Here is a 57,671-nt window from a genome sequence, read left to right as displayed (position 1 = left end):
AGCAATAAGACAACATATGAACCACATCAAAGTCCGATTTGTGCCAAGGGCGAAACTCCTCATAAGCACCAAACGCTCGAATGTTGCGAATGTTCTGAGCACCGGTTTCCTCGCTGAGTTCGCGAACTAGCCCCTCTACTTCGTTTTCGTGCTCATCAATCCCCCCGCCAGGAAGCGAATAGTCATGATATCGCTCGGTGAACAAAAGAAGGATCTCGTCCTCTTTCACTACGATTGCTCGGGCGGCGCGTCGATGAAAGACAGATTTCTCCTCAAGAGGAAGTACTTCGGGGTGGTAACTGGTTTTTAGAATATTCATAGATAGCAAGTGGACTCGCGGCGATTAGAACTTTTCGAAGAGACGCACTCTAACGGGAACAGATAATCAGAGCAAATAAATGGCTATCATCCAATTCATCAAGAGATGCGAGCCACATAAAGCTTTTTTGCTGCTGATAATCGAGTCATTTATTGCTTTTGACGACTGACTTCTTAAAATACGGCCAATCTTAAACATTGATTCTGGTTAGACCACTGAAACCTGCGTCGCAATGGGTAAAAGAAGCACGTTTCTAAACGTTAACTCTTTAATATTCAGTACGTTATGCCACCAGATAACGCTGACATTCAAGGTTGAAAGAAAGTCCGACATGCATACATGTAAATTATTACGACAATTGAGTCTCATTATTAAGCCTTAAACTCGTATTTTGTATATAGTTATATTCATCAATAACGCCTTTTTCCTGTCACTTTTTCAACACGGTGTCGGTTAAACCAGAGAGAAACGACCACGAATGATTTTTAACGGAGCAAACATCAATGCTGCAGAAAGTCACCATTGATAACGTTGAGATCGGCATGTACGTCGAGCAAATAGAATCTCAACTCGCCCGCACAAAGATGAAAAAGCCGGGTTTCATCCGACGACAGGAAACCATTGATAACCTGCGTGAAAAGGGGGTGCTTTTTGTTTATATCGACGCTGACCAAATCACTTCCGACGAAGACATTCAGTACCGCGAAACTAAAGTGGGTAAGCACTCGTCCGTTAAAGGCAATGACGAGTTCGGTGCCGCAAAAGAACTCGTAGATAAATCAAAGAAGCAACTGAGCAAGCTACTCAACGATGTCTATGAGAACAAACCCGTCGACATTGAACCCGTCAAGCAAGTCAGTTCCGATATCGTAGAAAACATTTTCGAGCGCCGAGACGCGGTGCTTTGGATCAGCGGCATACGTGAAAAAAGCGCCTACCTGCTGGAGCATTCAATGAATGTGGCATTCCATTTGGTGAACTTTGGCCGTTATCTGGAACTTGATCGTCAAACGCTGGAAGAGCTCGCTATTGGTGGGCTTGTACACGATATCGGCAAAATTCTGGTCCGTGATGAAGTCTTAAATAAGCCTGGCAAGCTTAGCGACGAAGAATTTCTTCACATGAAAGAGCACCAAACACTGTCACAGCCAGTTTTGGATAGCATGATTGATTTGCCGAAGCTCAGTAGAGACGTCAGCTTGATGCACCACGAAAAGATTGACGGTAACGGCTACCCGAATGGGCTCAAGGGCGATGAACTTACTTTGATTGGGCGCATGTCCTGTATTGTCGATATTTATGATGCCCTAACCGCAGAGCGCTGTTACAAGCCCGCGCTATCACCGTCAGAGGCATTCAAGATTATGATAGGTCTGACACCCTTCCATCTCGACCCAGATCTTCTCAAAAAATTCATCCGTTGCATTGGCTTCTACCCTATCGGATCAGTCGTCGAACTCAGTAACGGTCGCGTGGGATTGGTGTGTAAAGAAAATCCAGATGACTTGATGACCCCAACGGTGAAAATGTTCTATTCCGCGAAAACGGAATCCTTCCGTGAAGTCGAGTACATTGACCTCAAGAAGCGTCCCGATCTCAAAATTATACGCGGCCTGACCGAAGCAAAACTAAAAACGGATTTTGCCGAATTCCGTTGATCGTTCCATTCTTCGCCAATCGCACCACTTCTCTTTTTTATTTCATGACCTAGCCGACAGTTTTTCTTATACTTGTCGGCTCTTTTACTTGTGGAACTGAAACAATGCGTATTTGTGCTGTCGATTTAAAAAGCAACGAAGCAAACATTTGCCTGCTGGAATCTAATCAAGGTCTGTTTGATGTGCCTGATTGTCGCGCGCGAAAGTTCACGATCACTGATGCGGCAAGTGCCGAGCAGATCCGCAACTTCCAAAAGCAATTCGCCAAGCTGGTGGAAGACTACAAAATCGAAAAAATTGTTATCCGTGAACGTCCTACCAAAGGTAAGTTCGCGGGCAGCGCAGTAGGTTTCAAAATGGAAGCTGCACTGCAACTTCTGGAAGGCGTAGAAGCGGAGGTGTTCAGTTCTTCTGAAATGAAAGCATCACTGAAACGCAACCCTATTCAGGTTTCGCTGAAAGAAGTCGGTCTTAAGCAATTCCAGGAGCAAGCGTTCCTAACAGCTTGTTCTTACCTGAACAAATAATCCCTAAGGTCAACAGACCCTAAGAACTTCAAGGGCTGCAATCGCAGCCCTTTTTGTTTTTTGTTCAAACCTGATCGTCTATTCAGTTCCGTTTCTGGCTAATACCCTTCATTCATGATGATATGTTTATTGAAACTCACATCACGATTCAGATAGAGACATGACGGACAACACGACTTATCAACAAGCCAGACTTTCCCGCGACGCACGCTTTGATGGCTTGTTCTTTACCGCCGTAGTCTCAACCGGTATCTACTGCCGTCCTATCTGCCCTGCACCTTCGCCAAAAGAAGAAAACGTACGCTACTACGCTTCGGCAGTTGAAGCCGCAGCACAGGGCTTTCGACCTTGTCTTCGCTGTCGTCCAGACAGCGCACCCGGTTCACCAGCCTGGTTGGGCAAAGAAACGACATTTCGACGCGCATTGAGCCTGATACAAGAAGGCTACCTGCATGAACACAGTGTGCCTGAGCTTGCGGAAAGACTGGGCGTTAGCGATCGATACCTTCGCAAACTCTTTACTGCTTCGTTGGGCTGTTCGCCAAAGCAATATGCCCAATACCAACAGATCCTGTTTGCGAAAAAGCTCTTGCATGAAAGCCAGTGGTCAGTCGCTGATATTGCTTTTGCATCGGGGTTTAACAGCATTCGACGCTTCAACGACTGCTTTCAACAACAATTGTCGCTTTCACCCACTCAAGTGCGCCGTAAAGAGTTTAAAAGTCATGAAGCAATGACCCTCAGTATGAGTTTTCGTCCTCCCTACAACTGGGAGGCTTTTAAACGTTATATGGCACCGCGGATCGTTCCCGGCCTTGAATGGCTCGGCGAAAATAGTTACGGCCGACGTTTTACTGTTCAGGAACAACAAGGCCGTTTCACCGCCACACTAAAGAAAGATAAGAATATTTTTGAGGTGGAAATTGAACTTGAAGATCCCAAGCTGCTCTATCACGTGGTCAACCGCATTCGCCACCTGTTGGATTTGGACGCAAATCCAGAAGTGATTGATGAAGTGATGCGACATGTCGCACCATCGTGCGATGCAAAAGGGCTTCGTATTCCCGGATGCTGGAATATGGAAGAAGCAGGGCTGAGAGCCTATTTGGGTGAACATATAGACCCCATCAAAGACGCATCATTACTTGTCAAAGAGCCTTTCAATAAAGAAGACCACGAACAAGCACCTTTCATGGCGCATTGGTCGGCTATTTGTGAACGCTATAAACACGAACCGTGGCCAGAAGCATCACCAACCCCTTACTTAAACGACGAACAATATACCTATGTACGCCTGCGGGGGTTGAGTCTCCCTGATTTGGCGGGTTTTGAAATAATTAGCCAGAAGTCTGCACTTTCTGCGAAACCGTGGAGAAGCTATCTGGCATTGGCTTTCACAGACCATTTGGCTACAGGAAACGAGAAAGCCATCGCGGGCAACGAATAAGGATATTTCATGAAACAGTACCGATATGAATACGACTCGCCACTTGGCACCATTACCCTTACCGCTTCAGATAAAGGGCTGACCTCCCTTTCACTGCCAGAATATAAATACGATATTCCAGTCTCTGATGAAGAAGTCTTCGCACGTGAACCTTTCGAAGCTGCTCTTTCACAGCTGGAAAAATACTTTGCCGGGGAAGCCGTCAAATTTAATGTACCCTTGGATCTATTGGGTACTGCCTTTCAATGCGAAGTATGGGAGGCATTACAATCCATTCCTGCGGGAGAAACCCGAAGCTATGGCGAACTGGCTCAAGACGTTGGCAGACCCAAAGCCTCCCGCGCTGTCGGTGCTGCAAATGGTCAGAACCCTGTAGCGATTATTGTTCCCTGTCATCGCGTCATTGGAAAGAATGGAAAGCTAACAGGATACGCAGGAGGACTGAATGCCAAGGCCTGGCTGCTAAAGCATGAACAGGCCATGGCGAAGTAGCTTAACTCGCTGCCACCAGCACACGTTGAGCCAGCAATTTGATAAACCGAAGGGGCGTAATGCGGTAACCCAAGTGAAGATAAAACCCATGCGCCTCCTCACGGCTGATATGACTGGTTACTTCAATGCGATGGCAATTTTGTTTCTTAAGATATGTCTCAGCATGTTCGAGTAACTGCTTGCCAATGCTCATATCTCGAAAGTTTTCATCAATCACCATGGATGAAATTCTTCCCCAAGGCATATCATCGTGAACCACATCAACGGTATGCACGGCGATAAAACCCACTACCATGTCGCATAGCTCAGCCACAAACAATGCATCCCGCGGCTGGGTCATGATCTTTTCTAAGCGATGCTCGGTGCCTTCGAGTTCAGAAGGGTAGCCAAGGGTATGGCAGAGCGCATTAATGCGCTCTGCATCTTCCAATGTTGCCGGACGAATAATCATCTCCAGCTCCTTTTACTGGTTGTTTGCAGTAGGCATTGCATCTGACACAGAACGCAGGCTCACGCGGCGGTCAAAGAAGTAGCCTTCGCGGTCACCTTCTTTTTCCAATGCCAGTTGATGACCAAATGCGGTTTGAGCCAACTGCGAAGGTGCAACACCCTGCTCAACCAAGTAGTCATAGACAGCCTGAACACGCTGCTGAGAGAGTTTCAGGTTGTACTCTTCATCACCACGTACGTCGGCATGCCCTTCCAAATCCCACTGCACATCAGGTTGTTGGCGCATCAAAGCCGCCACTTCATCGAGCTGTAACCGGAAATGTGGCTCAATTTCTGATGAATTAGTGCGGAATTGAATATCCATTGCCAATTCCATCGCGATTTCTTTCTCGTTCATTTCGGCTTTGAGTTTCGCCAGTTCGATTTCGTTTTCCGCATATAGGGAGCGATAAGTTTCCAATTGCGCGTTTTGTTCGCTGATATCAGCAATCACATTCGCCTGCTGTTCGTTTTGCTCATCGATACTAACCACTTGCCCTATTAAACCGCCCACAACAGCACCAGCGATTGCTCCAACAGGACCACCAATCACCGCCCCCAGCGCAGCACCGCCACCAAAGCCAATCATTTCGGTTGTTTGGTCACGCTCTGTGTGTAGCGTTTGGTCTGCCGCATACGCCGTAGAGACTGTCATAGGGATAACCAGAGAGATTGCAGCCAGAGTTTTATTCATCTTGTTCATTGTTATTTCCTCATCCATTTCAGGTTTTGAAGGGAGAACCCGTTCGTCGTTTCGATGAGGTCATTAAAACAAGGCAAAATGGCACTGGCTGGGAACAAAAAAGGCAATGCTCGGGGCAATTGTGGCAAAAAAATGGCTTTTGCCCTGAATCGGCTTGATCCCCTTTTTCAACGCACGAATTACGGTATAGTCAAACCATCTACTGTTTGATTACCTGAATAAAAATGAAACGTATCGCTATTGTTGAAGACGAACCAGCCATTCGAGAGAACTACGCAGATGTACTGCGTAAACAAGGTTATTCGGTCTCTACCTATGCCAACCGCCCTGACGCTGAAGAAGGCTTTAAGCAACGCCTGCCCGACTTAGCCATTATCGATATCGGTTTAGCAGAGGAAATTGATGGAGGTTTTCAGCTTTGTCAGTCGCTACGAGCCATGTCCGCCACCCTTCCGATCATTTTCCTTACCGCAAGGGACAGCGATATAGACACGGTTGTCGGCTTGCGAATGGGTGCTGATGACTATCTAACAAAAGACATTAGTCTTCCTCACCTGATGGCACGCATTGCCGCTCTTTTCCGTCGCAGCGAACTGTTGAGTCTCGCTTCGACCCAAACAGAGTCCTTGCTAGAACGCGATAACCTCACGCTGGATCTCAACCGCATGCAGGTTAAGTGGAAAGATCAAACGGTGGATCTGACCGTGACGGAGTTCTGGATGGTTCATGCGCTAGCGAAGCGACCAGGCCACGTGAGAAGTCGTCAGGATTTAATGCAGGAAGCGCATGTGGTCGTCGATGACAGCACCATTACCTCTCACATTAAGCGCATCCGCAAGAAATTCATCGCGCTGGATAACACGTTTGACCATATCGACACTGTGTATGGTATGGGTTATCGCTGGGACAGCACAAAATGAAGTTCATCACCGAAAAGGTGTGGCGCTGGGTGTCAGGCATCCGCACAAAAGTGGTGCTGTTAAGCGGCCTGTTACTCCTGCTGCCCTTTATTGGTTACAACTACGTGTGGGAGCTGGAAAATGTGCTCAGGCAAGGTCAGGAACAAACCCTGATGGGATCTGCCCGCGCCTTTTCAATGGCACTGAATCAACAGCCTAAACTGTTCGAACGCCAACAAAACACCAAGCCACGGCTAGAAGAAGGCAAAGACCTCTATGCCCTTGCATTAAAATCTCCCATCGATATCGATGGAGCAACCTTAGATTGGGATCGCTACCAGACGCATCGCGTGAACTATGCAGACGCGCATGTCATTTTCAGCCGAACACCTTATCAAAGGAACGAACTGAACTTTGATTTGATCATGGCCAGCGATGGAGACGACCTCTACGCCCTGATAGATATCGTCGATAAAACCCCGATACTCAGACGCGAGAACACTGCCAGAATTGACCGCAACGACCATCTGGTGGTCACCTTAACTACGCAGCAAGGAGAGCTGAAACGTTACGCGGTCACTGCCAAACAAAGCGGCAAAGCAGATATCTACCTAATTGAAAACACGATTGATGATACGGAGCATACTTTTCCATCGGAAGCCATCAATGGCTGGTGGCAGGAAACCGCACAAGGGCATGTTATCGAGCTGGCCATCCCTGATTGGTTAGTCGGCGAAAAATTGAGTTTCGCCTACTACGACGTGACCAATCGTTACAATCGCGATATTGAAACCATACTCGCTACGTCAAACCCAAGAAGCGCCGAAACCCTCGGCACTCTGCTAGTCCCCTCCCCAGATATCGAGCGCGTATTAATGCGAATGAACGATGGAAGCTCGAGAGTTTGGGTGGTTGATCAACACGGCCGGGTACTCGCGAAATCAGGCGATCTGCAATCTGCCAATGGTGTATGGGAAACCACCATCAAGTATCAGGAAGCACCAAGTGGATTGATGGGCTGGATTCAAAACAACATTCTCAATCCTTTCTACTACCGATTGCTTGAGCGACCACCCGAAAAGATCATTGATGCAATGCACAATGCCGCTGTCTTCCGTGGCGTTGAAGTACAGCAGGCATTGATTGGTCGCCCTTACGCAAATTGGCGCCTGACACCCGATGAAAGCACCACCATTCTTTCCGCGGCTTACCCTGTAAAAGTTGGTGATACCGTCGTCGGAGCTGTCGTCGTGGAAGAAACCACCAAAGGCATTAAAACCCTGCGTAACAAAGCACTGGAGCAACTTTTTAATGTCTTGCTGGCGGTTATTTGTACTGGCGTGGTTGTACTTCTGCTTTTTGGTTCTCACATTTCTCGACGTGTCAGGAAACTGCGTGATGACGCAGAGAGCGCCATCGACTCGCAAGGACGTGTTCTGCATCAGTTGGAACCCGCGACCAGCAAAGATGAAATCGGCGACTTATCCCGTACTCTATCCACCATGGTCACGCGTCTTTCTGACTACAATGCTTATCTCGAGAAGATGTCGTCCAGTTTGTCACACGAGCTAAGAACCCCCGTCGCGGTTGTGCGGTCTTCCCTGGAAAACCTCGCGTTTGTGACTAAAGAAGAGGACCAGCTTCGCTATATCGAACGCGCTCAGGAAGGTGTATCCCGCTTGGCGACGATTCTCTCAAGCATGACGGAAGCGACCCGGTTGGAGCAGAGCTTTGAACATGCCGAGCGCACAGAATTTCCGCTCGACAAAGTGGTATCCGGTTGCGTCCAGGGCTACGAGTATGCCTACCCTGGCCAAGGCTTTACTCTGCACATCAAAAATGGCAACTACCAGATGTCCGGCGTACCAGAATACATCGCACAGCTTTTGGATAAGCTGGTTGCCAACGCGGTTGAGTTCCACCAACAAGACACCAATGTCGAAATATACATGCTGATTCACGACAATATGGCTCGCATCACAGTCTCTAACATTGGACCTCAATTGCCTGAAAATATGGGAAATCAGTTACTCGGTTCCATGGTCTCTGTTCGGGAGGAAAAGCATAAATCAGACAAACCACACCTTGGTTTGGGCTTGTATGTAGCCAGATTGGTGGCGGAGTTCCATCAAGGACGGCTCTCTATAACCAATCGACCAGATGGCAAAGGCGTGAACGTTACGGTTTGGCTGCCACTCGCATCTACCCAAACGAGCTGAGTATACAATTAGGGAAAACAACAGAAGGAATATCCATGAAACTACATGAGTTTGCACCAGCACCTAACGCACGGCGCGTTAGACTTTTTCTTGCTGAAAAGAAAATAGATATTCCTTCAGTGCATGTCGATATTCGTGGCGGCGAAAACCTAACAGACAAATTCAAAGCAATGAGTCCAAACGGACGCATCCCCTTCTTAGAGTTAGATGATGGCACAACGATCTGTGAGTCCATTGCGATATGCCGTTATTTGGATGCCGCTTTTCCAACTGACCACAGTTTGTTCGGCTCTACGCCAGCAGAGATAGGCAAAGTGGAAATGTGGAACCGAATTGTCGAACTTCAAGGTCTCTTTACTGCTTTCCAAGCATTTAGAAATCTTACTGGCATATACAGTGACCGTGAGCGCTGTGTTGAAGCCTGGGGTGAAGAAAGTAAATTAAGAAACATCGAATTTTTGCCAGTACTGGAAGAGAGACTTTCGCAGTCAACCTATCTGGCCGGGGAGCATTTTTCCGTGGCGGACATTTCCGCTTATATCATGGTAGATTTTATAAAGCACATTGATATTCACATCGATGACAGCATGCCCTCTATTCAGCGTTGGTATAAGCAAGTCAGTCAACGAGAAGCGTTCATCGAAGCCAACTCGAAATAACAAGGATTGAAAATATGATTGAGCTCTACACTGCAGGAACGCCGAATGGCTACAAAATATCGATTGCCCTTGAAGAAATGGGGCTTCCTTACGAGTACCACGCGCTTGATTTGATGGCCGCAGATCAGAAGAAACCTGAATATCTGGCGATCAACCCCAACGGCCGTATTCCAGCGATTGTCGATAAAGACAATGATGACTTCGCAGTTTTCGAATCAGGTGCAATTCTTATTTATCTCGCAGAGAAAACGGGAAAATTCCTTCCTACCGATCCAAAGAAGAAAAGCCAAGTGCTGCAATGGTTGATGTTCCAAATGGGTGGTGTTGGGCCAATGATGGGTCAGGCTAATGTATTCTATCGTTACTTCCCTGAGAAAATTCCAGCTGCGATCGAGCGCTACCAAAACGAAGGGCGTCGCCTGTTCGAGGTCATGAATGGTCAATTGGCTAACAATCGTTATCTGGCTGGTGATGAATACACAATTGCAGATATCTCGACCTGGCCATGGGTTCGCATTCATGAATGGAGTGGCGTCGATATCTCCGGTCTTGAGCACTTGCAACGCTGGGTAGATGAGTTGGCACAAAGACCGGCTTGCCAGAAAGGTTTACTGGTTCCTCCTCCGTCTAATCTGTCAGACGAAGAGAAGGCAAAACAAATCTCTAAGATGGTAACGAAGTAAAATCTCTCATCTCCAGAAACACTAAAGCCGTCCCGAAGGACGGCTTTTTAAATTTCTTTCACGTATTCGATAAACACTTGGTCGCCTGAATATTCGACCTTGGCAATGGTGCCATCAACGGTTAAAGAGGTTCTTACCACGATGGCTCCGTTATTCATGATGTTTTTGTTGTCTTTTAGACTGGGTAGTGAGCTACCGGGATCCAACCCCATCTCTTTACAGAAACGGAAAACGAAGTTTCGATCCATTGGAACATCACCGCGCATGGTCTTTGAGAAGTCCAACTGACTCACCCCAAGGCGTTTGGCCATCTCAATTTGGGTGATTCGTAATTTCGCTTTGTAAGACATCCACGCGTCATAAAGTGTCTGCCTGTCATGATAGGTAAATTCCATAAATCCCCGCTTGTTACCTACCTCTCCATAGACAAAATCATAACGGTGAAGCGCTTTCTCAATGTCAGCGAGGCGTAAGTGCGGCGTAAACACTTGTCGAAACTGGTGCTCTTCGCTATGTTATCGCCCTGCCTGATCGTTCATTTTATTCTGGGCACATTATGACAAAGAGAGAGTTACTATGAGCCACAACCTTGCATTGCTGCCACCTGATGAAAAACAAAAAATTGAACTTGATAAGCAAGCAGCTTATTCGGTGTGGCAGGTGAAAAATGCGCTGGCTGAGAGAAGCGTTCTTGCACAACAGGCAAGAGACATTTCAGATGAAAATGAACGTGCGCATTTTGTAGATTGCGTAGATAAGTATTCAAAAATAATGGGGCTCTAAAGCCCCATTTTTCCATACCGACTTAGGAAAAGTCTTGTTTACCGTTTTGTCAGCAAAGCCACGTACTTATTGCTGTCATCACAGTAAACGATGCGACAGTTAAAATTGTGACTGTCTGCCACTCTTCGGAGTGTAGACATGCCGATATCAAACCACGGCACTTCCTCACTCACTCTCCCGTCAAATTCAAACGTCAAATGACGTGTGCGATAGCCTTCGTAACGAAGGTTTTCTGAGCTTAAAATCAATCTGCCGCCCGGATACAAATTACGGTGCGCCAGATTCAGAAAGTGAAAGAAATTTCGAATATTTCCCAGTTGGCCAATCACACCGCGAAGTGCCAGCCAACTAAAGGTGCGGTCAAACATTGGGTGTTGATCGAACAGATGACCGCATACCACTGATGGCACACCTCGCTGGTGCATGATCGCGCAGGCGATTGGTGAACTGTCTATCGAGGTAACCTTAATGCCTTTAGCTGTCAGGTAGAGAGAGTGCTCCCCACTGCCAGCGCCCACGTTTAACACACTTCGTCGGCAATAAGACAACGCAATTCTGTCGGTGGCGACATCTTCCGGACGGCGAAAGAAATCTGATGTTGGGATAACGGATGTACCATTGTTTTCCCTCACAATCAGTTTTCCTGATTTATTGCCGTTGTAATAGCTGGCAAGCGCGGTACCAAATACCTCAACAACACTCTGCATGACCATTCCCTCTGTTATTCAACAAAGAGAATACTCGGAAGCGTTACACTCAACTGTCTCATTTTCGAAACAGATAATAGGTATCAGAAAAAAGTCTTAGAAGACTGAGATTCTAGCTACCATCAATGGTGTCAGAAGCAGAAAATCAACGAGTTAGCGAGGAATGATAAATGGCGGTGAGTCAGTAACGTTCAGATTATCTTGGTAAAACATAGAATAGCTGCGAAGTGGTCATTTCTAATGCTTTCGACTGAGGCGCATTTTCTTTCGCGATCGTTTGTGCTGATACATGGTTTTGTCTGCCTCGCTAAGCCATTGTTCTGCTGATACAACTTTCTCTGAAAGCTCAATCGCACCAAGACTTATCGACACATTGACACCTTCCGGAAGACCATCACTCTCAATGTCACATTTCAGGCGTTCAAGAATGTGTGGGATCTCTGCCGTGGCGGTGTGTCTGAGCAGTACAACGAATTCATCACCACCAATTCGACCAGCGACATCGGAGTCACGGATATTTGAGGTCAAATGTCCGGCTATCGCTTTCAAGACTTTGTCGCCTACGTCGTGCCCGTAAGAATCGTTGATGTTCTTAAAACCATCTGCATCGATATATACCAGCACAGATGGATCGCTGGTCATATCGAACTCCTGATAAGCTTCCTGTATGTCCGTCATGATGGCATGACGTGACTTAATACCGGTCAGCGAATCGTATTCCACCATTTCCCGCAGCTTTTTCGCCATCACAACCACGGTATCCCTTTGGTCAATCTCTGCGGTGATATCAGTCAGTGTGCCTACGCGATAAATCAGTTCACCGTTTCCATCAAAAACACAGTTGCCGCTGTCCCGGATGTGTTTCACTCTGCCGTCATCAAACAACAGTCGATAGTTAATATTCCAAGAGTCGGTTGATGAGGAAAAACGTGTTCTCTCTGCCATCTCTCTTTCAGAAGGATGGATCTTGTTTAAGAAGGCGCGAGGATCGTGATAAAGAACTTCGACTTTCTCTTCCCAGATAGTGTCGTAGCATTTGTTGACGTAAAACAGGCGCTCAGGATCCGCAGCAGAAATCCACACCACGGAACTGACATTCTCAGCGATCGCACGAAACCGTCGCTCTGATGTGGTAATAGCTTCCTGCAATTGCTTTTCTTCATGGATATCCAACACGGCAATCAGAAACTGCTGTTGATTGGTGTACTTGCAGGTAATCGAAGAAACAAAAGCACGCACCCAGATTTGATGCCCATTTTTGTGAATATAACGTTTGTCGACTCTGTACTGGTTGCCCGAACGCAACGTAAGGTTTTCGCGCAGCGGCTTTTCGCTGTTTGCATCAGAATGGTAAGTAAGATCAAACTCAGTCAGTGGCTGAATCTCTTCATCCCCATAACCCAACATGGCCAAATATGCTGGATTCACACTGATAAAACGACCTTCAGTATCCACACGTGCCATGCCCATAGGTAACCGTTCCTGAAGGGCTTCATTCAATTCATCATCAGGATAGTAAAGGGTTAGTGCCACAATGTAGATGTTGCAGGGAACCGTATTGAGTAGGTTCACTTTGAGGATGTAAGTATCTTTGCTTCTTGTCAGGCGGACAACTTTGGTAAATGGCTCATGCTGCACCGCCTGGGAAACGACCTGAAAGTAACGGATAACTTCATTCCACGTAGCCGAGCTGAGATAACCGTCGATGTTGGCTTCATCTGGCATAATCTGGAACAGTTGCTGACACTCACGGTTACTCTGAATGATCTCGCCGAGGTCATTGATAATTACCATGGGTACAGGTGCCAGTTCAAAAAACTGCATCTGGAAGGGGCTGTCTGTCTGAAACATCCGAGTCTGTCATGTCCTGTTGCCACTGAGGCACTTTCAAGAAAAAGGCTCATAAGTTTGAGCCCTGCACTCAACCAACATACTAGCGATAAACCACGAAGACATTTGTCTCAGATTTACGTCCATGAAGATAAAACATGCAATGATATCAATCGTCGTTGGTTAATCTGTACATTCTTCTGTGTTCAACCAGCCATCTATTTTCAACTGACACCAGGATAAGGAAGATGTCCTACCTTTACCCATAGTAAAGTGTCTTCCTCTGCGTATGGGTTGTATTCGAACATATGCGGATTACGTATCCAGGTTCCCTGCCCATATCTGCCAAATTCGTCTCGATACTCCCCTTCGAGTACATATACTTCTTCACCGCAGAAATGGGAAATATTGAAAAAGTGCTGTCCCGCTGGCCATCGAATCATGGCAACCTGCTCGCCATTGAATTCATGTAGTGGAAGCATCAACAAGCGCCCCTGACCTTCTATCCAATCTTCTTCCGAACGCGTATTGATTCGTACCTGATTGCGATCGTTAGCTGAAAACTGATGAAGTTTAACCAGTAAGGTGCATCCAACTTCGCTATAGGGCGCATGGGAAGAGCCGGGGGGATTCCGAATATAGGTACCTGCCGGATAGTCCCCTGTTTCATCAGAAAAGATGCCTTCAAGGACAAGAATTTCTTCTCCTAAAGGGTGTTCGTGACGGGAAAAGGAAGACTTGGGTGCGTATTTCACAATACTGGTGGCATGCCCACGTTCGGCTCCCTCTTTGGCAAGAGGCTTGCGAAACACACCATCCGAAGGCGATGGCTGCCAGTCCATATCGGTGGTGTCTATGATCACCCGCTGATCAAACTGCATATTCAGCATAAAACAGTCCTCAAACAGGGAAACAACCTACACGACCTACCCCAGATTGTTTAAATGTCTGGAATCAGTCATGCACATCTTTACCCAAGCTACATCAATGATGGAGCGTGGGTTACAGAGTTAACGCCCAGTTTCGGCTTGCTGTTTCAACAATATAGCAGTGCGAATCCGACAGCCTCGTCCCAAACCTTGGAACAGCGTCTATTGATTTAGCAAATACGTAAGTAAATATTTCAAAGCCACACAAATGCAAAAAGCCCGCTTTAAAAGCGGGCTTTGGGATATTGAATTGCTAAACGGGCAGATTATGCGTCAGCGTGACGGCGCTCACCACGGAAAGAGCGTTTGTCGCCACCGCGGTCACGGTCAAAGCGACGACCACCACGATCACCACGACCTTCACCACGATTGCCACCACGAGGACCACGGTCATCAAAGCGACGTGGACCGCGCTCGCCACCACCGTTACGGTCACCGCCATTGCGACGACGTGGTGGAGACATGTCAACGTGACCTTCAACCAGTTGTGCATCAGTTGCTTTCTGGCGAATGCGCAGTTGCTTCAACTGACCCAGGATTTCTTTTGGCATTTTCTTCGGAAGCTGAACGTAAGTGTGACCGGTTGCCAGCTTGATTGAACCGATGAATTGCTTCTCAAGACCCAGTTCGTTAGCAATTGCACCAACGATGTCTTTAACTTGTACGCCTTGATCACGGCCAACTTGCAATTGGTAAGTGTCCCAATCTGCTGCGTTGTAGCTGCGACGCTCACCGCGCTCTGAACGATCACGTGGACCACGATCATCACGGCGAGATTCACGACGACGGCTGTCACGCTCCATCGCTGCGATCATTGGATCTGGACCGTTGTAGAACAGCGGGCGTTTGCCTTGCTGACGTTGAAGCAGCATTGCAGCCAGTGTTGCCGCATCTACATCGATTTGTTCTTGCAGTTTTTCAACCAGACCAACGAACGCTTCAATGCTGTCAGACTCCTTCTGCTCTTGCAGATCAGCAGCCAGACGTGCCAGACGTGCTTCAGCGACTTTGTCACGCAGTGGAAGTTGGATTTCTTCCATACGGGTAGATGTCACACGCTCGATGGTACGCAGCATACGGATTTGGTTAGTACGAACCAGCAGGATTGCTTTACCTGCACGCCCCGCACGACCTGTACGACCGATACGGTGAATGTACGATTCAACATCGAATGGGATGTCGTAGTTGAACACGTGAGTAATACGTGGCACATCAAGACCACGTGCTACAACGTCAGTCGCAACCAGAATGTCGATAACGCCACGTTTGATATGATCAACAGTACGCTCACGCAGAGACTGTGGAATATCGCCGTGCAGTGCGGCAGCTTTGAAGCCACGCGCGCTCAGCCAATCAGCCAGACGCTCGGTGTCCTGACGGGTACGTACGAATACAATAGATGCGTCAGTTTCTTCAGTTTCAAGCAGACGAGACATCGCTTCGTCTTTCTCTACGCCTTTAACAACCCAGAACTGCTGTTCAACTTTCTCAACAGTACGGTTGCTGCCTGCTACGTCGATGCGAGCAGGTTCGCGCAGGAAGCGGTCAACAATTTCTTTAACCATTGGAGGCATGGTTGCAGAGAACAGAACACGTTGTGCTGATTCTGGCGCTTGTTCCATGATCCAGGTAACGTCATCAACGAAGCCCATTTTCAGCATTTCGTCAGCTTCATCCAGAACGAAAGTGTGTACTTCGTCCAGCTGCAGACGTTCACGGTTGATCAGGTCTTTAACACGGCCTGGGGTACCAACAACAATGTGAGCACCGCTGCGCAGAGCACGCATTTGATCAACGATCGACGCGCCACCGTAGATTTCGAGAACTTTCAGGCCATTGATGTTTTGGCCAAGTTGTTTTACTTCCGCCGCAACCTGAATTGCCAGTTCGCGGGTTGGAGCCATAACAATCGCTTGAGGTTTGTGCTGGTTCAGGTTCAGTTTGTTCAGCAGAGGCAGAGAGAATGCCGCGGTTTTACCGGTACCTGTTTGTGCTTTACCGAGTGCATCAACACCGGTCAGTAGTAGAGGAATTGAAGCTGCCTGAATAGGAGTCGGCGCTACAAAGCCGATTGCGTCAAGAGCAGAAAGAATGTTTTCAGCCAGATCTAACTGGCGAAATTCAGTAACAGTATCTTGCATTGGGATCCCAATATATAGACAAAAAAAACGGGGCCCCTGCTAGCGGTTTCGCACTGTTATTATTCACTGATACAGGGTCACTACTCAGAACTAAGTGACTTCCTACTCTCTGTAACAGTATCTAACGCTACGGGCCTCGACAAATAAGGCGTGCATTCTGCGCCACTAGACCAAAAAAAGCCAGAAAAAATTGAACAAGTTCACAATTCTTTCTACGACTGATGGCTTTTTGACTGCAAACGCCTATTTCGAAAACAAATTGCTGTTATTTCAGGCAAGGCTCTGTGGTGAGGTTTGATTTTTTAGTCAAGACAAACTCTATTTTGTCCCAACTTAATCGCAGTTGTTTTCAGTTTCTCTGCGCGTTTCATGATTTTAAGTTTTCGGGTAAAGACTGAAACTGAGCTGAGTGTCATGCCAAGACTCAAGGTCACACGCTGATAGTTCGCAGAAGGTTTGTTTGGAATATTGAGATGATATACACCATGCACCATGCTTTCCGCGACTTCTCGCAGCATCAAATCATCATCATGTAATAAAAGAAGAGAAAATGTTCCTGGTGACGAATAAGCAAACATCCCCGAAAGGTGCGAACCCACCTGTCTTTCCATCACATCAGCCAGTTTTTTCACTAAATTTGTCGCAGCCACATCGCCATAAAATTTTCGATACCCTGCAAAGCAATCAATATCGATAGACAGGGCCGCAATCCGCTGTTTTTCTTTTCTCGCCTGTTTTAACAACCCGGGCAATGCCATTTGCATTGCCAAAGCATTCGGCAAGCCCGTATCCTGATCGGTGATACCCATCCAGCGTTCATTTCGTTTCTTGGTAAACAACTTATGCTTGAGTGCCTTTAATTCAGATTCCCGCTCACTATTGATGGTAACAAGTTGACTGTATCGGGCATCAGACGCTTCTGTGTGCCTAAGCTTAACGATTTTCTGGCAAACTGAGGCGGCAAGCAGTTTTATCGCTTCTTTTTTCGGCTCATCAAGAGGAGTCCGGTATAGAAGGTTATCTGCAGCCAGCCAACCAATACACTCATCACCGTCCCACATCGCCATCATGATATTCCAGCCAATACCCACTTGCTCCTTTCCAAAATAAAGGGGCACGTTTTCTTTTACGATCAGTTCATTTTTTTTGGTAAAGGCTTCTTCCATGAAAAGCGTATTTGGCATTTCCTGGCAAAACTCAGAACGGTCTACCACCTGACCATCAGGATCCGTTCCCCAGGTCCCCCACATTTTGTGGGTTTCCACATCACACAGGAAAATACCCATACGATCAATTTGCAGCTTGTCCCGCCCTAATTCGACAGCAATCCGACATAAGGAATTAATAGTGGTGGCTTTGGTAAACCGTAGGGAAATTTCATGCAAGTTTTTCAGGTAGCCCAGTTGCGAAGCAAGCGTGTGATTATGTAACGCGAGGTCGAGTTCGCTTTTACGGCTTTTGACGTTTTGCTGATTTAGACGATGCGCAAGGATTTTACATTTCAGGTGCGTATCGACATTTTCTCGCACCCAGTCAAAGCCTTTTTCGGACAGTCTGCGGTCGCGGGTTGATGTTTCAGCCTCAACCAGCAGATACCCAAGCCGATGCTCTCTTTTATACAGAGGAATGACGGCATGTTCCCAGAGCTGATTGTCTTGCTGCCAACCACCGTTGAATGCCAGTTCGGAAATAAAAGAAAAATGCTGTTTGTGCTTGTTGGCGAGGGATTCCCAGTCAATATAGTACCCACTATATTCTTCGCAGGGTTTGAAGGCTGGGTAAAAGTTAAATACATCCTGTGTCTGGCTGGCGATGAGCTTCAGCTTATCATCGACTAAGACAAACAGAGCAATATTGTTGATTCCGTTTTCACAGACCAGACGGCTAAAGATGTCTTCACACCATTTATCCAGCGTGCTCGACACATCTTCAGCTGTACACCTTTGCTGTACTTCAGCACTTTCCATACGCCAAACCGTTACTTCCCTTTACGAAAGTGTCATTCTGTCATTAATGTTGAATATGGCCTCTTCGTTACATCAAGTTTGCGAGAGAAATGTTCATTCTTGTTTCATTTCGCTGACTTACCTCTCAGTTTGCGCTAAGGCGTAACAGATATCGTCACGTAGGTTTAATGAGTGATGACTTGGTTTTGGGCTACCGAATCCGTATAGTGTGGCGGTTCACAATCTGAGACCAGGCTAATGTTTCAAGACAATCCATTACTTGCACAGCTAAAGCAACAAATCAAAGAGACCATTCCCAAAAAAGAAGGGTCGATCAAAGCAACCGAAAAAGGGTTTGGCTTCCTCGAAGTAGACAGTAAAACCAGCTACTTCATTCCGCCTGCATACATGAAAAAAGTCATGCATGGCGATAAAGTCGTCGCGCTTATCCGCACCGAAAAAGAAAAAGAAGTGGCTGAGCCAGACGAGCTGATTGAACAATCGGTAGAGCGTTTCATTGGCCGTGTAAAAATGATCCGCGACAAGTTGAATGTCGTGCCTGATAGCCCTCAACTTAAAGATGCCATCCGCGCAAAAACAAAAAAAGGTTTGAGCCGTGATGCACTGTCTGAAGGTGACTGGGTCGTCGCTACTCTGATTCAACATCCATTGAAAGGCGACAATAACTTTTTCTGTGAAATCAGTGAGAAAATCACAGATGCCAATGACAAGATCGCGCCTTGGTGGGTAACGCTGGCTAAACATAATCTGCCAAACCAAGAACCGGCACCACAGCCTAGCTGGGAAATGCTGGACGAATCTTTGGTTCGTGAAGACCTGACTCACCTGCCTTTTATTACTATCGACAACGAGTCCACCAAAGACATGGACGATGCGCTGCATACAGTGGCAAACGAAGATGGCACTTTCACGCTGACCATTGCGATTGCAGACCCAACGGCATATGTCGCTCAAGGTACTGATCTGGATAAAGAAGCGCGTGAGCGTGGATTCACTATTTACCTGCCGGGCCGCAATATTCCAATGTTGCCACGCGAACTGAGTGACGACTTGTGCTCACTGCGTGACGAAGAAATTCGTCCTGCTCTATGCTGCCGCGTTACCCTATTGGCAGATGGCACTATCTCAGAAGATGCGCAATTCTTCTCAGCGACCATTAAGTCTCAAGGCCGACTGGCTTATGACAATGTTTCTGATCTCCTGGAAACAGGTTCTTGTGATAAATGGCAACCGTCAGAGATCATTGCTGAACAAGTGAATGCACTACATAGTCTGGCTAAAGCGCGTATGGCATGGCGTGAAGCAAATGCTGTGACCTTCCCAGATCGTCCTGACTACCGCTTCGAACTTAGCGAAGACAACGACGTTGTCGCGATTCACGTGGATCCTCGTCGTATTGCAAATCGCATGGTAGAAGAAGCAATGATCACGGCAAACATTTGTGCTGGGCGTGCACTTCGTGAACACTTTGGCTTCGGCGTATTCAACACCCACGCTGGCTTCCACCCAGAGAAAATGGCGGATGCAGTTGAGCTTATCAATGGTCACGGCGGCAACGTGACTGCTGAATCACTGGAAACAATTGAAGGATTCAGTGCTCTGCGTCGTTGGTTGAATGAACAGGAAACCACTTATCTGGATAACCGCATCCGTAAGTATCAGTCTTATAGTGAAATTGGTAATGCACCAGCGCCACACTTCGCCATGGGCCTTGATGTTTATGCCACATGGACATCTCCAATCCGTAAATATGGCGACATGGTCAACCACCGTCTTCTGAAAGCCATTATTCGTGGTGAAGATGCCGCTCAAACACCAGACGAAATGATCGGTGAAGAATTGGCATTGCACCGTAGACACCATCGAATGGCAGAACGCGATGTGGCAGATTGGTTGTATGTCCGTCTTCTTAAAGATTGCGTTGCCGAGAAAACAACCTTTACCGCGGAGATCTTCGATATCAACCGTGCAGGCATGCGTGTTCGTTTGCTGGAAAATGGCGCAATGGCGTTTATTCCGGCGCCGCTGATTGTGGACAACAAGAAACGCATCGAATGTAATGGCGACGCTGGCACCATTTCTGTTGATGGCGTGAAAGAGTTCCAGCTTGGCGATACCATTGAAGTCGTTCTGGCTGAAGTTAAAGAACCTACCCGCTCTATCGTTGGTAAACCTACCCGCGAATTCGCAGTGATTGCTGAAAAAGCGGAAGAAGAATCTGCCAAAAGCGAGTAATCACACTCCAAAATGACAAAAGCCAGACATCAGTCTGGCTTTTTTGTTTCTAATTTGGATCTTTTTCGTTTACTTCAGGCAATAAAAAACCCGGTCCATGGAAGCCGGGTATCGGTTACTTATTTGACTTTTCACGCAGCAAGCGAATGTAAAGTCCAGCTATGCAGTAACGCCAAAATTGGACCAATCATTGAGTTGTCGGCGGCCAAACCAAAGCCCAGTGACTGTTTGTGTCCAATGATTTGTCTAACGACAAACCTTATTGTTATGAAAAAAATCTTACCAAGTGTTGCTGAAAAGCAACTGAACGAAAGAGACATTGCTTAGTGTTCTATCGCTCATTAATTTGTATTGCGTCGCAATATTATACCAGCATAAGCAATATGGTCGACATCAATGGTGACAATAATCACATAAAACCAGGTCGGTTGTAAAGTTTTTGTCAAAACCCACATCCACAGCGATAACAAAAACTGATTCATATTCATTAAGTTACTAAAAGTGTAGTCAGCCAAATCCTGTCATGCCAAATTTTTAGTACAAAACACGCCTATAGATTCAGGCGGTTATCCTTCACATCCCAAAGGCCAGTAAAACAGCAGAGTTTTTCAGTTGTATTAACAACACAAATCAATTGAACACTCATTATTCGTGGCGTTACTGAAGGATCGATGGGGTAAAAAAATACCGCAGCACCAGACTGGCGTGCGGTCGGATAGTTGGAAGCATCCAAGGACTCGATTCTTAAATTTTACTTTGACGAAGCTTCTGTATTTCTTTTTCTACTTGTGCCCGCGTCAAACCAACATCTTTTAGAAATCGTTCGTCATCTAGATTTTTAGAAAGATCTTCAATCAAAAAATGTTTGCGATTAAAGCGCCATAACCCATGAATCAGTCTGGCGACAATCCCGCCTTGATTTACGAAGCGATGGATTCCTCGCTGGTCATCACTGATTAAGTCACTTTCGTTGGTTTTTACTACCATGCCTGCTCTCCCCTGACGTTGTTATTGTTTTCCTTCTTGACAGTGCAATATTTAATCAATTTAATTAATCAGAAAAGCCAATATTTCTTTCAAAATACTTCAAAGGAGTTGAAGTAATGACCAATTTCGACATTGACCAACTTCGTACATTGGTAGCGATAGCAGATTGCGGGAACTTCGCAGCGGCTGCAGACAGCGTTCACAGGACACAATCAGCAGTGAGCATGCAGATGAAAAAGCTTGAAGAGTTAGCGGGCGTGTCTATTTTCCAGAAACAAGGAAGGCGACATGTTCTTACTTCTCATGGCTTAACCTTGGTCAGTTATGCCCGTCAAATGCTTAACCTCAATGATCAAGCTGTCGCACATTTCCATAGCCCGGATATGAACGGCATGGTGAAATTCGGTGTTTGCGATGACTACGTTAACCTGATTTTTAGACGCGTCTTGAATGGATTTACCGAGCGCTATCCTAATCTACAGTTATCCGTACAAAGTAACAGCAGCCAACGGTTGTTGAAACAGGTTCAAGATGGACGACTGGATCTGGCTTTAGTGAATATTCATGATGATCTATACCCAGTTACTCAAGTCTCTACCGAAAGGCTTGTTTGGGCGAAGTCGCGCCACGTAAGCTACTGCAAAGACAAGCCTTTACCTGTCGCGATAGAAAGTGACTGTCGTTGGGGGCGGCTGGCGTTGGAATTACTAAATCGTGAAAATATCTCTCACCAAGTCGTTCTCACCGCAGCTGATTTCCATGGCTTAAATGCGGCCATTGAATCTGGTATGGCGGTCTCTCTGATCGCCGCTTGTTCGGTCACCGAAAAAATGGATTTACTTGAGCATGTGAATTCAAATTCTCTCGAAACGGCAATTGCAAATGGAATAGCAGTCAAACCCGGCGCAAATGAACCTGCGGTTCTTGCATTGGCTGATTACATTACAGAATGGTATGTACGGAGAAACCAGAGCGCTGCATAGAGTTTTAGACTTGAGACTTCTGTAAAAGCATGAGTGGAACATCATTGCACAGTTATTTTTCTGTCAATAAACTTAATAAAAATCAGCGAACGCTATGTTTCACTGCAATCATAAACTTTCTCTGTAGAACAGACGCAACTTTATAGATGAACATGCCAATGCCGAGAATCTGGATGCTCTTTACTGGCTTTTTTTCTGCCCTATTCATGACGGGTTGCGAGTCGCCAACATCTGCAGAAAATCGTTCAGACCATTCGACATACTACGAAACCACTCGTCCAGCGACGTTAGCACCCTCTGGCTCTGACTTAGATACATCAAAAAGTCTTGCGTTATTTGCATATTTTGAGGAATGGGAAGGAACACCTTATCGCTACGGAGGTGCATCCAAGCGAGGTATTGATTGCTCCGCATTTACCCAACAGGCCTTCCTCGCCGTGTTCGAGCATTCACTTCCCAGAACAACAAGGCAACAGATCAAAACTGGCGATAAAATTTCTCTGGCAACTGCAGATCATGGAGACCTGATTTTCTTCAAGACCGGCTCTACGCGCTATCACGTCGGGATTTATATTGGCGAAAAACAGTTCATGCATGCTTCTTCCTCAAAAGGCGTCACGATTTCCCGTGTCGATAACCCCTACTGGTCTGCAAGAGTCATCGACGTCCGACGCTACCCTCTTCAATAATCACCAAGGGATCACTGAACCATCGTGATGATAGAGTTTTCCTGACCTTTCGGGCGTCATGTGCTCAAACACGGTAACGATTCTTTTTGCTGTGAGTTCAGGACTATACAGTTTATCTTTCGGCCAATTTGTGGTGAAAGGCTTAGAGAGTGTGCTTGGCGTGGTTCCAGGGTGCATAGCAATCACAGAAGATGCCGGCGCTTTTCTTCCCCATTCAATGGAAAGATTTTTGATAAACATATTAAGGGCGGCTTTAGACATTCTATAGCTGTACCAGCCTCCCAAACCGTTGTCTTCTATGCTGCCAACTTTAGCGCTTAGCGATAACCAACGAAGCTTCGAATGACGCTTTACGAATCCGTCCAATGCCTGCGCAACGTGGACATGACTCATCACGTTCACCGCCATTGACTGACTGAGCCAGTCACCGCTAAGTTGCTTGAGGTTTTTCTCGGGCCTCTTTTCGCCCGAATGAAGAAGGCCTGCACACTGAATAACCCCTACCAAACCCTCAACACGCCGTTCAAGCCAACGAGACAAAACAGCCACGCTTTCTGGTTCGCTCATGGAAAGGATAAGGTGGTTGTCTGACTCCTTTCCTTCACGGCTCAGTGTCAGTACCTGATACCCCAAGTCCTGCAGCTGAATGGCTATCGCTTTTCCAATAGTTCCGTGTGAGCCAACCACCAATACGCTCTTTTGCATCCTTCCCTCACTCGCCGTTCTGCTAGAATCTAACTTACTGATTTTAAAATTATCATCGCCCAACTCTGATCTTTTCTGATCGGCATTCGTATTGGGTTCCGCACATCAAACGCTATAAGAGTTATATGACTGATAAAACAATTGTGATCACTGGTGCTGGTCAACGTATCGGATTTGCGCTGGCGAGCCATTTTCGGACTTTGGGTCTTCACGTGATCGCGTCATATCGTTCGGAAAAACCCGGTGTGACTGCCTTGCGGGAAATGGGGGTCACTTGTATTCAGGCCGACTTTTCAGCCGATGGCGCTATCCATCAATTCGCAAGGGAAGTCGCTGAGCAGAACATTCAGATCCGTGCGTTGATCCATAACGCGTCAGACTGGAATGCCGAAAGTAAAACGGATGACTATGCCGCCCTGCTGGATGACATGATGCAGATACACGTTAAAACGCCGTATCTGCTTAACCTCGCCTTGTCTCCCTTTATGGCGACTGACTCAACGGCGGGTTCAGACATTATTCATTTTACGGATTACGTCGTGCGCAAAGGTAGCGAGAAACATATCGCCTACTCGGCAAGTAAAGCGGCATTGGACAATATGACGCTTTCCTTCGCACAGAAATTGGCGCCGAGTGTCAAAGTCAACAGCATCGCTCCAGCGCTTATCATGTTTAATGAAGGCGATGACGAGGCTTACAGAAAGAAAGCGTTGTCTAAATCACTGATGGCGATAGCGCCTGGCGAACAAGAAGTGGTGAACGCCGTCGAATTCATCATGAACAGTAACTACATGACCGGCCAAAGCATCAATTTGGATGGCGGTCGAGCACTCAAATAACTAACGGAGGCTGCGCTATGCAAAATGCCATTATCAAAATTACAAATCTTCGCCTGCGTACCTTTATTGGCTTCAACCCTGAAGAACAAGAGAAGAAACAGGACGTAGTACTAAATATTGAAATCCACTACCCAGGCGATAAAGCCTGTATGAATGACAATGTAGAAGAAGCACTAAACTACAAAGTGATTACCAAATCTATCATCGACCATGTCGAAAATGGCCGTTTCCTACTGTTGGAAAAATTAGTCTCCAGTGTGTTAGAGATTTCTCGCTCTCATCATTGGGTAACATTTGCCAGCGTCACAATAGATAAGCCACATGCCTTGCGTTTCGCTGACTCTGTGTCTCTAAGTTTAAGTTGGCAACAAGAAGAGTAATGTAGACAGAGTTCCATCGAAATTTTCGAATGACTCGTTCAGTTGTATCCGGTTCACCTACAGTTAATGATGATTATAATTCTCATTAACTTATTTGATTGGACACAAACGTAAGATGGAACAACCTTCGCAATACAATGCTGTTTTGCGCGCCATCCATTGGCTTACAGCCTTGGTCGTTATCGGCCTTTTTGCTGTTGGTCTATGGATGGTTGACCTCACTTACTACAGCACTTGGTACAAAACCGCTCCCTACTGGCATAAATCCATTGGCATTCTCCTTTTGGGTTTAACCGTATTCAGGTTGGTCTGGCGCACAATAAAAGGTACACCTCAAATAGTGGGGAATCGTCTCGAACGCGCGGGGGCCCATGCCGCTCACCATCTTATTTATGTGTTGTTGTTCGTTATTTTTGCATCTGGTTATCTGATCTCTACGTCAGATGGTAGAGCCATTGAAGTATTTAACTGGTTTGAAGTACCTGCTCTTGGAGAGTTATTCCCGGATCAGTCAGATATTGCGGGCGCAATCCACTACTACGCTGCCTTTACATTGATAGGTTTAGCTGTTCTTCATGCGGCAGCGGCACTTAAGCACCACTACATAGACAAAGACAATACATTACGGAAAATGATTGGAGACAAATCGTTATGAAAAAGACTCTTGCTGCTCTGGGACTGGCCGCGGCTACCATGCTGCCAACAATGGCGGTTGCCGACAACTATGTGATTGACACCAAAGGTGCTCATGCATCAATTAATTTCAAGGTGCCTCATCTCGGCTACAGCTTTATTAAAGGCCGTTTCAACGACTTTGATGGTGAGTTTTCGTATGATCCTGCCAATGTTGAAGCATCAACCGTTGTTGTCAATATTGATACTACCAGCCTGGATTCAAACCACGCAGAGCGAGACAAGCACATCCGTAGCGGTGACTTCATCAATGCTTCGAAATTCTCTACGGCGACGTTCAAGAGTACTTCAGTAAAAGACAATGGTGATGGTTCGATCACCATCAATGGTGACCTGACACTTCACGGCAAAACTAATCCTATCTCGATCGCTGCAAACTTCATTGGCGCTGGCAGCGACCCGTGGGGTGGCTACCGCGCAGGCTTTGAAGGCACTACTCGCCTTGAACTGAAAGACTACGGTATCGCGGTTATGGGCCCTTCAAGCTACGTTGATATGGAGCTGCACGTAGAAGGTGTCCGCAAGTAATTCTGGTAAATCATAAAGAGAAAAACGGCAGGTTTTACCTGCCATTTTTTTACCTGTTAAGCACAAACGATACGAATAACAACTCTGATCACCATGCCCTCTCAGATCTGACTTCGATCACATAAATCACGTGCTTCAGAGCGTACAGTGTGGAGCTTATTTCCGGCTGTAGGGGGAATCATGTTCAATCCTATCCTGTTTAGACACCAGTTACATAAAATGCCTGAACTCTCTGGTTTTGAAGACAAAACTGGAAAACTGATTGCGGATACATTGCAAAGCTTTGGCTACGATCCTCAGGTTAGTATCGGTGGACATGGGATAGTATTACATCTCGACAGCGGCCAGCCAGGACCCCATCTTTTATTCCGCGCCGATACTGATGCATTACCCATTCATGAAGTGGCCTTACACAGTCATTGCTCTGGTAACGCCGGCGTCATGCACGCCTGTGGGCATGATGGTCATTCCGCCAGTTTGATGGCACTGGCTTACCGCTTGTCCAAATCGGACATCCAGCGAGGCAAAGTCACCCTTATTTTCCAGCCTTCTGAAGAAAATGGCCAAGGAGCCAGAGCCATGCTGGATGATGAAAGTTGGGATAAGGGAAAAGTCGATTATGCCTTTGGATATCACAATGTGCCTGGACACCCGCTAGGGCAAATCCTATGTCGGGAAAACACCTTCGCATGCGCGTCTGCTGGTGTTTCTATCACACTGAAAGGCAAAACAGCCCATGCAGCTTACCCAGAAACAGCGGTCAATCCGACTCCAGCCTTAAAAGCTCTGATGAATGATATTGAAAGACTGCCAACTGCTTTTCCAAGCAGCTTTGCGCTTGCAACCATCGTTCATGTCAGCCTGGGCCAACCAGCCTTCGGAACGACGCCGGCACAAGCTACTGTAATGGCAACGCTTCGAAGCGACAGCAATAAGTGTTTTGAATCTCTCTGCTATCAGGTTGAAAGCATGGCAAGACATTATTCAGAAAGGGATGGACTAGAACTCAACATCGAGTGGTTCGATAAATTCAATGCCATCATCAATCATAGCGAAGCAAACATGCTTCTTAAGCAAGCATGTAAAGATCTGGGGTTTGTTCACAACGACCTCGATGTGCCAATGAGGTGGTCTGAAGATTTTTCAGAATATTCCCGAACCTGGCCATCGGCATTTTTCGGTCTTGGTAGCGGCGTTGATCATCCACCCTTGCATGATCCTCACTATGATTTCCCAGATGCCTTGATCGATATCTCCAGTAAAGTCTTTGAGCAAATCATTCGGGATATGAACGGATTGAAATATCAGGATTTTATTTAAGGTATCTAGGTCGGTTGAACGTCAAAGAAGCATCCAAATAAAATCCACCTACAAAGCATGCAGTACTGCCATAGTTTGCTTAGGAGAATCAGATAAAAAGGCCTCGTATAAACGAGGCCTTGTCGAGATTTGACGCTAAGGATTATAGAAGCTCCCAAGGACCCCAAGCAGATCCTGGTGCTTCGCCTTTCGTCCACCACTTCGCTTTGTAGGTGCTGCCGTTATAGATAGCAACATCACCACCGTTGTAGACTTTGTCAGCGCTCCAGTCTTTTGCTGAACCATCATCAAACGCTTCCCATACTGCTGACGTTCCCGGCTCTTCGCCTTTGGTCCACCATTTAGCAGTATATTCAACGCCATTGTGGGTTACTTTATCGCCAGTGTTGTAAACCTTGTTTCGATCCCAGTTGCTGTCTACTGGCGTGTTACCTTCAACGTTCACAACGACTGTTGCTTCAACAGTTTCTGCACCATCAGTCACAGTAACGACGACGTTAACCACGCTGTTTTCTGTTGAGTCTACTGTCGCCATAGATACTGTTGCGCTGTTACCTGTTTGAACCAGCTCTCCCGCAGATGCAGTAAACGTCAGAGAATCGCCTTCTGCATCAGTTGCTGAAAGGTCAATCACTGCGGTTTCACCTGCTTTGACAGAAACAGATGCTGGTGCAGTCAGTACTGGTGCAGTGTTAACCACATCACCTGAACCTTTCACATTCACCGTCACTGAACCGCTGTCAGATTTACGTCCGTCTGAGACTTTCACGGTCACCGTTTCAGTCAGGTCGACTGCGGTGTTTGGCGCTTTATACGTCACCGTTGCGGTACCATCACCGTTGTCGGCTACGTCGGCACCTTGTGCAGTGAACGACAGCGCGTCGCCGTCTGCATCAGTCGCTGACACAGTAAAGCTAATCACCGCCCCGCTCTCTGCATTTTGAGCACCTGGCAAGGCCAGAACTGGCGCTTCATTTGGAATGATATTTGCGCTGAACACCTGATCAATTTGCTCAGCCAACGGCGAGCGGAGATTGGTACATTGCTTCAGCTTGGTACCGTAGTTAACGAACGTGCCTTCACACTGAATGTCACCATGCACCTGCCATACAATGATGCCGCCCAAATCGTTATTAACGATGTACTCCGCTTTCTTACGAATTGAATCTGGATCGTCATAGCTCAGGAAATACTTGCCTTTCACTGCATATGGTACTTCCGCGTTTGCGTCCCACTTGTGTGCCCAACCTGGCTGTTTGATCAAATAGTTGTAGTTTGGTTGACCTTCGAACGCTTTCCAGTTTGTCAGGTCAACGGCAGAAACACTTGGGCCATCAACTGAGAAGTTCACATTACGTTTGTCAGTCGGTGCACCAAGGTACGCTTCCGCTTCTGTTGTTTGAACACCACGGCCATAGAACGCGGCACCAAAGTTAATTTGTTTCGGGTTGATACCCTTAACGTTCACCATCCAGTTTTTCAGGGTATCGAGGTTTAACCCTTCAAACTCTTCTTCTGGATATGGATAAAGTGGAGAGTTATGACCGGTAACATTAGACCAACCACCATTCAGGTCGTAAGTCATCATGTTGAAGTAGTCCATTGAACGTTGCAGGCGCGCCCAATCGTAGCCTTCCAATGCTGCTGGTACAGCTTTAAATGCCGCTGTCAGAAGACGGTCTGGACCAATACGTTCACGGATATCATCCATCAGCTGTTCGAAGTTTGCGTAGTCTGCATCCGTACCGGTGAAGTTCATGCCGCCAGAGCCTGGGTATTCCCAGTCGATATCAATACCGTGGAAACCGAGCGCGATCAGTTTGTCGATGTCTTGCAGGAAGCGTTCTTTTTTGACTGGGTCAGCAGCCATTTCTGGGAAGTGCTTGGACATACTCCAACCACCGATAGACGCCATCACCTGTACGCCTTTTTCATTCGCCAAGTCGATCAAACCCGGTGCACCGCCCGCTTTTTTCAAAGGGATTGGCATTTGGCCAGTGATACCGGTTGGCGCATGCTTCCAACCGCGACCGTCTTTTACAAAACCTTGGGCCTGAACTTTTGCCAGTGCTTCTGCTTGCCAAGGTTCAGTTCCAGGGTATTCATGAATGTATTCCAACTCACCCCATAGGATGTGGAAGTCCCAGCTTGAATACACATCAGGGTGAAGCAGCGGGCCCGGCTCTTGAACCGCACCAGGCTGATAAATGCTCTTGTTGCGAAGGTCTCCACTGTGCAGGGAGCCGTCTTTCGCTACGCCGAAGAAAGAAAAGTTGAGGATGTTGTAGATGTCCATATCTACGTTGAGGTGTGTAGCTTCACCTTTTACGCTAAAACCAGCATCGGTTCCCTTCCATGCCTCCCATTGGGTTAGGTAGCCGATAACCGCTTTATCGTGCGATGGTGCAGCGGTAGCAGTCGCGGCAACGCCAAGCGCTCCGGCCACACATGCAGCAATCGCGGTGAACTTAAGTCCTTTATTCATATTATTTTTCTCCACGTCTTGGGTGTTGGTGTTTTCCTTCGGATTTACTCTTCCACCACTTAATTTCTGACGCGAATGAAAATCGTAAACTTTGGTATCGTGCTTCGGAATGAATTTAATTAATTACATTTTTTGCGGAAATTTTTTGCATGAAGGCATCATGGTTCACAAGTTTTGGCTGGTAGGTTTCCGCACAGCGGACTGTATGTAATTTCTTTATAATTCAATGAGATTGAACAAAGATCACAGTAGGAAGTGACAGGCGAATTAAGTTTGAAGAAAAAAAAATCTCCGCCAATCCAAAACATGGCGGAGACAAGCAACAAGGAGAATGCGCTAACTAATTCATCTCCTTTCGGAGATAGTGAGTGTAAGCCGTGCTGTGGAGCACAAATTCTATATAGCAAACACCGTACCAATTATTAAATTGCCCTCTAAGCTGGGAAATCTATTCTTTTCAGTTGTTTACAATCGCGAAAATGATTGCATTTGGGGCAAACTTTGCACCAAAGCAATGCGCCATGCCAAACAGGAAGAGGATGTAATTCCATGTATTCCAATTCGTTACTGAGTTCTGGATAATGAATGCTATCCACTGGCGCAGCCAGGTCACCAACTGAGAGAGTTACAATGGATTTCGCTTTACCCCTCGTCATCCTCGTGATGATTGTTTTCATTATCCTTATCCGCCAAAAATCTAAAAAAGCAGCTGAAGAAAACAAGAAAATCGGTGCAGAGTTCCTCGCTAAAAACGCCAAGGAAGAAGGTGTTGTTACCACTGACTCTGGATTGCAGTATCTGATTTTGGAAGAAGGTGAAGGAGATGAGCAACCGACTGCCTCTTCTCGCGTAAAAGTGCATTATCACGGCACCTTACTTGATGGTTCAGTGTTCGACAGTTCAGTCCAACGTGACGAACCCATCGAGTTCGGTTTAAACCAAGTCATCAAAGGCTGGACCGAAGGCGTTCAATTGATGAAGAAAGGCGGCAAAACGCGCTTCTTCATCCCTGCCGAGCTGGCTTACGGAAATATGTCAGCAGGTTCGATAAAACCAGGTTCAACTCTGATATTCGAAGTAGAACTTCTCGATTTCAAATAATCAATCCGACATAGCAGAAGGCCGCGTTTATCGCGGCCTTCTTTTTATCGCTCTGCTGGTTGTAATTGTTTGCCCCCAGTCGCCTCTGTGTGCTCCTTAGACCAAGCAATAGCTTCATCAAGCGGTAATGGGCGTGAGAAATAGAATCCCTGGCAGATATCAATGCCACAGCTTTCTACGAAAGTTTTTTCCGTTTCAGTTTCAATGCCCTCAGCAACCAATGCACAACCTGTTACTTCACTGATTTTGGCTAACAATTGATAGAGGTTTTGCCCTCTTTCTTCTTTCACGTTCAACAACAGAGAACGGTCCAGTTTCACCTTGTCGAAGTTGTATTTCAGCAAGTGAGGGAAAGACGCGTAACCAGAGCCAAAGTCATCAATCGCGACTTTCACACCAAGGCGTTGCAGTGCGTCAATGTTGCGGCTGATCTGTTCATGGTCTTCAAGAAGGGCTTCTTCTGTTATCTCGATTTCCAAAGAGGTTGCTGGAATTTTGTAGTAATGCAGCCTTTCCGCAATGCTATCGACAATATCTCTGTCTGAAATCGATTCTGCGGAAATGTTCACTCCCACCTTACAACGTTCGAGTAGAGGTAATGTCTTCATATCTGCTAACACGAGATCGATCACCATCTCATCGAGCTGCTTAATCGCGCCCAACATTTGGAAGTCGTTGATGAAAGTTGGAGGTATCATGTTTCCATGTTCATCACGGTATCGAACCAGTGACTCAAATGCCAAGTGAGAGCAGTCTTTCACATTCACTTGAGGCTGATAGTACATCACGAATTCACCGCGATTCATCATTTTGCTGATGCGCTGGCTGACTTCATGTTTGCTGATATAACTCCCCATTGACTGATTCACATCCCCTAAGAATGACTTCAGGGTACTGCGCTCAATTTCCATCTTGCGGAGGATACCTTTACTGTCTGTGGAGCTTTTGCCCGCATAGTTCAGATAGAAAGGACGGTAAATCAACACACCCAACCCAATCACGACGATCTGGAGTACTGTACCTGCAAGGCTGTTTTGGGTGGCCAAATATCCACTCAAGAATGGCGGCGTCATCCAATCAACAATGGTGCTAACAGGGTTAACCAATCCCAAAGCCATAACGCTGTAAACCAGAATGAAGCTTGCCATGGGTACCAAAACAAACGGCAAAATCAGCGTCGGGTTAAAGATAATTGGCAACCCAAACAACAGCAGTTCGTTAATGTTAAACATCACCAACGGTAGCGCTGAAAGCGCCAACGCAATGTGCCTTTTCTCTCTGGAAAAAAGCAAGATACACAAAAGCAGGCTTAGCGAGTTGCCAGAGCCGCCGATGGCAAGAAACGCATCATAAAAACCCTGGCTAAGAATATTCAGTGGTTCTTCACCAAACTGCCACGCCGCAATGTTCTGTTGAGTGTCTTCGAACAGTTGCTGTTTGGCGCGAAACAGAAAGTTATGACCATTAATCCCCACTGAACCCAAAAGACCTAGGACAAACTGATACGCCAAGCCACCAGCAAACGTGAGTGGGTCTAAGCTGAGATGATCTTTAAACAGCGTCGAGCTTTGCATGATGCTGCCTGTCACGCGGCTAAAAAATATGGTCAACAGCAGAAAGCCGAAAAAGTGAGCCGCTTGCTTATAAAGCGCACTAACAAAATCAAGTCGCGATGGGTCGAGTGGATATATTCGTGCAGAAACACAGCAAATAGCAGCAACTACCGCTGTTAGCAAAGCAACAAGCGGGTTATTCGGCAAGCCATTATCAGCCACTAACCCATTGGACAGAGAAATCGCAATAAACATTACCAACGAATAAGGCACCACAACCATAGGGTTTACGTTATGCTTCGTCGACAAATAATAAGTGGTAATAATACAAAGCGCGGTTGGATATATTCCAATCAGCAAATTTGAAAAGTAGAAAAACTTTTGCGCAATATCAGGCATTGCCGCAAAGTTCAAAAAATGGCCTACAAATATCGAAATCGCATTACAAATGGTCAGAGGGAGCAGAAGCAGGAAGACGATTGAGATGTCACGAACATAGGTATCGTAACAAGACCTTAAAGAAGGCAGTTTCCACATATTGATGAATTGGTTCTCGGTTCAAGGCCAAAAAAGATGCCGGATTATATATGTGGGATTAAATGCTCTCAATTAAAAATAGATGGAAATCTAATATTAATTCAACGAAAAGATTTTTGCTTACTGTTAATAAATATAATTATTCGCAACCAACAAGAAACATTAACAGCGAGGCTATTTAAATAGACATCGCCGTCAATGATATTACATACTAATGGTTAATTTATTTCGTCAACTCAGTTAAAAACATTTGTTTATTTTGAGAAATATATTGAATATCTCTCTCGTAGGCTAAGTGGTGTCCATCTTCTAAGTTCTGTTGAAATGCCTCGTTCCCCTTTCCAGCTTCTTCTCGCATAAACGAAACCAAAGCCTGCAATCTTTCGATCATGACATCAGGCAAATTAATTAACATATCTTGGGTCGCACCATATGCTTTGCAGAACATGCGCGATCGGGCGATCTGATCATCCAATGTCCCCATTTTATCGAATTCATGGGTCTTAAAAGGTGCCCAACAATAGATCGCGTAGGCTAAATCCCAAACTCTCGGTGCAGGATGTGCAGTATCAAAATCAATGACACTCACTGCTTCTTGCCCATTAAGAACGAGGTTGTATGGCGCGTAATCGCCGTGGCAAATCACTTCAGTTGGTTCGCGTGCTGGAAGCATCCAGGATTCATTCCCTTTCAAACTATCGATATAAGAAGCTGACGCATCGTGCATTTGTCTCAGTAACTTTGCCGCACTTGTTAACGCCTGTTTAGATGCAATATTGCCTATAAGCGGATAGTTATAAACCTGACCTTCAACAAAACTGACCATTTCATGTTCATGGTCGAGCGCAATGGGTTTAGGACAGTGATGAAAGCCTTGCAGATGAAGGTGGTTCAAGAGGCTATGAATCGTCTGGGTCGTTTTATTAGTAGGTCGGATTACTTGATTGCGAACCCGATAAATACCATCTCGACCGCCGGGGAGTTTTTCCATATTAGGCTCCGTGTTTGGCGTTCAACGACATATCAGAGGGTAAGCATGGGAATAAACAGAACAACAAAGCTCACCATGATGGATCGCGTCATCACCAGATAAAATTAAGCGTAAAAACAAAGGCATAAATTTAAGGTGATTAGCAATTCAACATTGGCATTCGCTCCATCAGTTCAGAAAGATGCAAGAGCAAGGATAGTATCGAATTTTATCTGCTATATCTTTGAACCGTATCGAGTTCGATAAAAATTCGCTCTAATTTTTATCGATTGATTGCAAAGATCAGAAATTCCGCAGTCACGTATCAATAATGAGAAACCCAGATTTTCAGCCGTGTCGAGCTACGATTAATGCTCATAAGCACAAACTATTGAGTAATTTATTATTGACTGTTTTTTGAACAGTGGTGTAAGTGTAAGTAATGAGATGCAAACAACTTACGTTACATAGCAAAAGAGAAAGGTGACAAAACTAGCAGCGCACCCGCACAGCAAAAATGAAAACGGGTAGCGCAAAGCTGAGAGGCAAAACAGTTATCTGGTCTGAGCGATAAGTCGCCCCAACAAGACCCATAGCGATAACTGGCGATGACTCTGTATGTCAACGTTCGTCCTGTATGGGCGGTACCAAAAGGAGCATGGGGCATGAGTGACGTTGTGCTTAATTTTACGCTTGATGAGTTCAGCGTCCGGCTGGCAAAAGTTCGTGCGGCCATGGAAAAGCGTGAATTGGATTTACTCATCATTCACGACCCTTCAAACATGGCGTGGCTAACGGGTTACGACGGTTGGTCTTTTTACGTTCCTCAATGTGTCGTTATTGGCCATGCCGGCGAGCCACTATGGTTTGGAAGAAATCAGGATGCCAATGGCGCTCGGCGTACTGTCTACATGAGCCACGAGAGTGTTGTCGGCTATCCCGACCACTATGTGATGAACCCTCCCCTCCATCCGATGGAATATCTCGCCAACGCTGTTTTGTATGAAAAGCTTTGGGACCGAGGCCGTATCGGGGTGGAGAAAGACAACTACTACTTCAGTGCCACGGCCTATGAATCTCTGCAGGAAAATCTTCCTAATGCCTCCTTTGCGGATGCAACAGGGCTAGTGAATTGGTGCCGCGCAGAAAAATCAGACCAAGAGCTTTACTACATGCGCGCTGCAGCAAGAATTGTGGAAAACATGCATCGCGTGGCTTTCGAACTTATTGAGCCCGGGCTGCCAAAACATATTCTTGTCGCGGAAATCAACAAACATGCGGTCATGGGACATGATGGCCACTTTGGTGACTACTCTGCGATTGTGCCGCTTTTGCCTTCCGGTGTAGACGCATCAGCGCCTCATTTGACCTGGGATGACAGGCCATTCAAATCCGGTGAAGGCACCTTTATCGAAATGGCGGGGGTTCATCGCAGATACCATTGTCCACTTTCCCGCACCATCTATCTCGGTGAGCCGGAGGACCACTTCAAACGTGCCAATGACGCGCTCAATGAAGGCTTGGAGGCCGGTATGGCAGTCGCCAGGCCCGGTAACACCTGCGGTGATATTGCGGCGGCGCTGAATGCCACAATGGAAAAATACGGCTTTGACCGCGGAGGTTCGCGCTGTGGGTACCCTATCGGACTTAGTTATCCACCTGATTGGGGCGAAAGAACCATGAGCCTGCGTCCAACCGACAACACGGTATTGAAAGAAGGCATGACGTTCCATTTTATGCCCGGATTGTGGATGGATGATTGGGGAATGGAGACCACAGAAAGCATCGTGATCACAAAACACGGCGCTGAGACACTCTGTGATTTCCCGCGACAGCTATTCATTAAGCATTGATTCAAAAAATCGGGATGATCTGTTATGCCGAAACTTCCGCCAAGTTCAGTATCTGCCACTGTCGATTTTGATGCCGACGGTGTTCAGCATGGATTTCTGAAACTTCCCTATTCCCACAACGACTCGGCTTGGGGCGCGATAATGACACCCATCACCGTCATTAAAAACGGAGATGGACAAACTGCGCTTCTGACCGGCGGTAATCATGGCGATGAATACGAGGGAATCACCTCGCTGTTAAAGCTCACCAGTAAGCTCAAGCCGAAACAAATTCTGGGACGGGTCATCATCATCCCAATGATGAATGCGCCAGCGGTTCAAGCATCGGCGCGGGTTTCACCGATTGATAATGGCAATATGAACCGCGCCTTTCCCGGTCATCCCTATGGTGGGATGACTGAACGCATGGCGGATTATTTCACCCGTCATCTGATCCCGATGTGTGATACGGCATTAGATATTCATTCCGGTGGCAAAACGCTGGATATCATTCCTTTTGCTGCTGCCCACCGCTTAAAAAACAAAGCGCAGGAATTTCGCTGTATTGAGGGAGCACGTTTGTTTGGCGCGCCTTATACCTTCTACATGGAGGAAATGGACCCCACCAAGCTTTACGATACCGCTGTCGAATCCAACGGTAAGGTGTTTGTCACCACAGAACTTCGCGGCGGTGGCACCACCACACCCGACACCATCGCGATAGCAGATCGTGGCATCCACAACTTTCTGGTTTACAGTGGCATCTTGCAGAAAAACTATATTGATCCGCCATGTGAACCCGTCTCGCTGGAAATTCCAGACAAAGACGCATACCTACAAAGTGAACACAACGGCATTCTGGAAATGTGTGTAAGTCTGGGTGATGAGATCAAAGAAGGCGACCTGATTGCACGAATTTATTCCACCGAGCGAACAGGACAAACACCTGCTTATTATCGCGCTACCACTGAAGGCATTCTGGCGGCCAGACGGCACGTCTCGAACATCAGTATCGGCGATACTTTTGCTGTTATCGCCAAAACTGTCGAATAAAACTCGCTTCCACCCCTGTCTATATGCCACGCTTATAAGCGTGGTTTTCTTTATTTTTCTGGGAGTAATGGATGAAGCTTGATCGATATGACATCAAAATTCTGCAAATTTTATCCAGAGATGGAAGGATCACTAAATCCAATCTCGCAGAATCCATTAACTTGTCGGTCAGTCCTTGCTGGGAACGTGTTAAACGCCTTGAAGAAGCAGGCATCATTGAAGGCTATGGTGCCAAAATCAATGCCGAGCTCTTTGCCAAAAAAACGCCTGTGATGGTCGAAGTGACACTGGGCAAGCACCACGCAACCAGTTTCCAGCGTTTCGAACAAACCATGCAAGATTGCCCAGAAGTAGCGGACTGTTTCGCCACAGGCGGTGGAGTAGATTACATCATCCGTGTCATGGCAAAAGACATCGACCAGTACCAACGCCTGATTGATAGCTGGCTGATGTCAGATTTAGGCATAGAGCGCTACTACACCTACATCGTTACCAAAACCATCAAACAGACACCGCAATCACACGATATCGACGACAACCCTGTCGAATGACCGCCATTAAATACTTTTATATTCAGATACTTACAATTATCACAGAAAAAACACTAAGTTTTTGGCTGAAAATCCGAAAAATCTCCAACCATAACCCACTCATACAGAAAACCCATTCCCAGATGCTGGCTTAGAGTTCTACTGAGAACATCATTTTGCTTTGGGAGGTCAACGTATGGCCGCATTGAATTTGCCCCATGATGGGAAAGCGACGGATGCCGTGCTCAACCACTTACGTGACGCACGCCTGTTCCGTCAACTTGCCTACATCAATGGTAAGTGGGTCGCAGGTAACAAAGATATCGCAGTATCCAATCCAGCCGATGATGATGTGATTGGTTATGTCACCGCACTTCGAAAATCGCAGATAGATAGTGCTATTAATGTCGCAGACAAAGTGTTCAAAAAATGGCGCGCGCTATCCGCTGAACACCGCGCCACTAAGTTGATGGCTTGGCATGACTTGTTACTCGACAACCGTGAAGATCTCGCTCATTTGATGGTGCTTGAGCAAGGCAAAACCCTCGATGAGGCTCGCGGAGAAATCGACTACGGCGCCTCCTTTGTAAGCTGGTTTGCTGAAGAGGGCAAACGTGCATATGGCGAAACCATACCTAGCCATATTCCTAATACGCAACTTGCTACCCTGAGGGAACCTATTGGTGTTGCTGCCCTTATCACACCGTGGAATTTCCCCAATGCGATGATCACGCGAAAGGCTGCGGCGGCACTCGCGATTGGGTGTACCGTGGTGGTGAAACCCGCAAACGAAACCCCTTTCTCTGCCCTCGCTTTGGCTGAATTAGCAGAGCGCGCGGGTATTCCAGCCGGCGTCTTCAATGTTGTCACTGGCGATGCCCCAATGATCTCTGAAGTGCTGTGTGCGTCAGATAAGGTCAAAGCGCTCTCTTTTACCGGCTCAACAAGGGTCGGGAAGTTGCTGCTTCAACAAAGTGCAAACACAGTGAAAAAGTGTTCGATGGAGTTGGGCGGAAATGCCCCCTTCATTGTGCTGCCAGACATGGACATCAAGCAGGCAGCTAAAGCAGCGATTGATGCCAAGTTCCAAACCTCCGGGCAGGATTGTTTGGCGGCGAATCGTATCTATGTACCTCGCCAATATTACGATGCATTTATCGATGCTTTCGCCACGGAGATGCAAAAGCTCCGCGTGGGTAACGGCATGCAGAAGACCACGGACATTGGCCCTCTCATCAATGCTCAGGCAGCCGAGAAAGCTCAAATGCTGGTAGATGATGCACTCACGAAAGGGGCGACCTTGATTGCCACGAGCCACAAGAAAGTGCCTGGAGAAAATTTCTTTAACCCAGTGCTACTCACCAACGTCACACCTGAGATGGCGGTATTCCGGGAGGAAAACTTCTGTCCTGTAGCGGGTGTGTTGGCTTATGACGATTTGGACGCGTTAATTGAGTCCGCGAATGACACTGAATACGGTCTGGCGGCTTATATCTATGGCCACGATATTCGCGACATCTGGAAGCTAATGCGAGGCCTTGAGTTCGGCATGGTCAGCGTCAATAGCCTCAAGATGACGGGACACCCTATTCCCTTCGGCGGCATGAAGCAATCCGGCCTTGGGCGCGAAGGCAGCCGCCACGGCTTCGATGAATACAGCGAAATTAAATACTACTGTCTGGGCGGTCTCGACACGGCCAGCGGATGCTAGGGGCTGTTGACCTCAAGAGGAACTTCACTATGAACAATAAAATTGATACCAAAGCGCTGCTTGAGACTGACCGTCAGAACGTCTTTCATGCATCGACACACCTCAAACAATATGCGCACGGCGAGATGGCTGGCCGCATTATCACTAATGCCAAAGGTATTCGCATTCAGGATTCTGAAGGCGTTGAACTGATTGATGGGTTTGCTGGCCTGTATTGCGTCAACATTGGTTATGGACGCGAGGAAATGGCAGAGGCGATTTATGAGCAGGCTAAAAAGCTCGCCTACTATCACACCTATGTTGGTCACACTAACGAGGCATTGATTACCCTTTCTGAGCGAATTCTCAAAATGGCAGGACAAGGCATGAGTAAAGTGTATTACGGCATGTCTGGTAGTGATGCGAACGAAACTCAGCTCAAACTGGTTTGGTACTACAACAACGCACGTGGGTTGCCAGAGAAAAAGAAAATCATCTCCCGTGACCGTGGCTATCATGGTTCGAGTATCGCGTCAGGTTCGTTGACTGGTCTTCCTCTGTTCCATGCACATTTTGATCTACCGCTCGAGCGTGTTAAACACACCCTCGCACCCTATTACTATCGTCGCGAAGTCGATGGAATGACAGAGCGCGAATTCTCGAAGCATTGCGCTGACGAGCTTGAAAAGATGATCCTCTCAGAAGGCCCAGAAACAGTGGCAGCCATGATTGGAGAGCCCGTATTAGGAACGGGTGGTATTGTTCCACCACCAGAAGGCTACTGGCAGGAAATCCGTAAAGTGCTGGATAAGTACGACATTCTGCTGATTTCAGACGAAGTGGTATGTGGCTTTGGTCGTCTGGGCGCGGATTTCGGTTCGATCATGTACGACATGAAACCAGATCTAATCACCGTCGCTAAAGGCCTGACATCCGCTTATCAACCACTATCTGGTGTGATGGTTGGTGAGCGTGTTTGGAAAGTGCTGGAAGATGGCACTGACCAATGGGGCGCGATTGGACATGGTTACACCTATTCCGGCCATCCACTCGGCGCAGCGTCGGCACTGTGTAATCTCGATATTATCGAGCGTGAAAACCTGACCGCCAATGCACGGGATACGGGTGCTTACTTCCAGCAGCAAATGCAGGCGACGTTTGCCAACCATCCATTAGTGGGTGACAGTCGCGGAATTGGCTTGCTGCATGCGCTGGAGTTTTCCAGCAACAAATACAAACGCGAGCACTTTGACCCTAACCTCAAAGTCGGTCCACAAATCGCGGCGGCCTGCATGGAGCAAGGGCTGATTGCACGGGCAATGCCACATGGCGATATTCTGGGATTCGCGCCACCTTTGGTAGTTGATCGTGGAGATATTGATGAAATCGTCGCCCGCGCCAAGAAAGCCATTGATAAAGTCACGGACAATTTGGTGAATAATGGCAGTTGGAAAGCCGCATAAACGACAAAAGCCCCTTTCGGGGCTTTTTCTTCATTACTTACTACCTACTAAACCGCAGGTGCGAGTTCTGCCTCTTTCACTTTTTTCGGCGGCTTAATGCCGAACAGGATAGAGAACATCACGGGAACCACAATCAGCGTCAGAATGGTTGCGAAGCCAAGACCTGCCATAATGGTGATCGCCATTGAGCCGAAGAAGGCATCAAACATCAATGGGATCAAACCCAGAATGGTTGTCAGCGCCGCCATGCTTACTGGACGAACACGGCTTACCGCACTGTCTACAATCGCCTGATAGGGCTCTTTGCCCGAATCCAGCTCGAGGTTAATTTGGTCAAGTAGTACGATACCGTTTTTCAGGATCATTCCGCTCAAACTCAACAAGCCAAGGAACGCGGTAAAGCTGAATGGCATATTCCACAGCAACAGACCAAAGGCCACACCGATAATCGACAACGGCACCGTAAACCAAATAACTAACGGCTTTTTCAGTGAATTGAACAGTAGCATGGTGATAACAAACATCAGCAAGTAACCCATCGGCAACGAGCCAAATAGCGAATCCTGGGCATCTTTGGAAGATTCATACTCACCACCCCAGCTAATCTCATATCCTGCTGGCAATTCCAGCGCCATCACTTGCGGTTGGATACGGCTCAACAGTGCTGCCGGCGTGTCCTCACTCAGAATGTCATGGTCTGCCAATACCGTCAGTGTGCGTTTGCGGTCACGACGCTTGATCAGTGGCTCTTCCCACGTCAGCTCAACACCATCAATGATTTGATCGATGGGCACATACGCTTGCAGAGACGGGCTCCAAATCGTCGCGTTCTGAATCGATTCGAAATCGACACGTTCATTCTCTGGTAGACGGCCAACAATCGGCAAAATGTCTGTACCATCACGAAGCTGACCAATTGCCGCGCCACCAAATGTCATTTGAAGGGTATTCGACAAATCTTCCTTCGAGATACCCAGACGTCGAGCCTTGGACTCGTTAAACACGGGCACCAACTCTTTGGTGCGCTCACGCCAGTCATGGCGAATGTTTCTCGCACCCGGATCGGTATGAAGAATGTCTTCCACCTGAACTGCGATTTCACGCAATACCTGAGGATCTGCACCCGTGATACGGGCTTCTATCTTGGAAGCCGGAGACGGTCCGAATTCAATCAACTTGAACTGGAATGTCGGTGTATCAAATTCCCGTGGAAGCTCTGCATTGAGTTGGCGCAATACCACGAACATGTTTTCCCGGTCCGTCGCACGAATCTGGATCTGTGCATAGGCTTCATAGCTTTGTTCTGGCTGATAAGTCAGCGCAAAACGCTGCAAACCCTGACCTACAGAAGACGACACAAAATCAATGTGGTCTTGTTTGCGAACGTAATCCTCAACCTTCTTGGTTTCTTCAATTGTCTTGCGGATATCTGTGCCTTCCGGCATCCAAAGATCGACGTAGAACATTGGCGTGTTTGACGGCGGGAAGAACTGCTGTTTTACCATGCCGAACGCCATCACCGCTGCCACCAACAAGGCGATCATGCCTGCCACTGTCAGCCAGCGGAATCGCATCGCCAGCTTCAGCGACCAACCAAACAGGGTGAACAACCAACCTTTATACGGGTCAACATCTTCGCTTGCTGCGTCTTCTTCTTTGAGCAACAGATTCGCAAGGAAAGGAGTGATCGTCAGTGCCGTTACCCAGCTCAGGAACAGTGAATAACACAGTACCCAGAACAGCGACCCCATGAATTCTCCAGTCGCGTCTTCTGAAAGACCAATCGGTGCAAAAGCCGTAATCGCAATCACGGTTGCGCCAAGCAGAGGCCATTGGGTCTGCTTAACAATGTCAGCCGCCGCCTGCACGCGGGTGCGCCCTTTCTTCAGACCAACCAATATGCCTTCGACTACCACGATGGCGTTATCCACCAGCATGCCGAGAGCAATGATCAACGCGCCGAGTGAGATTCGGTGAAGTTCAATCTCGTTGTAATCCATCAGGATGAAGGTACCGAACACAGTCAACAACAGCACAAGGCCGATGATGATCCCGCTTCGCATCCCCATGGCGAACAGCAGCACGATGATAACAATCGCCACCGCCTGCCCCAGACTCACCACAAAGTCCTGAACCGAGGCATCAACTTCTGCCGCTTGGTTATAGAAGTGGTTCAATTCGATACCAACGGGTTTGAGCGACTCCAGACGTTCAAGTTCTGCATCCAGTCTTTGCCCTACTTCCACCACGTTCACACCAGAGGCAAATGAAATACCGATGTTGATCGCCGGCTTACCGTTGAAGCTGATGACATTGCCCGGCTTTTCCTGAATGTCACGCGACACTGTCGCCACATCTTTCAGGCGAATCAAATTGCCAGTGTCACGGCCGTGAATAATCAGGTTTTCCAGCGCTTCTACTGAGGTCAAAGTACCACTTGGTCGAATCACCAGACTTTCACCGTTCACCATGACTTCACCGGAAGAGACGACATTGTTCTGGCGATTGAGTAGCGACGAGACTGTGGTCATATCCAGATCAAGCGCTGCCAGTCGGTCGAGAGAAATCTCAACAAACAGCATTTCTTGCTGGTCACCCGCGATAGACACCTTGCCCACACCTTCGACCAGTTCCAGGTCTCGGGCCAAGTAATCAGCATAGCGCTTTAGCTCTACATAATCGTACCCATCGCCGGTGAGCATCAGCATCACGCCGAACACATCACCAAAGTCATCGATGATAGAGAGTGAATTCACGCCGCTAGGAAGAGAGGGTTGAAGATCGTTAATCTTGCGGCGCATTTCATCCCAAATTTGGGGGAGTTCATCCGGGCCGTAATCCATCTTCATCGACACCATCAACTGCGACATACCGCTTGAGGATGTGGACGTGATTTTGTCGATGTAAGGCAAACGACGGATTTCTTTCTCCAACGGATACGTCAGTTCTTCTTCGACCTCTTTTGGTGTCGCACCCGGATAAGTTGCGACTATCATGGCATCTTTAATCGTAAACGCAGGGTCTTCGAGTCGTCCCAAATCAAGGAAAGAGAACACACCACCAACCGCCAGGATGACGATGAAAAGCCAGCTGATGACTTTGTTTTTTATTGAATATTCAGCGATGTTCATCCGTTACTTTTCTCCGTCGCCTCAACCTTTTTACCCTCACGCAGTTTGCGCAGGTTTGAGTTCACCAGAATGTCTCCCTCAGAAATGCCAGACGCGACAATGGCGCCATCACCTGTCACTTCTGAAACGGCCACTTCAATGCGATTGACCTGATCGTCTTTGAGTTTCCACACATAGAAACGCCCCTTCTCATCACCGGCTTGAAGTACCGTCATCGGCACTTTGTAGCCATCAACCGCCAAGATACCGGCCTGCACCATATCGACAGATATAGTTGCAGACGTACCCGGTAAAATTTCAGGTGAAACCTGCGCCATGGAAAGCCACATTTCGTAGCTACCCGTTTGTTCGTTCGGTTCGCTGGTGTGTTCGAGATAACGCATTTGATAATCACCATCGATGCCAGAGAAGGTCACTTGCGGTGTGTAAGGAATGCGTTCACCGGTTGGGTTGATCATCGATAGCAGATTGTCAGAAAGCTCAATCTGCACATAGACCTTGCCGTCCTGATACAGGTTTACCACTGGCTCACCTGCCTGAACTCGCTCAAAGCGCTCTTTAGGCACATCAGAAACCGTGCCTGTGAATGGCGCTTTGAGTTCAGTGTATTTCAACTGATTTTGCGCTAAAGCAAACTGGGCTCGGGCTAATTGCGCATTGGCTTGAAGCTCATCCAGTTCCGCTTCTGAAATCATTTCGTTTGAACGTAAACCACGTCCACGCTCAAGCTGTCGGGAAGCCAGGGTGTATCGCGCTTTCGCATCGTTGTAAGTTTGACGGACGGCGTTGTCATCAAGACGTGCAATCAACTGACCCACTTCTACATGGTCGCCGGCTTTCACGTAGACTTCGCGGAGTTCTCCAGTGCTTCGAAACGCGATAGGTGTTTTTTCCGCAGGCACCACTTCCCCTTTAAAGGTGCGGAATTGGTTCTTCACGGGAGCATCAACCTGCACGGTTGACACATATAAAGGTGACGCCGTCACGTTCTGTTCTTCAGTCTGACAGCCGGTCAGCATAAGCGCGCCAATCATGGCGGCAGTGAGTGCTTTTACTTTCATTAAATCCCTTCCTCACGTTCCCATGCTTTCACTTCCTGACCTTCATGAAGCGTTTCAACACCGGCGACAACCACCAGATCTTTATCATCCAGACCAGAAAGAATCTTGCCTTTTGGCGTAAGGGATACTTCCGCTTTTGCGACGCGATGGGTAGATGGGTTCATCACCCAAACTGTCCCCTCATTGTCATTGCGACTGACCCACGCAGTGTCAGGCAAAGAGAGTTGTAGACCTGCTTCTGCACGCGCGATGTGTACTTGCCCTGTCATGCCGCTCAATAAGTTACGGTGTTCAGGACGAACGACAGTCATGGTCGCTTGATAGGTATTGGTATCGGTATTTGGCTGGGTCGAGATTTCTTTGAATACGCCTGGGATTTTTACGTTGGGTTCGCTATCCAGAGAAAGCCACATGGTTTGGGCTGACAGGTTGGCAATCCCCATTCTCTCCACAAAGCTGACTGGCATAGTGAAAGACACATCCAGCTTCGCATTGTCGATGATGTTCAGGATTTGCTGTTTCGCGGCAACTACTTGACTCGGTTTGACGAAGGTGTAGGAAACGACACCATCAAACGGCGCTACCAACTGGGTGTACCCCAGCTCAGTTCTAGCTTGCTCATAACGGGCGCGCTCCGCTTTGTAGTTGGTTTCCGCCTGCTCATACACATCAGTGCTCACCAACTTTTTCGCGTAAAGGCGCTGAGAGCGTTCCCATTGAGTGCGCGCCAGTGAATAACTGGCTTTCGCCGAATCGAGAGATAAAGTCAGATCACTGTCATCCAGCGTTGCAAGCACATCGCCTTTAGCAACGCGCTGTCCCATTCGCACATTCAGTTGCTGGACTTCACCACCCACCTGAAAAGAAAGCTGTGCACGGTTTGTCGCGTCAATTTCAGCCAGGAAGTTATCCGAACTGGAGAGCACATAATCTTCCACTGCCAAGAGCTTTACAGGCTTCACTGGCATAGGTTCCGGCGTTTCAGAGACAGCTTCATTGCATCCTGACAACAATCCCGCCATGACAAGCAGGGCAAGGACATTTCCGAGGGTGCGTTTCATTCGTTGATATCGCACAACACTCACTCCATAGGTTTATATTACACACCTGTGCAGTATAAGACTGAATACGAACAGATCAATATATTTTCCACGTGTATAGTAAAAATATTGGAGTCCTTTTCTGGGATCTGGTAAATATGCACAGTGTTTTAGGGGAAACTGCAGACAGATATGCAAGAACGAAAGCAAGGCCGTCGTAGTGCGGAAGCAGCAGAAAAGACGAAATGCGATATTCTCCATGCAGCAGCAGATATGTTTGCCGAGCAGGGTTTTGAGCGCGTATCACTCAGAAATATCAGCGAAAAAGCAGGTGTTTCACACAGTCTGATCCGCCACCACTTCGGTAGCAAAGAGCAGATCTGGCAAGCAGTAAGTGACGGTATGGATGACTTCATGCAACGTTACATTACCGCCATCATCAACTATCTTCCCGAGTCATACACCAGCGCCCAACGTGTCTATCACTTTCTGTCTTACATGAGTGCATTTACGCTGGTTCACCCTCGCCCAATCCAGTTTATTGCGGACGCAGTCCGACAAGACGACGACGCATTGTTGCGTTACTTCCTGCGCTCAAAAGATGAGTTTTCCGCCGCTTTCTCTTCGCTGTTTGATGAATACAACCGCGATAATCCAGAAAAGCCCGTCGATATGTGGGAAATGAAATGGCAGATGCTGCAAACCGTTCATGCCGCCACCAGCTTGCGCCCGATGATGGCAGAAACCTGGCCTGAGTGCGGTGATGACCAAGACAAGCTGCTACTTAAGCATTGGTCGCTTTATAACCGCATTATTGCCATGCAATTGGCCATTTCTGCTGATGAAATGATCAGTGTAGAGTCGTTAAGCACTCTGATTTTTGACGTACCCTGCCACGTCTAGAAATACAGTCACCACCCATCGATGGCCAGGAAATAAACCGTCAAGCATGCCTAGATTTTTTATATCTTTTCAAATAGTTAGAAAGAACACCCCCTTCAAAATCAGCCTAGTCTTTACTCATACTTTGCGCCCAGTTCCAGCCTATCATTAGGTCCAATTTTCTCTCATTTTCAAGTCCAGCCATATTCCAGTGTTTGCCCTGATGTTAAAAAGCACTCGATTGACTGAGGTTGGGCAACAACAAGCAAAAAAATACGAACTTGTGCCCGACTGACATTGGATGATTTGACCTCATTAAGGAGAGGCTTCAATGGCTGATATTATTGGCACAACAGGACAAGATTTTATTTCAGGTACGAACGAAGCGGATCGTATTACTGGCTATGCCGGTAACGATATTCTTTTAGGACAAGGTGGCGATGATGTGATTTTCGGTGACGGTGAAGTCACTGATGGCTCACAGCAAAGCGAAGGCAGCGATATTACCTTCGCTGACAACGATGGCCTCTATGACATCAGTGACGCCACGCAAGTCACACTCAACCTTTCAGATTTCACTCACAGCACAGGCTACAACACGAGCATCGGTTACTACATTACATACGCGGAAGGTAATGTCATCAAGTCTGTTGTTATCGCACCAAATGTGAAAGATCTTGAATCGCTTGAAGTGAACATTGACACCCTCGGCGGCGCGAATCTCGGCACATTCATTATCGTCGATGGCAGCTCAAAAGGTTTTGAAGCCGGTGACGTCGATTTCAACTTCGACGGCAGCAAGCCTGTCGTTTCACAAACAACAGCCACGGGCACGGTTTCCACTGACTGGGTTTACTTTTCACAGCAAGATGTGAATCAGGACAGTAAAGATCACAAAGCTATTGTCGGTAATCGCGAGTCATGGGAAGACATGTACAACCTCGGCGATAACGACAAAAACGACACCGCATACAACCTATCGCTCACCAAGACTGTCGCAACCGATGGCCGTATTACGACCACTGATGGCACCTATGACGTATCTGGTCAAGCAAGCGTCACTCTGGATTTCAGCGACTTTTCTCACAGCACGGGTTTCCACAGCAGTATCGGTTACATGTTGCAGGATGCGGACGGCAATATCATTGGTTCTTACGTTGCCATTTCGAATGTAAAGCAAATGCATGAGCACGACTTGGGTGAGAGCCTGAAACTCGACATCGATACGGAAGGTGCGGTTTCCCTCAGTACTTTCCTGATCGTTGACGGCGCAAGCAAAGGCTTTGACATCGGTGCTGTTGATATCGACCTCTCGGGCAGCGTCCCAACCGTGTCGCAAGGTAAACATCAAACAGACTGGATTTACTTCTCCAACCAATCGCTGAACAAAGATGGTCATGACCACATGCTGGAAGGCGGTAACCGTTTTTACTGGGAAGACCTCAACAATCTCGGTGACCACGATTTTGGAGACACGGTTTACAACCTGGATGTCTTTGAAAACACCACACCTCCTGAGTTTGTGGATAAATCCTCTGGCTTGTATGACATTGCCGGTGAAACTGAAATTACCCTGAACTTCTCTGAGTTCACTCACAGCACAGGCTTCCACAATAGCGTTGGTTACTACATCCTTGATGAAGACGGGAATGTGGTTAAAGCCGTTGTTGTTGCGCCGGACGTTAAAAACGTTGAGTCACTGATTGTTGATGTGGAAACCGAAGGCGGCGTAGAGCTGGGGACTTTCCTGATCGTTGACGGTCACAAAAAAGGCTTTGAAGCAGGCACTGTAGACCTGAGTTTTGATGGTGACAAACCCGTCGTGACGCAAACCACTGAGACCGGCACTGTCCATGCTGATTCTAACTGGCTGTATTTCTCTGACAGCAGTGAAAACGCAGACGGTAAAGAGCACAAGGCGATTGTCGGCAACCGTGAAGCATGGGAAGACTGGCACAATCTGGGCGATGATGACAAGAACGACACCGCCTACACGCTGGATATTCAGAAAGGCTCACAAACACCATCCGTTCAAAGCCCTGATAGTACTAACAACACCTCATACAGCTACGACGATTTGATTTCTGGCGGTGATGGTAATGACACCATCTACGGTGGATTGGGCAACGACACCATTTACGGCGGTGCTGGCGAAGACCGTATTTTTGGTGACAATCAAGGCGGAAAAGAAGTGCAAGCCGTTGAGCCTGCACCAGCAACCCGTTTGAAGGGAGATGAAGGTAGCTATGATGTCTCTGGTTCAAGCAGTGTCACGCTTGATTTCAGTGATTTTTCACATGGCACCGGATACCAAAACAGTATTGGTTACATGCTGAAAGACGCCGATGGAAACATCATCAATGCTTATATTGCTATCGCTAACGTTAAGCACATGGGCGACAGCTATGTACTGGATATCGATACCGAAGGCGCGGCATCACTGAGCACTTTCATCATCGTTGATGGTGCATGGAAAGGCTTCGACATTGGTGAAGTGTCTATCGAAATCTCCGACGCCGCAGTCCCTTCTGTTGCTCAAGGTAATGTTCACACGGACTGGATTTACTTCTCAGACGAATCGCTGAACAAAGATGGAAAAGACCATCTGGCTGAGGGCGGTAACCGCTTCTACTGGGAAGACCTGAACAACCTGGGCGATCATGATTTTGATGACACAGTTTACAACCTGAACGTGTTCGATAACTCATCAGCACCGGAGTTTGCTGACACGCCAGACGGCATGTACGACATCAGTGGCGAATCAACTGTTACCCTGAACTTCTCAGAGTTTGCTCACAGTACTGGCTACAAGAGCAGTATCGGTTATTACATCCGCGATGAAGACGGCAACGTCATCAAAGCGGTTATCGTTGCCCCAAATGTCAAAGACGTGGATTCACTGATTGTGGATGTAGACACGGAAGGCGGTGTTGAACTCGGCACTTTCATCATCGTCGATGGCCACCACAAAGGCTTTGAAGCTGGTGAAGTGAACTTCGACCTTGATGCCTACAAGCCAATCGTTTCCCAAACCACGGAAACTGGCACAGTGAAAACTGACTGGGTCTATTTCTCTGAAACAGAGGAAAACGCAGACGGTAAAGATCACAAAGTCAATGTGGGCAACCAGGAAGCCTGGGAAGACTTGTGGAACCTTGGCGACAAAGACATGAACGACACCGCGTACACGCTGGATGTCGTGAAAGGCTCTGAGTCGAACGGCCTAAATGGCGGTGTTTCTTCAGTCACCTACAACGACAATATCTACGGCGGTGCAGACAATGACACCATTCAGGGTGGTCTGGGTGATGATGTTATCCGCGGCGAAAGCGGTGATGACCTGATTTATGGTGACACAGGTATTCAAAGCGATGACCTACACACCACTGTATTGCAGAAAACGCGTATCACCACCGAAAACGGCTCGTATGACATTGCTAACCAAGACACCATTGAGCTCGATTTCAGCGATTTCAGCCATGGCACAGGCTACCAGAGCAGCGTGGGCTACATGCTGCATGACGCAGATGGCAACGTGATCGGAGCCTATGTGGTCATAGCAAACGTTAAGCAAATGCACGAGAAAGATCACAGTGAAAACCGCGTGATTCAAATTGAGACCGAAGGCGCAGTAAGTCTGAGCACCTTCCTGATCGTCGATGGTGCTTGGAAAGGTTTTGATGTGGGTGAAGTTGCCCTGAACCTTTCTGATATTTCCAACCCGGTCATTTCTCAAGGTACCGTGCACACTAACTGGGTGTACTTCTCGGAAGCTTCCCTGAATCAGGATGGTAAGGACCATCATCTGGAAGGCGGCAACCGCTTCTACTGGGAAGATTTGAAAAACCTTGGTGATCATGACTTTGACGATACCGTCTACAACCTCAACGTTTCGACCGTTGAAACCGTCAAGATCGACGTTGATCCTTCTCTGGCAAGTGGTAACGATGCCATCGACGGTGGTGACGGAGACGACACCATCTATGGCGAAGGCGGTGATGACATCATTTTCGGCGGCGCTGGTAACGACGTGCTGTTTGGCGGCGCGGGCGACGATTTCATTTACGGCGGTGACGGCGACGATATCCTCCAAGGTGGCCTTGGCAGTGACAGCCTTTATGGCGGCGCGGGTAACGACTACCTTCAGGCGGGTTACGAAGATGACTTCGCACTGGATGGTGGCACAGGCATGGATATCTATGTGGGCAGTGAAGGTAATGATACCCTTTACTTCGACCAGGAAGACTTCTCTGACCTGAGCTTCCTGAAAGAGAAAGGCAACATTTACATCGGTGACCGTGGCTTCGACAAATTGATTGTGGAAGGCGACGCCAATGTTGATTTCACTGGTGTGACGTACGGTTTGACCTCAGGCCTCAAGCCGATTGCACAGGTAGAAGCTGTGGTAGGTGATGAAGGCAATCAAACAATCACTGCCAATGCTTTCGCCATTCAGGCACAGTCAGACCCGTTCCAGTCAGCGTCTTTGGTTAACCCTGGCGATTGGAATGGTTTCGTTGCTTACCTTGGTGAAGGTGATGATGCGTTCAATCTGGATGCGAAAGGCTGGGTTTACGACTCTGCTTCCGCACCAACAGCGGAACTGTCTGCTGAGATGATTAACTTCATGGGACTCACCGACGCCCAAGCTGACGAACTGGATGCGTATGTCTTTGAGAGCTCGACTGGTTCGACGATCACCATCTGGACGGACGCTGAAGACGTGGCATTAAACGGTAATGACTTGTTAGGATTTGGTTCACTGTCTTAAGTCAACGAGTTAAACCAACAAACCCGGTCAGTGGCCGGGTTTTCTTTTTCTAAAACAGTAAAGTATTAGTTCAGAAAGCCTATACCATCCTCTCACACTTTTCGCCCAGAACTGTTTGATATACCGTTCAATTTCCGCCGATATTTCCCCTAACGCCTATGCCAGTATTGTCTCGGGGTTTAAAATAAGCCCTTCGATATTGATTGGGCTGTTTCTTCAATACGATGGCCTTCTAGCCCAAATCAATGTCTTCTATCCTGCCCCTTTAAAGGGGCAATTTTTTTCAAGCTAGTCTGCGATTTGATGAAAACTCGAGAAAGTCATTCGCTGCCAGTGAACGCGAAAAGTACCAACCTTGAACCTTAATATCGTGTTTTCGGGCGACGTAGCTGTACTGCTCTTCGGTTTCCACACCTTCCACAATGATTTTCATACCAAGCTCGTTGGCAATGGCGATTAATCCATTAAAGACTTTTTGGCCTCTGTCATTTGCCAAAGCGAGAACGAAGCTCCGGTCAATTTTCAGCGCATCGATATCAAAGCGGTTCAGATAGCTCAACGAGCTGTATCCAGTGCCAAAGTCATCAATATGGACGGATGCCCCCACTTTATGCAGCCGACGAATGGACTCTCCCACCATTTTTTCATTGCCCAACAAGGCGTCTTCTGTAATTTCAAAGTGGATTAAACCAGGCACACTGCTTATCCGGTTCACTATCCTGTCTATCCGGCTTTTGTTGGCCAGCGTATCCGCCGTGATGTTCACGCTGATCGGTATTTCCAGCCCCTGTCCCATCCAGATATGGCATTGATCGACACATTTATCCACGACCCACATATCGATGTCACTCAGCATCTTGGCTTTTTCAAAAAACGGAAGAAACTCACCGGGCAGCTCGACGTTGCCATCTTCATCTTTGACTCGGATAAGTGCTTCTACACCCACTACCCTGCGGGTTTCACAGCTGATTTGAGGCTGAAACTCCAAAAAGAATTCGCGGTGAGAGAAGGATTCCATCTGCAGTTGTGTGACTTCAATCTCTCTGAGACGAAGCAAAGATTCTCTCACCGGATCAAAAGAGAGGACATAGGCCTCTTCTTCCTTACGGGTATACGTCGTATCAAGAGAAGGCAGATAGACATTCTGTTTGCTCGCCTCTTTCTCCTGCATTTTTAAAAACGGCAGATAGACAAAGATATTCATCACAACAATGGCGATTTGGAAAGCCACTGCCGCTAAATCTCCGCCAGTTGCAATGTACGCGTTGATCACGACCGGACTGGTGAGCGGCGCCAAGGTGTAAGGCACCGTGACCAAGCCAGTCTGCAACACCAAAACCGCCACCCACATGTTAATCAGAGGTGTGAGTAAGAAAGGTAAAAACAGACGTAGGTTAAATATGATGGGCAAGCCAAACAACAGCAGTTCGTTGATATTGAACAGTCCAAGCGGAATGCTTGTCAGCGCGATCAGGCGCATTTTGGTGTTCTTAGAGAAGATCAGCACCGCAATGGCAAGCCCGAGCGTGGAGCCTGCTCCGCCAACAAAGACAAACAATGCCATGGTCGAAAGGTTCATCACGTTGGGTGCTTCACCCCCTGCCATCACCGTGCTGCGGTTGACTTCCAACGCATGAACCAGAGGCTCAACAAGTGGTGTCAATGCATAGTATCCGTGGATGCCCAGAAACCAAAACACGGAGTTCAAAGTGGTGAAAATCGCACCTGATTCAATGGGTTCATTTTCGAAATCTGTGTTGTGTAACGTTTGCAGCATGATTTCGACATCGAACAGGTGGTAAACCCAAGACAACCCCATCGCCACCAAGGCAACAAAGCCCGCAACGATGACACCGGGAAGCATCAAATTCATCGAGTCTTTTACAGGTTTTCCGGCTATTTCGCTGTTGAGGATGCGAGTCCACCGGAAGCGTTTAGTCTTTGAAAGCAGAGGCACAGCGTAGAGCGGCAAAGTTAAACCGACGAAGAGCAACAAGGTATCCACGGCTTTGTCGTCACCGCCCATGACTTGCGCAGTCACAGCAACGTAAGCCATGTTCAGTATAACCACCGGCGGCCTCGCCAATCGCCAGTAAATCGCATACATCGAGCTAATCGATGCTGCAAAAAAATAGGGATAGAGCTCAACGAGCATCGCGGAGAGTTCAGTCAGGTTCGCTTGCAGTGTTGGCGCATAGAACCCGAAGAAATCGAGCAGACTGGAAATGAACACCAATGTGTTGGAAAGGATCAGGCAAGGCACCAACCACAACATGCCATCGCGTAACGCACGTAATGGGCTCCAGACGCCTTCAACGGATCGAGATATAAACTTGGTGAATAGATGTCTTGTAGCGTTATTGTTGTTCATCCAGCACACACCAACTTTTTTAGAACGAACTTGATGGAAAAAGAACCATCTCCCGGATTCCTAAAATGATTTCATGCACAACAACGTCATGTGCAACATTTTTACGAGTCCGGTGGTAAAGCTATACGACAATGCATAAAAAGAAAAATAGGCAAGACTATATATTCATAGAGACTGCCTCCCCCTCGCATAAGTGATACAAAAACTAAGCCTTGTACAAGTTTTTGTGGTTCCTATCTCGCCCAATTCTCATGGCACGTGTACAGGAAGTGTAAATCTTGCTCCACACTATCAAACGACCCAATCTACTGTTCAATCTCGACTTTCAGACCTGATTTCCGCATCTTGTGCCCTGTTTTTCGCTGCTCTTTTCTTTTTGGCGGCGACCCAAGGAAGGAATCTACATCATGGATAAGGAACATAGTCTGAGAGAAAACCTGTTGGCATTGTTGCTCGGCAGTGCGCTCGTTTCTCTTGGCGTCATCTTTTTTAATAAGGTCGGGCTACTGACTGGTGGTACAGCAGGACTCGCCATCTTCCTGACCAAAGTCAGCACTTTCAGTTTCGGGCAAATATTCTTCGTTCTGAACCTGCCGTTTTACATTCTTTCTGTCATGCGAATGGGTTGGCGATTCACTCTCAACACCTTTATCGCAGTGACCATTGTTTCTGTCGCTGTCGATCATCTTCACCACGTCATTGAAATTGCGCGCATCGACCCTTTCTATGCTGCGATTCTGGGCGGTGGGTTAATTGGTATCGGTATGTTGGTGATCTTCCGACATAAGATGAGTCTGGGTGGATTCAACATTCTCGCCCTTTATTTGCAGGAACGTTTCGGCATCCGCGCTGGAAAGGTACAAATGGCGCTGGACTGCACTATTGTGGTGATGTCGCTGTTTATTGTTGATTTCTGGTTAATCGCCTTGTCTGTCGTTGGCGCTATTTCCACCAATCTGATACTGGCAATGAACCACAAACCAGGCCGTTATCAGCCTAAACCTCAAACTGCGTGAACCAGAGAATAAAATCAGAAAGCCGCCAAACTTGGCGGCTTTCTTGTTTCTGTTTTTTGCGTAACTAATAGAAACTGATAGGAAGATAGAAATCGAGTTCGAACCGTTCATCTTCATTAAGAAAATGATTCTTATGATAATGAACGTATGCTGGTGTCGAGTTCAGTTTGAACCCAGAAGCTGGAAGCCATTGTTCCAACACCTTACTGATTTGTGGCAGCAATTCTCCGTAAACGCCCGTTAGCCTGAATACCGCGTGCAATCCTCCGGGAATCACCAGTTGATTCACCACCCCACGCACTTTGATGGGCTTATCAATGGCAATGCAGGCAACATAGCGGCATTTATCCAGTTCAACCCAAGCTGGATTGGAGTGATGCAAACCAAACTGAATACTGTCATCCCGTCCTTCTGCGTTCGCCCAAGCTTTCATTACACGCCAAGCGTTCTTAATCGAGCGGTTGTAACCAACATGGCGCACATATGCTGCGAAACGCTCCGGCACTTCGACAATTTTGGGTTCCGGTAGTTGTCGGGTTGATACTCTGTGATAACCCGCCGCCACTTCAGGATCGCGTAAATAAGGCTTCTCATCCCCTTCCAGTTCATGTTTACGCCACTCTCCCGGCGCGACATGAAAAGTCGCTTTGAACGCGCGGCTAAAAGAGGACACCGAATTAAAGCCACATTTATTGGCAATCTCTAGTACGGATGATCCTGCATCGAACATCAACTGATTCGCTGCATACTCCATACGCGTTCTTCGGATGTACTGATGAATAGACTCACCTACCACACTCTTAAAAATACGGTGAAAGTGTTGCTCTGAATACGCGGCTACATCAGCCAGCTCCTTTGCAGGTAAGTCACGGCTGATATCTTTGTGAATGTAATAGAGCACATCATTGATGCGCGAAATATGCTGTTGGCTCATTAATGGAAATAGCATAAATGGACATGTTTAAGAGCATAAACAGACATACGAAAACAATCAACGAGGAGTAATATGATTCAATCCCCTTAATTGGGCCAATAATAAAAACTCAATCAGGTGCAAACATGGAAATCGCTAAGTCTCTTCAACAGACCCCGTCTTCGTACATTCGTGAAATTCTTGCTGCGGCATCAGATAAGAATGTTATTTCACTGGCAGGTGGTTTGCCTGATGAAAAGACATTTCCCATTGATCTGATGAAGCCAACACTCGAAACCCTTTCTGAGATGCCAGAAGTCTTTCAATACGGGGCCACCGCGGGTTATACGCCGCTGTTGAACTTCCTGACTGATTACTTCCAACTGCCTGATACACACATTGCGATGGCTTGCACCGGTTCACAGCAAGGACTCGACCTGATTGCCCGCGCTTACGTGAACCCTGGTGATAAAGTTGTCATGGAAGCACCTAGCTATCTGGGTGCAATGCAGGTATTCGGACTGGTTCAGGCAGACATCGTGACGGTTCCGCAAACCGAGTTCGGCCCTGATATCGAAGCCTTGCGCACTGTGTTCTATGAGCAGTCACCAAAAATGTTTTACGCGGTACCAGATTTCCACAACCCAACGGGTGTGTGTTGGTCACTGGAAACCCGTAAACAGGTTGCAGCGCTCTGCGAGCAATACAATGTGGCTCTGATTGAAGATGCCCCATACCGCGAATTGCGTTTTTCGGGCGAAGCGATTCCACTGGTTTCTGATTTCTGTCCGCAGCACTCAATCGTGCTTCGTTCTTTCTCTAAAATTGCCTCTCCTGGTTTACGTGTAGGTATTGTTAGCGGCAAACGCAGCTATCTGGAACCTCTTATCAAAATCAAACAAGGTGCGGATCTACATTCCAGCGTGCCAATGCAGGCACTCTTGCTGGGTCTTCTGAAACATGACAACTTTGAGTATCACATTGATACGATTCGCACGCTTTATAAATCACGCTATGAAACCTTGTATTCAGAATTGTTGAAAAAGCTGCCGAACGGCTGTGAAGTAAAACAGGTAGATGGGGGTATGTTTGTGTGGGTGACGCTGCCAAACTGCGACACCTTCGAACTGGCTAAAGAACTGTTAAAAGACGGGGTAGCAGTGGTTCCAAGCCCGGTATTCTATCCGCAACCTGAAGCGGCAAAAGCGGCACTTCGCCTGAACTTCACTAACGCGACACCAACAGAATTAGCTGAAGCGGTAAGTCGCTTAGCAAACGGGCTAGCCAAAGCAATTTGATCGTCATAACTTAGCTGCCCAAAAAATAGAAAAGCCTGAACCCTTTCTAGGGGCTGTTGACCTTTGGTGGTTAAATTTTGTTCTCGCTATAAGCGTTTTAGGCGCGGCGAGGTGTGTGTAGCCTAGTCATTCTAAGCAAATACACCTCAACAAAGCATAAAAC

46 protein-coding genes (1 of these 46 running past the window's edge) are annotated in these 57,671 nt (G+C 47.3%); 27 read left to right on the top strand and 19 right to left on the bottom strand.

The annotated features are described in order from the left end of the window. Positions 1–319 carry the 5' portion of an NUDIX domain-containing protein gene (locus D515_RS02585; RefSeq protein ID WP_039849537.1) on the bottom strand. 203 nt of this gene lie to the left of the window's left edge, so 319 of the gene's 522 nt are visible here — the first part of the coding sequence; the start codon lies at positions 317–319; the stop codon falls past the left edge of the window. A gap of 503 nt (positions 320–822) precedes the next feature. Between D515_RS02585 and D515_RS02580 the strand changes: the two genes are divergently transcribed. From D515_RS02580 to D515_RS02565, 4 genes are all read left to right on the top strand, one after another. Then, the gene (locus tag D515_RS02580) at positions 823–1,977 is read left to right on the top strand and encodes an HD-GYP domain-containing protein (protein WP_002535784.1); all 1,155 of its coding nucleotides are present in this window, start codon (positions 823–825) and stop codon (positions 1,975–1,977) included. Positions 1,978–2,081: 104 nt separating this feature from the next. Continuing rightward, the gene (locus tag D515_RS02575; protein WP_002535782.1) at positions 2,082–2,504 is read left to right on the top strand and encodes a DUF3010 family protein; all 423 of its coding nucleotides are present in this window, start codon (positions 2,082–2,084) and stop codon (positions 2,502–2,504) included. 160 nt (positions 2,505–2,664) lie between these two features. Further along, positions 2,665–3,951: a DNA-3-methyladenine glycosylase 2 family protein gene (locus tag D515_RS02570; protein ID WP_002535780.1), complete on the top strand. Its 1,287-nt coding sequence runs from the start codon at positions 2,665–2,667 to the stop codon at positions 3,949–3,951. A gap of 9 nt (positions 3,952–3,960) precedes the next feature. After that, the gene (locus tag D515_RS02565) at positions 3,961–4,443 is read left to right on the top strand and encodes a methylated-DNA--[protein]-cysteine S-methyltransferase (RefSeq protein ID WP_002535778.1); all 483 of its coding nucleotides are present in this window, start codon (positions 3,961–3,963) and stop codon (positions 4,441–4,443) included. Position 4,444: 1 nt separating this feature from the next. Here D515_RS02565 and D515_RS02560 read toward each other — a convergent pair whose 3' ends face one another. Together D515_RS02560 and pdsO are read right to left on the bottom strand one after the other, a co-directional pair. Continuing rightward, positions 4,445–4,894, bottom strand: a complete 450-nt coding sequence (locus D515_RS02560; RefSeq protein ID WP_002535776.1) for a GNAT family N-acetyltransferase — start codon at positions 4,892–4,894, stop codon at positions 4,445–4,447. Positions 4,895–4,906: 12 nt separating this feature from the next. Further along, positions 4,907–5,635: a sortase-associated OmpA-like protein PdsO gene (gene pdsO / locus D515_RS02555; RefSeq protein ID WP_002535775.1), complete on the bottom strand. Its 729-nt coding sequence runs from the start codon at positions 5,633–5,635 to the stop codon at positions 4,907–4,909. 224 nt (positions 5,636–5,859) lie between these two features. On the opposite strand from pdsO, the gene pdsR reads away from it, so the two are divergent. The 4 genes from pdsR to D515_RS02535 are packed head-to-tail and all read left to right on the top strand — an operon-like array spanning position 5,860 to position 10,095. Continuing rightward, positions 5,860–6,555: a proteobacterial dedicated sortase system response regulator gene (gene pdsR / locus D515_RS02550; RefSeq protein WP_002535773.1), complete on the top strand. Its 696-nt coding sequence runs from the start codon at positions 5,860–5,862 to the stop codon at positions 6,553–6,555. Next, positions 6,552–8,753 (top strand): proteobacterial dedicated sortase system histidine kinase, encoded by a 2,202-nt coding sequence (gene pdsS / locus D515_RS02545; protein ID WP_002535772.1) that lies wholly within the window; start codon positions 6,552–6,554, stop codon positions 8,751–8,753. Before pdsR ends, pdsS begins: the two co-directional genes overlap by 4 nt. 35 nt (positions 8,754–8,788) lie before the next feature. Continuing rightward, entirely contained in the window at positions 8,789–9,412 is a 624-nt protein-coding gene (locus tag D515_RS02540) for a glutathione S-transferase family protein (RefSeq protein ID WP_002535771.1), read from the top strand. A gap of 14 nt (positions 9,413–9,426) precedes the next feature. Continuing rightward, positions 9,427–10,095 carry a glutathione S-transferase family protein gene (locus D515_RS02535; protein ID WP_002535769.1) on the top strand — a complete coding sequence of 223 codons (669 nt, stop codon included), beginning with the start codon at positions 9,427–9,429 and terminating at the stop codon, positions 10,093–10,095. A gap of 47 nt (positions 10,096–10,142) precedes the next feature. On the opposite strand, the gene D515_RS02530 is transcribed toward D515_RS02535, so the two are convergent. Then, entirely contained in the window at positions 10,143–10,490 is a 348-nt protein-coding gene (locus D515_RS02530) for a helix-turn-helix domain-containing protein (protein ID WP_039849536.1), read from the bottom strand. A gap of 181 nt (positions 10,491–10,671) precedes the next feature. On the opposite strand from D515_RS02530, the gene D515_RS02525 reads away from it, so the two are divergent. Next, positions 10,672–10,878, top strand: a complete 207-nt coding sequence (locus D515_RS02525; protein WP_002535765.1) for a DUF3283 family protein — start codon at positions 10,672–10,674, stop codon at positions 10,876–10,878. A gap of 38 nt (positions 10,879–10,916) precedes the next feature. On the opposite strand, the gene D515_RS02520 is transcribed toward D515_RS02525, so the two are convergent. The 5 genes from D515_RS02520 to D515_RS02500 all read right to left on the bottom strand — a co-directional run bounded on the left by D515_RS02520 (position 10,917) and on the right by D515_RS02500 (position 18,452). Further along, a complete protein-coding gene (locus D515_RS02520) occupies positions 10,917–11,585 on the bottom strand; it encodes a methyltransferase domain-containing protein (protein ID WP_002535764.1) in 669 nt (222 codons plus the stop codon). A gap of 237 nt (positions 11,586–11,822) precedes the next feature. Beyond that, a complete protein-coding gene (locus tag D515_RS02515; RefSeq protein ID WP_039849535.1) occupies positions 11,823–13,436 on the bottom strand; it encodes a sensor domain-containing diguanylate cyclase in 1,614 nt (537 codons plus the stop codon). Positions 13,437–13,639: 203 nt separating this feature from the next. Continuing rightward, the gene (locus D515_RS02510) at positions 13,640–14,305 is read right to left on the bottom strand and encodes a cupin domain-containing protein (RefSeq protein ID WP_002535762.1); all 666 of its coding nucleotides are present in this window, start codon (positions 14,303–14,305) and stop codon (positions 13,640–13,642) included. A gap of 305 nt (positions 14,306–14,610) precedes the next feature. Further along, entirely contained in the window at positions 14,611–16,485 is a 1,875-nt protein-coding gene (locus tag D515_RS02505; RefSeq protein ID WP_002535760.1) for a DEAD/DEAH box helicase, read from the bottom strand. A 302-nt stretch (positions 16,486–16,787) separates the two neighbouring features. Further along, on the bottom strand, positions 16,788–18,452 hold the full coding sequence (locus D515_RS02500; protein WP_002535759.1) for a diguanylate cyclase domain-containing protein: 1,665 nt from the start codon (positions 18,450–18,452) through the stop codon (positions 16,788–16,790). Between the two features lie 237 nt (positions 18,453–18,689). Here D515_RS02500 and D515_RS02495 point away from each other — a divergent pair, with 237 nt between their 5' ends. After that, positions 18,690–20,687, top strand: coding sequence for an exoribonuclease II (locus D515_RS02495; RefSeq protein WP_002535758.1), 1,998 nt, complete (start codon positions 18,690–18,692; stop codon positions 20,685–20,687). 744 nt (positions 20,688–21,431) lie between these two features. On the opposite strand, the gene D515_RS02490 is transcribed toward D515_RS02495, so the two are convergent. Beyond that, positions 21,432–21,674, bottom strand: a complete 243-nt coding sequence (locus D515_RS02490) for a hypothetical protein (RefSeq protein WP_002535756.1) — start codon at positions 21,672–21,674, stop codon at positions 21,432–21,434. Positions 21,675–21,790: 116 nt separating this feature from the next. Between D515_RS02490 and D515_RS02485 the strand changes: the two genes are divergently transcribed. Both D515_RS02485 and D515_RS02480 read left to right on the top strand, forming a co-directional pair. Continuing rightward, positions 21,791–22,657: a LysR family transcriptional regulator gene (locus D515_RS02485; RefSeq protein WP_002535755.1), complete on the top strand. Its 867-nt coding sequence runs from the start codon at positions 21,791–21,793 to the stop codon at positions 22,655–22,657. Positions 22,658–22,803: 146 nt separating this feature from the next. Further along, positions 22,804–23,346 carry a C40 family peptidase gene (locus D515_RS02480; RefSeq protein WP_239643924.1) on the top strand — a complete coding sequence of 181 codons (543 nt, stop codon included), beginning with the start codon at positions 22,804–22,806 and terminating at the stop codon, positions 23,344–23,346. Here the strand turns inward: D515_RS02480 and D515_RS02475 are convergent, their stop codons facing one another. Further along, positions 23,347–24,051 (bottom strand): SDR family NAD(P)-dependent oxidoreductase, encoded by a 705-nt coding sequence (locus tag D515_RS02475; RefSeq protein WP_002535749.1) that lies wholly within the window; start codon positions 24,049–24,051, stop codon positions 23,347–23,349. A 125-nt stretch (positions 24,052–24,176) separates the two neighbouring features. Here D515_RS02475 and folM point away from each other — a divergent pair, with 125 nt between their 5' ends. From folM to D515_RS02450, 5 genes are all read left to right on the top strand, one after another. Further along, positions 24,177–24,890, top strand: a complete 714-nt coding sequence (folM, locus tag D515_RS02470) for a dihydromonapterin reductase (protein WP_002535748.1) — start codon at positions 24,177–24,179, stop codon at positions 24,888–24,890. Positions 24,891–24,907: 17 nt separating this feature from the next. Next, on the top strand, positions 24,908–25,270 hold the full coding sequence (folX, locus tag D515_RS02465; protein ID WP_002535747.1) for a dihydroneopterin triphosphate 2'-epimerase: 363 nt from the start codon (positions 24,908–24,910) through the stop codon (positions 25,268–25,270). A gap of 115 nt (positions 25,271–25,385) precedes the next feature. Further along, on the top strand, positions 25,386–25,925 hold the full coding sequence (locus D515_RS02460) for a cytochrome b (protein WP_002535746.1): 540 nt from the start codon (positions 25,386–25,388) through the stop codon (positions 25,923–25,925). Beyond that, positions 25,922–26,491 carry a YceI family protein gene (locus tag D515_RS02455; protein WP_002535744.1) on the top strand — a complete coding sequence of 190 codons (570 nt, stop codon included), beginning with the start codon at positions 25,922–25,924 and terminating at the stop codon, positions 26,489–26,491. The genes D515_RS02460 and D515_RS02455 overlap by 4 nt, the downstream gene beginning before the upstream one ends. Before the next feature lie 180 nt (positions 26,492–26,671). Beyond that, positions 26,672–27,811 carry an amidohydrolase gene (locus tag D515_RS02450; RefSeq protein ID WP_002535742.1) on the top strand — a complete coding sequence of 380 codons (1,140 nt, stop codon included), beginning with the start codon at positions 26,672–26,674 and terminating at the stop codon, positions 27,809–27,811. 142 nt (positions 27,812–27,953) lie between these two features. Here D515_RS02450 and D515_RS02445 read toward each other — a convergent pair whose 3' ends face one another. Then, positions 27,954–30,296 (bottom strand): glycosyl hydrolase family 18 protein, encoded by a 2,343-nt coding sequence (locus tag D515_RS02445; protein ID WP_002535741.1) that lies wholly within the window; start codon positions 30,294–30,296, stop codon positions 27,954–27,956. Positions 30,297–30,926: 630 nt separating this feature from the next. Between D515_RS02445 and D515_RS02435 the strand changes: the two genes are divergently transcribed. Beyond that, on the top strand, positions 30,927–31,397 hold the full coding sequence (locus D515_RS02435; protein ID WP_002535739.1) for a BamJ family beta-barrel-assembly machinery protein: 471 nt from the start codon (positions 30,927–30,929) through the stop codon (positions 31,395–31,397). 44 nt (positions 31,398–31,441) lie between these two features. On the opposite strand, the gene D515_RS02430 is transcribed toward D515_RS02435, so the two are convergent. After that, positions 31,442–33,487, bottom strand: a complete 2,046-nt coding sequence (locus tag D515_RS02430; RefSeq protein ID WP_002535738.1) for an EAL domain-containing protein — start codon at positions 33,485–33,487, stop codon at positions 31,442–31,444. 223 nt (positions 33,488–33,710) lie between these two features. Then, positions 33,711–34,478, bottom strand: coding sequence for a phosphotransferase enzyme family protein (locus D515_RS02425; RefSeq protein WP_002535737.1), 768 nt, complete (start codon positions 34,476–34,478; stop codon positions 33,711–33,713). Positions 34,479–35,122: 644 nt separating this feature from the next. On the opposite strand from D515_RS02425, the gene doeA reads away from it, so the two are divergent. The 5 genes from doeA to D515_RS02400 all read left to right on the top strand — a co-directional run bounded on the left by doeA (position 35,123) and on the right by D515_RS02400 (position 41,025). Further along, the gene (gene doeA, locus D515_RS02420) at positions 35,123–36,310 is read left to right on the top strand and encodes an ectoine hydrolase DoeA (RefSeq protein ID WP_002535736.1); all 1,188 of its coding nucleotides are present in this window, start codon (positions 35,123–35,125) and stop codon (positions 36,308–36,310) included. Positions 36,311–36,334: 24 nt separating this feature from the next. Then, complete coding sequence (doeB, locus tag D515_RS02415; protein ID WP_002535734.1) at positions 36,335–37,342, top strand: N(2)-acetyl-L-2,4-diaminobutanoate deacetylase DoeB; 1,008 nt, start codon at positions 36,335–36,337, stop codon at positions 37,340–37,342. Positions 37,343–37,413: 71 nt separating this feature from the next. Beyond that, the gene (locus D515_RS02410) at positions 37,414–37,893 is read left to right on the top strand and encodes an Lrp/AsnC family transcriptional regulator (RefSeq protein WP_002535733.1); all 480 of its coding nucleotides are present in this window, start codon (positions 37,414–37,416) and stop codon (positions 37,891–37,893) included. A 175-nt stretch (positions 37,894–38,068) separates the two neighbouring features. After that, positions 38,069–39,583 (top strand): NAD-dependent succinate-semialdehyde dehydrogenase, encoded by a 1,515-nt coding sequence (locus D515_RS02405; protein ID WP_002535732.1) that lies wholly within the window; start codon positions 38,069–38,071, stop codon positions 39,581–39,583. Positions 39,584–39,612: 29 nt separating this feature from the next. Continuing rightward, on the top strand, positions 39,613–41,025 hold the full coding sequence (locus D515_RS02400; RefSeq protein WP_002535730.1) for an aspartate aminotransferase family protein: 1,413 nt from the start codon (positions 39,613–39,615) through the stop codon (positions 41,023–41,025). Positions 41,026–41,072: 47 nt separating this feature from the next. Here D515_RS02400 and D515_RS02395 read toward each other — a convergent pair whose 3' ends face one another. The 3 genes from D515_RS02395 to D515_RS02385 are packed head-to-tail and all read right to left on the bottom strand — an operon-like array spanning position 41,073 to position 46,293. Continuing rightward, positions 41,073–44,156 (bottom strand): efflux RND transporter permease subunit, encoded by a 3,084-nt coding sequence (locus D515_RS02395; RefSeq protein ID WP_002535729.1) that lies wholly within the window; start codon positions 44,154–44,156, stop codon positions 41,073–41,075. Further along, positions 44,153–45,217, bottom strand: a complete 1,065-nt coding sequence (locus tag D515_RS02390) for an efflux RND transporter periplasmic adaptor subunit (protein ID WP_039849525.1) — start codon at positions 45,215–45,217, stop codon at positions 44,153–44,155. Before D515_RS02390 ends, D515_RS02395 begins: the two co-directional genes overlap by 4 nt. Further along, on the bottom strand, positions 45,217–46,293 hold the full coding sequence (locus D515_RS02385; RefSeq protein WP_002535727.1) for an efflux RND transporter periplasmic adaptor subunit: 1,077 nt from the start codon (positions 46,291–46,293) through the stop codon (positions 45,217–45,219). The genes D515_RS02390 and D515_RS02385 overlap by 1 nt, the downstream gene beginning before the upstream one ends. Positions 46,294–46,449: 156 nt before the next feature. On the opposite strand from D515_RS02385, the gene D515_RS02380 reads away from it, so the two are divergent. Together D515_RS02380 and D515_RS26315 are read left to right on the top strand one after the other, a co-directional pair. Beyond that, complete coding sequence (locus D515_RS02380; protein WP_002535725.1) at positions 46,450–47,160, top strand: TetR/AcrR family transcriptional regulator; 711 nt, start codon at positions 46,450–46,452, stop codon at positions 47,158–47,160. A gap of 310 nt (positions 47,161–47,470) precedes the next feature. After that, the gene (locus D515_RS26315) at positions 47,471–51,910 is read left to right on the top strand and encodes a DUF4114 domain-containing protein (protein WP_002535724.1); all 4,440 of its coding nucleotides are present in this window, start codon (positions 47,471–47,473) and stop codon (positions 51,908–51,910) included. Positions 51,911–52,193: 283 nt separating this feature from the next. Here the strand turns inward: D515_RS26315 and D515_RS02370 are convergent, their stop codons facing one another. Continuing rightward, a complete protein-coding gene (locus D515_RS02370; RefSeq protein WP_002535722.1) occupies positions 52,194–54,281 on the bottom strand; it encodes an EAL domain-containing protein in 2,088 nt (695 codons plus the stop codon). 407 nt (positions 54,282–54,688) lie between these two features. On the opposite strand from D515_RS02370, the gene D515_RS02365 reads away from it, so the two are divergent. After that, the gene (locus D515_RS02365) at positions 54,689–55,297 is read left to right on the top strand and encodes a DUF6198 family protein (protein ID WP_002535720.1); all 609 of its coding nucleotides are present in this window, start codon (positions 54,689–54,691) and stop codon (positions 55,295–55,297) included. 64 nt (positions 55,298–55,361) lie between these two features. On the opposite strand, the gene D515_RS02360 is transcribed toward D515_RS02365, so the two are convergent. Beyond that, complete coding sequence (locus tag D515_RS02360; protein WP_002535718.1) at positions 55,362–56,231, bottom strand: AraC family transcriptional regulator; 870 nt, start codon at positions 56,229–56,231, stop codon at positions 55,362–55,364. A gap of 125 nt (positions 56,232–56,356) precedes the next feature. On the opposite strand from D515_RS02360, the gene D515_RS02355 reads away from it, so the two are divergent. Then, a complete protein-coding gene (locus tag D515_RS02355) occupies positions 56,357–57,508 on the top strand; it encodes an aminotransferase-like domain-containing protein (RefSeq protein WP_002535717.1) in 1,152 nt (383 codons plus the stop codon). Positions 57,509–57,671 lie beyond the last annotated feature (163 nt).

The organism is Grimontia indica (assembly GCF_000333895.2).
Taxonomy (GTDB): domain Bacteria; phylum Pseudomonadota; class Gammaproteobacteria; order Enterobacterales; family Vibrionaceae; genus Enterovibrio; species Enterovibrio indicus.
This window is presented reverse-complemented; position numbering and strand designations above follow the sequence as displayed.

Coding starts and splice junctions, on each gene's coding strand:
- D515_RS02510 (WP_002535762.1), bottom strand. CDS start 14,305: ATGCTGAATATGCAGTTTGATCAGCGGGTGATCATAGACACCACCGAT.
- folM (WP_002535748.1), top strand. CDS start 24,177: ATGACTGATAAAACAATTGTGATCACTGGTGCTGGTCAACGTATCGGA.
- D515_RS02365 (WP_002535720.1), top strand. CDS start 54,689: ATGGATAAGGAACATAGTCTGAGAGAAAACCTGTTGGCATTGTTGCTC.
- D515_RS02390 (WP_039849525.1), bottom strand. CDS start 45,217: ATGAAAGTAAAAGCACTCACTGCCGCCATGATTGGCGCGCTTATGCTG.
- D515_RS02360 (WP_002535718.1), bottom strand. CDS start 56,231: ATGAGCCAACAGCATATTTCGCGCATCAATGATGTGCTCTATTACATT.
- D515_RS02430 (WP_002535738.1), bottom strand. CDS start 33,487: ATGTGGAAACTGCCTTCTTTAAGGTCTTGTTACGATACCTATGTTCGT.
- D515_RS02495 (WP_002535758.1), top strand. CDS start 18,690: ATGTTTCAAGACAATCCATTACTTGCACAGCTAAAGCAACAAATCAAA.
- D515_RS02540 (WP_002535771.1), top strand. CDS start 8,789: ATGAAACTACATGAGTTTGCACCAGCACCTAACGCACGGCGCGTTAGA.
- D515_RS02565 (WP_002535778.1), top strand. CDS start 3,961: ATGAAACAGTACCGATATGAATACGACTCGCCACTTGGCACCATTACC.
- D515_RS02395 (WP_002535729.1), bottom strand. CDS start 44,156: ATGAACATCGCTGAATATTCAATAAAAAACAAAGTCATCAGCTGGCTT.
- D515_RS02410 (WP_002535733.1), top strand. CDS start 37,414: ATGAAGCTTGATCGATATGACATCAAAATTCTGCAAATTTTATCCAGA.
- doeB (WP_002535734.1), top strand. CDS start 36,335: ATGCCGAAACTTCCGCCAAGTTCAGTATCTGCCACTGTCGATTTTGAT.
- D515_RS02520 (WP_002535764.1), bottom strand. CDS start 11,585: ATGCAGAGTGTTGTTGAGGTATTTGGTACCGCGCTTGCCAGCTATTAC.
- D515_RS02480 (WP_239643924.1), top strand. CDS start 22,804: ATGAACATGCCAATGCCGAGAATCTGGATGCTCTTTACTGGCTTTTTT.
- D515_RS26315 (WP_002535724.1), top strand. CDS start 47,471: ATGGCTGATATTATTGGCACAACAGGACAAGATTTTATTTCAGGTACG.
- D515_RS02485 (WP_002535755.1), top strand. CDS start 21,791: ATGACCAATTTCGACATTGACCAACTTCGTACATTGGTAGCGATAGCA.
- D515_RS02405 (WP_002535732.1), top strand. CDS start 38,069: ATGGCCGCATTGAATTTGCCCCATGATGGGAAAGCGACGGATGCCGTG.
- D515_RS02505 (WP_002535760.1), bottom strand. CDS start 16,485: ATGCAAGATACTGTTACTGAATTTCGCCAGTTAGATCTGGCTGAAAAC.
- D515_RS02530 (WP_039849536.1), bottom strand. CDS start 10,490: ATGGAATTTACCTATCATGACAGGCAGACACTTTATGACGCGTGGATG.
- folX (WP_002535747.1), top strand. CDS start 24,908: ATGCAAAATGCCATTATCAAAATTACAAATCTTCGCCTGCGTACCTTT.
- D515_RS02500 (WP_002535759.1), bottom strand. CDS start 18,452: ATGGAAAGTGCTGAAGTACAGCAAAGGTGTACAGCTGAAGATGTGTCG.
- D515_RS02435 (WP_002535739.1), top strand. CDS start 30,927: ATGGATTTCGCTTTACCCCTCGTCATCCTCGTGATGATTGTTTTCATT.
- D515_RS02580 (WP_002535784.1), top strand. CDS start 823: ATGCTGCAGAAAGTCACCATTGATAACGTTGAGATCGGCATGTACGTC.
- D515_RS02455 (WP_002535744.1), top strand. CDS start 25,922: ATGAAAAAGACTCTTGCTGCTCTGGGACTGGCCGCGGCTACCATGCTG.
- pdsS (WP_002535772.1), top strand. CDS start 6,552: ATGAAGTTCATCACCGAAAAGGTGTGGCGCTGGGTGTCAGGCATCCGC.
- D515_RS02475 (WP_002535749.1), bottom strand. CDS start 24,051: ATGCAAAAGAGCGTATTGGTGGTTGGCTCACACGGAACTATTGGAAAA.
- D515_RS02570 (WP_002535780.1), top strand. CDS start 2,665: ATGACGGACAACACGACTTATCAACAAGCCAGACTTTCCCGCGACGCA.
- D515_RS02460 (WP_002535746.1), top strand. CDS start 25,386: ATGGAACAACCTTCGCAATACAATGCTGTTTTGCGCGCCATCCATTGG.
- D515_RS02445 (WP_002535741.1), bottom strand. CDS start 30,296: ATGAATAAAGGACTTAAGTTCACCGCGATTGCTGCATGTGTGGCCGGA.
- D515_RS02450 (WP_002535742.1), top strand. CDS start 26,672: ATGTTCAATCCTATCCTGTTTAGACACCAGTTACATAAAATGCCTGAA.
- D515_RS02575 (WP_002535782.1), top strand. CDS start 2,082: ATGCGTATTTGTGCTGTCGATTTAAAAAGCAACGAAGCAAACATTTGC.
- D515_RS02490 (WP_002535756.1), bottom strand. CDS start 21,674: ATGGTAGTAAAAACCAACGAAAGTGACTTAATCAGTGATGACCAGCGA.
- doeA (WP_002535736.1), top strand. CDS start 35,123: ATGAGTGACGTTGTGCTTAATTTTACGCTTGATGAGTTCAGCGTCCGG.
- D515_RS02400 (WP_002535730.1), top strand. CDS start 39,613: ATGAACAATAAAATTGATACCAAAGCGCTGCTTGAGACTGACCGTCAG.
- D515_RS02515 (WP_039849535.1), bottom strand. CDS start 13,436: ATGTTTCAGACAGACAGCCCCTTCCAGATGCAGTTTTTTGAACTGGCA.
- D515_RS02425 (WP_002535737.1), bottom strand. CDS start 34,478: ATGGAAAAACTCCCCGGCGGTCGAGATGGTATTTATCGGGTTCGCAAT.
- D515_RS02355 (WP_002535717.1), top strand. CDS start 56,357: ATGGAAATCGCTAAGTCTCTTCAACAGACCCCGTCTTCGTACATTCGT.
- D515_RS02560 (WP_002535776.1), bottom strand. CDS start 4,894: ATGATTATTCGTCCGGCAACATTGGAAGATGCAGAGCGCATTAATGCG.
- pdsR (WP_002535773.1), top strand. CDS start 5,860: ATGAAACGTATCGCTATTGTTGAAGACGAACCAGCCATTCGAGAGAAC.
- D515_RS02380 (WP_002535725.1), top strand. CDS start 46,450: ATGCAAGAACGAAAGCAAGGCCGTCGTAGTGCGGAAGCAGCAGAAAAG.
- D515_RS02525 (WP_002535765.1), top strand. CDS start 10,672: ATGAGCCACAACCTTGCATTGCTGCCACCTGATGAAAAACAAAAAATT.
- pdsO (WP_002535775.1), bottom strand. CDS start 5,635: ATGAACAAGATGAATAAAACTCTGGCTGCAATCTCTCTGGTTATCCCT.
- D515_RS02370 (WP_002535722.1), bottom strand. CDS start 54,281: ATGAACAACAATAACGCTACAAGACATCTATTCACCAAGTTTATATCT.
- D515_RS02535 (WP_002535769.1), top strand. CDS start 9,427: ATGATTGAGCTCTACACTGCAGGAACGCCGAATGGCTACAAAATATCG.